At 67.5% G+C, this 55,774-nt stretch carries 53 protein-coding genes (1 of these 53 running past the window's edge); 21 read left to right on the forward strand and 32 right to left on the reverse strand.

Translation table 11 applies throughout. From position 1 onward, the window contains the following. On the forward strand, positions 1–726 hold the 3' end of the coding sequence (locus AC3G88_RS19785) for an EAL domain-containing protein (RefSeq protein WP_488773290.1). It extends 1,107 nt beyond the left edge of the window; 726 of the gene's 1,833 nt are visible here — the last part of the coding sequence; its start codon lies beyond the left edge, outside the window; its stop codon occupies positions 724–726. A 4-nt stretch (positions 727–730) separates the two neighbouring features. Here the strand turns inward: AC3G88_RS19785 and AC3G88_RS19790 are convergent, their stop codons facing one another. Continuing rightward, a complete protein-coding gene (locus AC3G88_RS19790; protein WP_153947953.1) occupies positions 731–1,504 on the reverse strand; it encodes a response regulator transcription factor in 774 nt (257 codons plus the stop codon). A 373-nt stretch (positions 1,505–1,877) separates the two neighbouring features. On the opposite strand from AC3G88_RS19790, the gene cls reads away from it, so the two are divergent. Together cls and AC3G88_RS19800 are read left to right on the forward strand one after the other, a co-directional pair. Then, a complete protein-coding gene (gene cls / locus AC3G88_RS19795) occupies positions 1,878–3,311 on the forward strand; it encodes a cardiolipin synthase (RefSeq protein WP_153947952.1) in 1,434 nt (477 codons plus the stop codon). Positions 3,312–3,433: 122 nt separating this feature from the next. Then, entirely contained in the window at positions 3,434–4,093 is a 660-nt protein-coding gene (locus AC3G88_RS19800) for a TetR/AcrR family transcriptional regulator (protein ID WP_488773289.1), read from the forward strand. A gap of 39 nt (positions 4,094–4,132) precedes the next feature. Here the strand turns inward: AC3G88_RS19800 and AC3G88_RS19805 are convergent, their stop codons facing one another. Together AC3G88_RS19805 and AC3G88_RS19810 are read right to left on the reverse strand one after the other, a co-directional pair. Beyond that, on the reverse strand, positions 4,133–4,468 hold the full coding sequence (locus AC3G88_RS19805) for a hypothetical protein (protein ID WP_400396863.1): 336 nt from the start codon (positions 4,466–4,468) through the stop codon (positions 4,133–4,135). Positions 4,469–4,520: 52 nt separating this feature from the next. Further along, the gene (locus AC3G88_RS19810) at positions 4,521–5,675 is read right to left on the reverse strand and encodes a 3-deoxy-7-phosphoheptulonate synthase (protein WP_488773288.1); all 1,155 of its coding nucleotides are present in this window, start codon (positions 5,673–5,675) and stop codon (positions 4,521–4,523) included. Between the two features lie 235 nt (positions 5,676–5,910). On the opposite strand from AC3G88_RS19810, the gene AC3G88_RS19815 reads away from it, so the two are divergent. Then, entirely contained in the window at positions 5,911–7,188 is a 1,278-nt protein-coding gene (locus AC3G88_RS19815) for a TIGR03862 family flavoprotein (protein ID WP_488773287.1), read from the forward strand. 5 nt (positions 7,189–7,193) lie between these two features. On the opposite strand, the gene AC3G88_RS19820 is transcribed toward AC3G88_RS19815, so the two are convergent. The 10 genes from AC3G88_RS19820 to AC3G88_RS19865 form a co-directional block, all read right to left on the reverse strand. Further along, a complete protein-coding gene (locus AC3G88_RS19820) occupies positions 7,194–8,267 on the reverse strand; it encodes an AbrB family transcriptional regulator (RefSeq protein WP_488773286.1) in 1,074 nt (357 codons plus the stop codon). A 94-nt stretch (positions 8,268–8,361) separates the two neighbouring features. Continuing rightward, a complete protein-coding gene (locus tag AC3G88_RS19825; protein WP_488773285.1) occupies positions 8,362–9,339 on the reverse strand; it encodes a Bug family tripartite tricarboxylate transporter substrate binding protein in 978 nt (325 codons plus the stop codon). Between the two features lie 170 nt (positions 9,340–9,509). Next, positions 9,510–10,994, reverse strand: coding sequence for an FAD/NAD(P)-dependent oxidoreductase (locus AC3G88_RS19830; protein WP_488893795.1), 1,485 nt, complete (start codon positions 10,992–10,994; stop codon positions 9,510–9,512). After that, complete coding sequence (locus AC3G88_RS19835; RefSeq protein WP_488773283.1) at positions 10,991–11,299, reverse strand: (2Fe-2S)-binding protein; 309 nt, start codon at positions 11,297–11,299, stop codon at positions 10,991–10,993. Before AC3G88_RS19835 ends, AC3G88_RS19830 begins: the two co-directional genes overlap by 4 nt. Beyond that, positions 11,283–12,422 carry an NAD(P)/FAD-dependent oxidoreductase gene (locus AC3G88_RS19840; RefSeq protein WP_488773282.1) on the reverse strand — a complete coding sequence of 380 codons (1,140 nt, stop codon included), beginning with the start codon at positions 12,420–12,422 and terminating at the stop codon, positions 11,283–11,285. Before AC3G88_RS19840 ends, AC3G88_RS19835 begins: the two co-directional genes overlap by 17 nt. 165 nt (positions 12,423–12,587) lie before the next feature. Next, positions 12,588–13,511 (reverse strand): LysR substrate-binding domain-containing protein, encoded by a 924-nt coding sequence (locus tag AC3G88_RS19845; protein ID WP_488773281.1) that lies wholly within the window; start codon positions 13,509–13,511, stop codon positions 12,588–12,590. An 86-nt stretch (positions 13,512–13,597) separates the two neighbouring features. After that, the gene (gene bluB, locus AC3G88_RS19850) at positions 13,598–14,272 is read right to left on the reverse strand and encodes a 5,6-dimethylbenzimidazole synthase (RefSeq protein ID WP_488773280.1); all 675 of its coding nucleotides are present in this window, start codon (positions 14,270–14,272) and stop codon (positions 13,598–13,600) included. Between the two features lie 12 nt (positions 14,273–14,284). After that, positions 14,285–14,872, reverse strand: coding sequence for a redoxin domain-containing protein (locus AC3G88_RS19855; RefSeq protein ID WP_488773279.1), 588 nt, complete (start codon positions 14,870–14,872; stop codon positions 14,285–14,287). Positions 14,873–15,005: 133 nt separating this feature from the next. Then, positions 15,006–15,683 carry a ProQ/FinO family protein gene (locus AC3G88_RS19860; protein ID WP_488773278.1) on the reverse strand — a complete coding sequence of 226 codons (678 nt, stop codon included), beginning with the start codon at positions 15,681–15,683 and terminating at the stop codon, positions 15,006–15,008. A gap of 105 nt (positions 15,684–15,788) precedes the next feature. Further along, positions 15,789–16,298 carry a hypothetical protein gene (locus tag AC3G88_RS19865; RefSeq protein ID WP_488773277.1) on the reverse strand — a complete coding sequence of 170 codons (510 nt, stop codon included), beginning with the start codon at positions 16,296–16,298 and terminating at the stop codon, positions 15,789–15,791. A gap of 317 nt (positions 16,299–16,615) precedes the next feature. Between AC3G88_RS19865 and AC3G88_RS19870 the strand changes: the two genes are divergently transcribed. Continuing rightward, on the forward strand, positions 16,616–16,819 hold the full coding sequence (locus AC3G88_RS19870) for a cold-shock protein (protein WP_066740354.1): 204 nt from the start codon (positions 16,616–16,618) through the stop codon (positions 16,817–16,819). A gap of 82 nt (positions 16,820–16,901) precedes the next feature. Here the strand turns inward: AC3G88_RS19870 and rpoD are convergent, their stop codons facing one another. The 3 genes from rpoD to AC3G88_RS19885 all read right to left on the reverse strand — a co-directional run bounded on the left by rpoD (position 16,902) and on the right by AC3G88_RS19885 (position 21,295). After that, a complete protein-coding gene (gene rpoD / locus AC3G88_RS19875) occupies positions 16,902–18,869 on the reverse strand; it encodes an RNA polymerase sigma factor RpoD (RefSeq protein ID WP_488893796.1) in 1,968 nt (655 codons plus the stop codon). 648 nt (positions 18,870–19,517) lie between these two features. Further along, on the reverse strand, positions 19,518–20,540 hold the full coding sequence (gene yihG, locus AC3G88_RS19880; RefSeq protein ID WP_488773275.1) for a 1-acylglycerol-3-phosphate O-acyltransferase, YihG family: 1,023 nt from the start codon (positions 20,538–20,540) through the stop codon (positions 19,518–19,520). A gap of 146 nt (positions 20,541–20,686) precedes the next feature. Further along, positions 20,687–21,295, reverse strand: coding sequence for a hypothetical protein (locus AC3G88_RS19885; protein ID WP_488893797.1), 609 nt, complete (start codon positions 21,293–21,295; stop codon positions 20,687–20,689). Positions 21,296–21,415: 120 nt separating this feature from the next. Between AC3G88_RS19885 and yddG the strand changes: the two genes are divergently transcribed. Next, positions 21,416–22,342 carry an aromatic amino acid DMT transporter YddG gene (yddG, locus tag AC3G88_RS19890; RefSeq protein ID WP_488773273.1) on the forward strand — a complete coding sequence of 309 codons (927 nt, stop codon included), beginning with the start codon at positions 21,416–21,418 and terminating at the stop codon, positions 22,340–22,342. Positions 22,343–22,444: 102 nt separating this feature from the next. Here the strand turns inward: yddG and AC3G88_RS19895 are convergent, their stop codons facing one another. Then, a complete protein-coding gene (locus AC3G88_RS19895) occupies positions 22,445–22,801 on the reverse strand; it encodes a hypothetical protein (RefSeq protein WP_153947938.1) in 357 nt (118 codons plus the stop codon). A 276-nt stretch (positions 22,802–23,077) separates the two neighbouring features. Here AC3G88_RS19895 and AC3G88_RS19900 point away from each other — a divergent pair, with 276 nt between their 5' ends. The 7 genes from AC3G88_RS19900 to AC3G88_RS19930 all read left to right on the forward strand — a co-directional run bounded on the left by AC3G88_RS19900 (position 23,078) and on the right by AC3G88_RS19930 (position 30,934). Continuing rightward, on the forward strand, positions 23,078–24,160 hold the full coding sequence (locus AC3G88_RS19900; RefSeq protein ID WP_488773272.1) for a mechanosensitive ion channel family protein: 1,083 nt from the start codon (positions 23,078–23,080) through the stop codon (positions 24,158–24,160). Between the two features lie 373 nt (positions 24,161–24,533). Then, positions 24,534–24,980 (forward strand): type IV pilin protein, encoded by a 447-nt coding sequence (locus AC3G88_RS19905; RefSeq protein ID WP_488773333.1) that lies wholly within the window; start codon positions 24,534–24,536, stop codon positions 24,978–24,980. A gap of 2 nt (positions 24,981–24,982) precedes the next feature. Beyond that, positions 24,983–25,486, forward strand: coding sequence for a GspH/FimT family pseudopilin (locus tag AC3G88_RS19910; RefSeq protein ID WP_488773271.1), 504 nt, complete (start codon positions 24,983–24,985; stop codon positions 25,484–25,486). Further along, complete coding sequence (gene pilV / locus AC3G88_RS19915; RefSeq protein WP_488773270.1) at positions 25,483–26,085, forward strand: type IV pilus modification protein PilV; 603 nt, start codon at positions 25,483–25,485, stop codon at positions 26,083–26,085. Before AC3G88_RS19910 ends, pilV begins: the two co-directional genes overlap by 4 nt. Continuing rightward, entirely contained in the window at positions 26,082–27,131 is a 1,050-nt protein-coding gene (locus AC3G88_RS19920; protein WP_488893798.1) for a PilW family protein, read from the forward strand. The genes pilV and AC3G88_RS19920 overlap by 4 nt, the downstream gene beginning before the upstream one ends. Further along, positions 27,128–27,670 carry a pilus assembly PilX family protein gene (locus AC3G88_RS19925; RefSeq protein WP_488773268.1) on the forward strand — a complete coding sequence of 181 codons (543 nt, stop codon included), beginning with the start codon at positions 27,128–27,130 and terminating at the stop codon, positions 27,668–27,670. Before AC3G88_RS19920 ends, AC3G88_RS19925 begins: the two co-directional genes overlap by 4 nt. Before the next feature lie 75 nt (positions 27,671–27,745). Beyond that, positions 27,746–30,934: a pilus assembly protein gene (locus AC3G88_RS19930; protein WP_488893799.1), complete on the forward strand. Its 3,189-nt coding sequence runs from the start codon at positions 27,746–27,748 to the stop codon at positions 30,932–30,934. 80 nt (positions 30,935–31,014) lie between these two features. Here the strand turns inward: AC3G88_RS19930 and AC3G88_RS19935 are convergent, their stop codons facing one another. Next, positions 31,015–31,953 carry a sterol desaturase family protein gene (locus tag AC3G88_RS19935; RefSeq protein ID WP_488773266.1) on the reverse strand — a complete coding sequence of 313 codons (939 nt, stop codon included), beginning with the start codon at positions 31,951–31,953 and terminating at the stop codon, positions 31,015–31,017. Positions 31,954–32,232: 279 nt separating this feature from the next. Further along, the gene (locus tag AC3G88_RS19940) at positions 32,233–34,362 is read right to left on the reverse strand and encodes a TonB-dependent receptor (protein WP_488773265.1); all 2,130 of its coding nucleotides are present in this window, start codon (positions 34,360–34,362) and stop codon (positions 32,233–32,235) included. Between the two features lie 196 nt (positions 34,363–34,558). Here AC3G88_RS19940 and AC3G88_RS19945 point away from each other — a divergent pair, with 196 nt between their 5' ends. Beyond that, entirely contained in the window at positions 34,559–35,104 is a 546-nt protein-coding gene (locus AC3G88_RS19945; protein ID WP_488773264.1) for a hypothetical protein, read from the forward strand. A 28-nt stretch (positions 35,105–35,132) separates the two neighbouring features. Here the strand turns inward: AC3G88_RS19945 and AC3G88_RS19950 are convergent, their stop codons facing one another. The 5 genes from AC3G88_RS19950 to AC3G88_RS19970 form a co-directional block, all read right to left on the reverse strand. Beyond that, positions 35,133–35,558, reverse strand: a complete 426-nt coding sequence (locus AC3G88_RS19950; protein ID WP_066740307.1) for a hypothetical protein — start codon at positions 35,556–35,558, stop codon at positions 35,133–35,135. Between the two features lie 342 nt (positions 35,559–35,900). Continuing rightward, on the reverse strand, positions 35,901–36,662 hold the full coding sequence (locus tag AC3G88_RS19955) for an endonuclease/exonuclease/phosphatase family protein (RefSeq protein WP_488773263.1): 762 nt from the start codon (positions 36,660–36,662) through the stop codon (positions 35,901–35,903). Beyond that, entirely contained in the window at positions 36,659–38,875 is a 2,217-nt protein-coding gene (locus AC3G88_RS19960) for a VTT domain-containing protein (protein WP_488773262.1), read from the reverse strand. The genes AC3G88_RS19955 and AC3G88_RS19960 overlap by 4 nt, the downstream gene beginning before the upstream one ends. A 143-nt stretch (positions 38,876–39,018) precedes the next feature. Next, positions 39,019–39,789, reverse strand: coding sequence for a helix-turn-helix transcriptional regulator (locus AC3G88_RS19965; protein WP_488773261.1), 771 nt, complete (start codon positions 39,787–39,789; stop codon positions 39,019–39,021). Then, positions 39,773–40,681, reverse strand: coding sequence for a DMT family transporter (locus AC3G88_RS19970; protein WP_488773260.1), 909 nt, complete (start codon positions 40,679–40,681; stop codon positions 39,773–39,775). Before AC3G88_RS19970 ends, AC3G88_RS19965 begins: the two co-directional genes overlap by 17 nt. Positions 40,682–40,865: 184 nt before the next feature. Between AC3G88_RS19970 and AC3G88_RS19975 the strand changes: the two genes are divergently transcribed. Further along, positions 40,866–41,390, forward strand: a complete 525-nt coding sequence (locus AC3G88_RS19975) for a cupin domain-containing protein (protein ID WP_488773259.1) — start codon at positions 40,866–40,868, stop codon at positions 41,388–41,390. A gap of 18 nt (positions 41,391–41,408) precedes the next feature. On the opposite strand, the gene AC3G88_RS19980 is transcribed toward AC3G88_RS19975, so the two are convergent. Continuing rightward, positions 41,409–42,284 (reverse strand): LysR family transcriptional regulator, encoded by an 876-nt coding sequence (locus AC3G88_RS19980; RefSeq protein ID WP_488773258.1) that lies wholly within the window; start codon positions 42,282–42,284, stop codon positions 41,409–41,411. Between the two features lie 93 nt (positions 42,285–42,377). Between AC3G88_RS19980 and AC3G88_RS19985 the strand changes: the two genes are divergently transcribed. Then, complete coding sequence (locus AC3G88_RS19985) at positions 42,378–43,487, forward strand: NADH:flavin oxidoreductase/NADH oxidase (protein WP_488893800.1); 1,110 nt, start codon at positions 42,378–42,380, stop codon at positions 43,485–43,487. A gap of 52 nt (positions 43,488–43,539) precedes the next feature. Here AC3G88_RS19985 and AC3G88_RS19990 read toward each other — a convergent pair whose 3' ends face one another. Continuing rightward, positions 43,540–45,021: a GntP family permease gene (locus AC3G88_RS19990; RefSeq protein ID WP_488773256.1), complete on the reverse strand. Its 1,482-nt coding sequence runs from the start codon at positions 45,019–45,021 to the stop codon at positions 43,540–43,542. A gap of 3 nt (positions 45,022–45,024) precedes the next feature. Beyond that, positions 45,025–46,068 carry a patatin-like phospholipase family protein gene (locus AC3G88_RS19995; RefSeq protein ID WP_488773255.1) on the reverse strand — a complete coding sequence of 348 codons (1,044 nt, stop codon included), beginning with the start codon at positions 46,066–46,068 and terminating at the stop codon, positions 45,025–45,027. Between the two features lie 145 nt (positions 46,069–46,213). On the opposite strand from AC3G88_RS19995, the gene AC3G88_RS20000 reads away from it, so the two are divergent. Together AC3G88_RS20000 and AC3G88_RS20005 are read left to right on the forward strand one after the other, a co-directional pair. Continuing rightward, entirely contained in the window at positions 46,214–46,483 is a 270-nt protein-coding gene (locus AC3G88_RS20000; RefSeq protein WP_066740286.1) for a type II toxin-antitoxin system Phd/YefM family antitoxin, read from the forward strand. Further along, a complete protein-coding gene (locus tag AC3G88_RS20005) occupies positions 46,480–46,749 on the forward strand; it encodes a Txe/YoeB family addiction module toxin (RefSeq protein ID WP_488773254.1) in 270 nt (89 codons plus the stop codon). The genes AC3G88_RS20000 and AC3G88_RS20005 overlap by 4 nt, the downstream gene beginning before the upstream one ends. A gap of 24 nt (positions 46,750–46,773) precedes the next feature. On the opposite strand, the gene AC3G88_RS20010 is transcribed toward AC3G88_RS20005, so the two are convergent. Genes AC3G88_RS20010 through AC3G88_RS20020 form a run of 3 tightly spaced genes read right to left on the reverse strand, consistent with a single transcriptional unit; the run spans position 46,774 to position 50,022 of the window. Then, positions 46,774–47,949, reverse strand: coding sequence for an L-rhamnonate dehydratase (locus AC3G88_RS20010; protein WP_488773253.1), 1,176 nt, complete (start codon positions 47,947–47,949; stop codon positions 46,774–46,776). Between the two features lie 25 nt (positions 47,950–47,974). Next, the gene (locus tag AC3G88_RS20015; protein ID WP_488773252.1) at positions 47,975–49,000 is read right to left on the reverse strand and encodes a 4-hydroxythreonine-4-phosphate dehydrogenase PdxA; all 1,026 of its coding nucleotides are present in this window, start codon (positions 48,998–49,000) and stop codon (positions 47,975–47,977) included. A 56-nt stretch (positions 49,001–49,056) separates the two neighbouring features. Next, the gene (locus AC3G88_RS20020; protein WP_488773251.1) at positions 49,057–50,022 is read right to left on the reverse strand and encodes a Bug family tripartite tricarboxylate transporter substrate binding protein; all 966 of its coding nucleotides are present in this window, start codon (positions 50,020–50,022) and stop codon (positions 49,057–49,059) included. A gap of 245 nt (positions 50,023–50,267) precedes the next feature. Here AC3G88_RS20020 and AC3G88_RS20025 point away from each other — a divergent pair, with 245 nt between their 5' ends. Then, a complete protein-coding gene (locus AC3G88_RS20025; protein ID WP_488773250.1) occupies positions 50,268–51,218 on the forward strand; it encodes a dihydrodipicolinate synthase family protein in 951 nt (316 codons plus the stop codon). A 16-nt stretch (positions 51,219–51,234) separates the two neighbouring features. Here AC3G88_RS20025 and AC3G88_RS20030 read toward each other — a convergent pair whose 3' ends face one another. Then, the gene (locus tag AC3G88_RS20030; RefSeq protein ID WP_488773249.1) at positions 51,235–52,170 is read right to left on the reverse strand and encodes a LysR family transcriptional regulator; all 936 of its coding nucleotides are present in this window, start codon (positions 52,168–52,170) and stop codon (positions 51,235–51,237) included. Between the two features lie 236 nt (positions 52,171–52,406). Then, positions 52,407–53,861 carry an amidase gene (locus tag AC3G88_RS20035; protein WP_488893801.1) on the reverse strand — a complete coding sequence of 485 codons (1,455 nt, stop codon included), beginning with the start codon at positions 53,859–53,861 and terminating at the stop codon, positions 52,407–52,409. 132 nt (positions 53,862–53,993) lie between these two features. On the opposite strand from AC3G88_RS20035, the gene AC3G88_RS20040 reads away from it, so the two are divergent. Continuing rightward, on the forward strand, positions 53,994–54,893 hold the full coding sequence (locus AC3G88_RS20040; protein WP_488773247.1) for a LysR family transcriptional regulator: 900 nt from the start codon (positions 53,994–53,996) through the stop codon (positions 54,891–54,893). Positions 54,894–55,049: 156 nt separating this feature from the next. Beyond that, on the forward strand, positions 55,050–55,691 hold the full coding sequence (locus AC3G88_RS20045) for a BON domain-containing protein (RefSeq protein WP_488773246.1): 642 nt from the start codon (positions 55,050–55,052) through the stop codon (positions 55,689–55,691). Positions 55,692–55,774 lie beyond the last annotated feature (83 nt).

Consider the following 55,774-nt stretch of genomic DNA (forward strand, 5'->3'; position numbering starts at 1 on the left):
CTCGAGGAAATGGCCCAGCATGTGGCCGGCGAGCCGTCACGGGCGCTGGCCGATGGTTTCGTCATCACGGACGAAGGCCGCTATGTGGGCCTGGGCACGGGCGCCGACCTCCTGCGCGCAATTTCCGATGTCCGGATGGAAGCCGCACGCTATGCCAATCCGCTGACCTTCCTGCCCGGCAACATCCTGCTGAACCAGCATATCGATCGCCTGATCGAGGCGCGCAGTCCGTTTCACGCCTGCTATGCCGACCTGAACCATTTCAAGTCCTTCAACGACCACTACGGCTACTGGAAGGGCGACGAACTGCTCAAGGGGGCGGCCGCCATCCTGGCGCAGGCCTGCGATCCGGCCCGCGATTTCCTGGGCCATATCGGCGGCGACGACTATCTGGTGCTGTTCCAGGGCGACGACTGGGAGCCGCGCATCCACGGCGCGATGGCCCGCTTCAACGATGGCGCACTGGCCATGTATGCCGCGTCTGACCGCGCGGCCGGCGGCATTCAGTCGGAAGATCGCCACGGGCGGCCCATGTTCTTTCCCCCGGTGACGATGGCTGTCGGCGCTGTGCGCGTGGGTGCCGATGCAATGGCCGCGTGGCGGCTTGGCAGCCAGCACGTGGGTGCGGCAGCGGCCGTGGCCAAGCGCAGGGCTAAGGCGGTGGCGCAGGGCGTGGCATGTATCGACATTGCCGACCTGGCCGCCCGCGGAGAACTGGACCGCTAGCGCGCTAGTAGTCGGCGAGCGCGCCGTTGCCAACCAGTCCGAGCCGGCGGTGTGCCGTCAGTTCGGCCCGCGCGGCGCTGTCCAGGATGTCGAGGCGATACCCCTGTGCGTATACCACCGTGATCGTCACGCCGTTCTCGGCCCGAAGGTCCAGCGTGCGGCGCATGCGCGAGACCAGGCCGGCAAGCGCGCGCGACGAATGCGGCAGCGTGTGTCCCCAGATGGTGTTTTCGATGCGCTGCGTCGCCAGGATGCGGCCGGCATTGGCGAACATCAGCATGGCCAGGTCGAATTCCTTTGGGGTCATCGGAATCCGCTGTCCATGGAGCGTGGCGAAGCGCCCGGGGTTGTTGAGCTCATAGGGGCCGGCACGCAGCGGCATGCTGGCATTGAGCCGGGTGCCGGCCATGCGCCGGCGCAACGCGGCGATGCGGGCCAGCAGCACGCGGGCATTGAGCGGCCGCACGATGTAATCATCGGCGCCCGCGTCCAGGGCTTCCACCATGTCGTCGTCGTCGCTGTCGCCCGAGAACATCACGATGGGCACGTCGCGATTGCGCACCGCGCGCACGGCACGGATGACGTCGATGGCGGAGATATCGGGCAGGTCGCGGTCGATCAGCAGCATGTCGTAGCTGTCATGACCCAGGCCGTGGATCAGGTCGCGGCCTGCCTGGAAGACGTTGCATTGGAATCCCGCGATGGAGAGCAGCTCCTGCATGGGATGGAGAGGCGAGTTGCGGCTGGCGAGCAGCGCAATATTGGATTGGGCATTCATACGACACTATCGGACGGGCGAAACGCATTGAATCGGGCAAACACGATGCAGCGTATCGGCCCGGCAAAGGTCCAACAATCGGCGTTTCTTTAAATGGAGGGGATCAGCGTGCATGCCGACGGCTTGTTGCAAACAGCCATCGTTATCCACAGATTTTGTGGATAACCGGAGCGGGGACGGGCGGTGGAGTGCGGCGGAGCGGGTAACGGATCGGTGTGATTAAAAATTGAGCAAACGGGGCGAAGGCATCGGGCTGGCGCGGGGGCTGAGCTGGGCCGCGCGACCCACCGCCCGCGATATCGGCTGCGCCAAAGTGATCCGCTATGCCAGAATACGGCTCATCGAATCCGGGCCGTTCGTGGTGCCAGTGCCTATGCTCAGTCCCAGCGTCATTGCCGCCGTTGTCCTCGCGTTCCATATCGTCGGCGTCCTTGCGGCGCTGCATGCCGTGATGACCGTGCGCACGGCGCCGGGCGCCATCGCGTGGGCGGGCTCGCTGGTGATGATGCCGTACTTCACGATCATCCCGTACCTGATCTTCGGGCGCAGCCGTTTCGCCGGTTATGTCAATGCGCGCCGGTTCAACAACGACCGCCTGCGCGAGATCCGGCACGGCATGACGGCCAAGGATCGGGAGGCCCTGGCCGCCAGCGTGGTGCTGCAGCCCGAGCAGGCCTGCATGCGCGCGCTGCCCAGCCTGACCGGTGTGCCATGCCTGATGAATAACGATGTGCGGCTGCTCATCAACGGCGATGCCACCTTCGACGCCATTTTTGCCGCCATCGACGCGGCCACCGAGCAGGTGCTGGTGCAGTTCTTCATCGTGCATGACGACGAACTCGGACGCGCGCTGCAAAAGCGCCTCTGCGACCGGGCGCGTGCCGGCGTCCGGGTCTATTTCCTGTACGACAGCATCGGTTGCCATGCGCTGGGGCGTGGCTACGTGCGCGTGCTGCAGGAGGCCGGCGTGGAGGCGCGACCGTTTTCCACACATCCCGGCTTTGTCAATCGCTTCCAGCTCAATTTTCGCAATCATCGCAAGCTTGTGGTCGTCGATGGCGCGCAGGCCTTCGTGGGCGGGCACAACGTCGGCAACGAGTACCTGGGCCGCCGGCCGCCGCTGGCGCCGTGGCGCGATACGCATATCGCCATCCGGGGCGCGGCGGTGCTGGACCTGCAGATGGCCTTTGCCGAGGACTGGTACTGGGCTGCGCGGGAAGTGCCGTACCTGATGACGCCGCCGTCGGGCCACGTGGGCGACATGGTGTGTCAGGTCGTGCCGTCGGGGCCGGCCGACGCGCAGGAAACCTGTTCGCTGTTCTTTGTGGAGGCCATCCAGTCGGCCACGCGCCGGCTGTGGATGACATCGCCATACTTCGTGCCCGACGAAGCCGTGTTTGCAATGCTGCGGCTGGCCGTGCTGCGTGGCGTGGATGTGCGCATCCTGATCCCGTCGCGGCCCGATCACAAGGTGGTTTACGGGGCATCCACCATCTACGCGTACCAGGCGATTCGCGCGGGCGTGAAGATCTATCGCTACCAGCCTGGCTTCCTGCACCAGAAGGTGATCCTGATCGACGACGAGGCGGCCGCCGTGGGCACCGCCAACCTGGACAACCGGTCTTTCCGCCTGAATTTCGAGTTGATGGTGATGACCGCCCACCCCGAATTCGCCGCGGACGTGGCGCGCATGCTCGAAGCCGATTTTGCCCAGGCGCGCCAGATTGGCCCAAGCGACTTCCTGGGCTCGCCTGCGATCCTGCGCGTGGCCATGCATGTGGCCAAGCTGTTCGCGCCGATCCTCTGACGATTCCAACGTGCCGTGCTGTCCATATTCGCTCCGGATGACGTGTCAGGCACTGGCAGGATTTGTGTACACTGTCTACTATGAAACGAAATGGGGTGGACGCCGTCCACATGGGGGATGACATGAACCGTGCCGTTGCTGCAACGCCGCCTACGCGCACGACCTATCGGCACGGCGACCTGCGCCGGGCGCTGCTGGAGGCCGGTATCGACCTGGCCCGCGATGGCGGGCCGGACGCCATCGTGCTGCGCGAAGCCACGCGGCGCGCGGGCGTGGTGCCCAACGCCGCGTATCGCCATTTCGCCAGCCGGCAGGATTTGCTGCAGGCGGTGCGCGCGTGGGCCCTGTCGAACCTGGCGATGGCCATGGAGGCCGAGATGGCGGCGATTCCTGCCGATGCGTCGCCGGCCGAGCGCGCGCGGGGCAGTCTGCGGGCGGTCGGCATGGGATATCTGCAGTTCGCGCTGGCGGAGACCGGCCTGTTCCGCACCGCGTTTTCGGTGCCGGACGATGTGGAAGACGATACCGACCCGGCCAAGGCCGGCAACAGCGGACTGAATCCGTTCGAGCTGCTGGGCGCCGCGCTGGATCGCTGGGTGGAAGCGGGCCTGCTGGCACCGGACCGCCGGCCCGGCGCCGAATACATCGCGTGGTCGGCAGTCCATGGCCTGGCCGTCCTGCTGATCGACGGCCCCCTGCGCAGCCGGGCGAAGGAGCAGGCCGCGGTAATCGGGCAGCGGTTACTGGAGATGGTGGATCGAGGGCTGCAGGCCGGGGGGTGAAATGCGGCGCGGCGGCGCAACGGCCCCCGACGCGCTGGCTTACCGGCCCTGGCGGGAGCGCGGTGCGCCGATGTCCGTCAGGTGCTGCCGCCACGCGGAAAACACCGCATCCAGGCAACTGGCCGTGTCGCATGCGTCGCGCTGACGCCGGAAGGCGTCGATGTCCGCCTGCGAGATCACGCCGGCCTTGAGTAGCCGCTGCTGGTCGGCATAGATGCGCTGGTAGCCCATCGAGAACAGTGCGGTCTCGCAGATGATCTGGCTGGCGCGCGTGGCCGGCGCCTCGCAAGCGATATCGCTGGCGTGGGCCGCGCAGGCCACGCCGGCGGCGATGGCCGCAGCCCCGCCGCGAAGGTAATGGATGACACTCGACATGGGGCCGGATTCTACCCGGCCTCAAGCCGGCGCCATCCCGCAACGCCGCCGATCAGCTTGCCGCTTGCGGCTTGGCCACCCCGCGGCGCGCCTTGACTGCCTGGCTCAGCGTTTCGAGCACCGCGACCGAATCGTCCCAGCCGATGCACGCATCCGTGATGCTTTGGCCGTAGGTCAGGTTGCACGGCTCGTGTTCGCCCGGGGTAAATTTCTGCGCGCCCGGCAGCAGATGGCTTTCCACCATGACGCCGAAGATCGAGCCGCTGCCGGCGCTGATCTGCCGCGCCAGGTCGGCCGCCACGTCGATCTGCTTCTGGTGCTGCTTGCTGCTGTTGGCGTGGCTGCAATCGACCATCAGCGTATTGCGCAGCCCGGCCGCTTCCAGTTCGCGGCACGCGGTGGCCACCGCATCGGCATCGTAGTTGGGCACCTTGCCGCCGCGCAGGATGACGTGGCAGTCCGGGTTGCCCTTGGTATGGACCGTGGCGACCTGGCCGTTCTTGTGCACCCCCAGGAAGTGATGCGGACGCGATGCGGCCTGGATGGCGTCGATGGCGATCTTGATGTTGCCGTCGGTGCCGTTCTTGAAGCCGATTGGCGCGGAAATGCCCGAGGCCAGTTCCCGATGTACCTGGCTCTCGGTGGTGCGGGCGCCAATCGCGCCCCAGCAGATCAGGTCGCCGATATATTGGGGCGAAATCACGTCCAGGAATTCTCCGGCGGCCGGCAGGCCCAGCCGGTTGATGTCCAGCAGCAGGCTGCGCGCAATGCGCAGCCCTTCGTCGATGCGATAGCTCTCGTCCAGGTACGGGTCGTTGATCAGGCCCTTCCAGCCCACCGTGGTGCGGGGTTTCTCGAAATACACCCGCATCACGATTTCCAGCGAGTCGGCATAGTGCTCGCGCTGGGCCATCAGCCGCCGCGCGTAGTCCAGGGCCGCCTGCGGGTCGTGGATCGAGCAGGGGCCCATGATGACCAGCAGCCGGTCGTCCTGGCCGTGCAGGATGCGCGAGATGCGCTGGCGCGTCTGGGTGACCAGCGATTCCACCGGCGTGCCCCGGATCGGGAAGAAGCGGATCAGGTGCTCGGGCGGGGGCAGGGGGATGATGTCGTCGACATGCGCGTCATCGGTCACGCTCGTACGGTCCGGCGGCGGCGCCTGCCAGCCCTCGGCAACGGTCGGCGGCGATTTATGTGGGTCTTGCATGGCGAACTCCTGCGAATCTGGGGAAAAGGACACCTGCGGAAAGCCTGCCGCAAACATGGGGCCACCCGGCGCGGATGTCGATGGAAAGCGATTCTAAGGCAGGCCGGCGGCCACGTCGCCGGGCATGGGCTGGAAAACGCTGCCGGCAACGGCGCCGTCACCGGGGCGCCCGGCATGCCCGCATCGCTACGCTTATAATTCGCCGGCTTTCCGCCCTCGCCACCGCATCGATTCCATGTCCGCTGTCACTTCCGCCGAACCCGTCCGCCTTGCCGGTGCCCTTGTCGTGGGCGGTGGCCCGGCCGGCCTGATGGCAGCCGAGATGCTGGCCGCCCAGGGTTTGCCGGTCGATGTCTACGACGCCATGCCGTCGGTCGGGCGCAAGTTCCTCATGGCGGGCAAGGGCGGCATGAACATCACGCATTCGGAGCCGGCCGATGCCTTCCTGGGCCGTTACGGCGTGCGCGCCGACCGCATCGGGCCGTTGCTCGACGCGTTCGATGCCACCCAGCTGCGCGCCTGGGTGCATGCGCTGGGCATCGACACCTTCGTGGGCAGTTCCGGCCGGGTATTTCCCACCGACATGAAGGCCGCCCCGCTGCTGCGCGCGTGGCTCCATCGCCTGCGCGAAGCCGGCATGCGGCTACATGTGCGGCATCGCTGGGTCGGTTTCGGCCAGCCCGTCGATGGCTGGCACGTGCTGCGTTTCGCTACCCGCCAGGGCGACGAGCAGGTCGACGTGGAAGTGGCGGCCCGCGCCGTGGTGCTGGCGCTGGGCGGGGGCAGTTGGGCGCGACTTGGGTCCGATGGCGCGTGGCTGCCGATGCTGGCAGCCCGGGGTGTCGATGTGGCGCCGCTGCGGCCCGCCAACTGCGGCTTCGACGTCGAATGGAGCGAGGTGTTCCGCGCCCAGCACGCCGGCGAGCCCGTCAAGCCGGTGGCCATCGGCGTGACCGCGCGCGACGGCACGGTACTGTATCGGCAAGGCGAGTTCGTGATCAGCGAAACCGGCATCGAGGGCAGCCTGGTCTACGCGCTGTCCGCGCCGATCCGCGACTTGATCGACGCCCAGGGAAGCGCCACCATCACGCTGGACCTGGCGCCGGGGCGGTCGGCCGAGGACGTTGCCGCCGAAGTCGCACGGCCGCGCGGATCGCGCTCGGTGTCCAGTCATCTGCAGAGCCGGCTGGGCATTACTGGCGTCAAGGCGCGGCTGCTGCGCGAGGCGCTGACCCGGGAAGCGATGCACGACCCCGTGGCGCTGGCCGCGGCCATCAAGGCGCTACCGTTGCGGCTGGCGCGCGCACGGCCCATCGACGAAGTCATCAGCACGGCGGGCGGTGTCCGGTTCGAGGCGATGGACGCCCACCTGATGCTCAACGCGATGCCGGGCGTGTTTTGTGCGGGCGAGATGCTCGACTGGGAAGCGCCGACCGGCGGATACCTGCTGACGGCCTGCTTTGCCAGCGGGCGGGTGGCGGGGGTGGGCGCCGCGGCATATCTGGCCGGCTGACGGCGTCAGCCCATCGACCCGCCAACCGACCTGCCGATCCGCCTGGCCAGCCACGGCCCGATCAGCACGACCGAGAACAGCCGCAGCGTCTGGGTGGCCACCACGAAGTTCATGTCCGCGTTGGTGCCGAGCGCGATGGCCACGATCGATTCCACGCCGCCCGGCGACATGGCCAGGTAGGCCGTCAGGAAGCTGACCTTGTGGCTGGCCGAGATCAGCCAGGCCGAGGCGGCGCACAGCGCAATCATGGCCACGATGGCAGCCAGCATGGTTGGCAGCGACGCCACCAGCGGCCGCAGCAGGTCGCGCCGGAACTGCAGGCCGATGGTCCAGCCCAGCACCGCGAAGCCGCAGCCGAGCAGCGGGGTGGGCACCACCACCGGAGCCGGCACCACCGTCACCCACACGGCGCCCAGCGCCAGCGGCACCAGGAACGCCCCGGCCAGGATGCGAAAGCGCACGCCAATCCAGCAGCCCACCATCGCAATCCCGATGGCGACCGGCGTGCCGACCGGCGAGACATGGCGGAATGCCTGCACGGCAGTCGCCGATGCCGATGCCGAGGCCGTCGCCATCTGTGCATCGACGATGGCATGGGCCACCAGCGGCCCGGTGACGACCACCAGCACCACGCGCAGGTACTGCATCAGCGACACCAGGATGCCGTCGCCGCCGTTCTCGGTGGCCAGTGCGCCCATGATCGACGCCGCGCCGGGTAGGCTGCCCCAGGCGCCCGTGGTGCCAGGCAACGGCGAATAGCGGACCAGCAGCCAGCCCACGGCCGCGGCGCTGCCGATGGTCAGGGCCACGCCCAGCACCACCAGCCCGTCGGAGGCCGCTTCGAGCAGTTCCGCCAGATGCAGCGTGCTGGCAATGGCCGTTCCCGTCATGGCCTGCGCGAACGCCGTCAACGCGGGGCGGATGCGCAGCCGGATGTCCATGAACCCGGCGACCATGGCGCACGCCATCGCGGCAACCAGCACGCTGGCAGTCGATATCACGGGTTGCAGCAGATAGCTCAATACGAGCGTACCGGCCATGAGCGCGGACCATTGCAGCGCGCGGCTTGTGTGTGCCATGTCCTGTGCGGTGTTGCCCGAAGGGTGACCCAGCCGCGAATTCTATCTTCCCTGTCTGCGATGCTCCGCCATTCGGTACGCGGGTCGGCGGCGCTCAGTCCAGCTTGATGCCGACGCTCTTCACGACCTTGTCCCACTTCTGGGTGTCGCGGTTCACCAGTTGCGCGAATTCCACCGGGCCCAGCGCGCTGGGCTCCATGCCCTGCTTGGCGATCGATTCGCGGATCGACGGCTGCGCCACCACGGCGGCAATTTCCTGGGCCAGGCGGTTGACGGTCGGCATCGGCGTGCCGCCCGTCGTAAAAACGCCATACCACGACACCACCTCATAGCCGGGCACGCCCGATTCGGCGATGGTGGGCACGTTCGGCATCGTTTCCACGCGCTTGGCGCTGGTCACGGCCAGGATGCGGACCTTGCCGGAATCGGCGCCGGCCTTGGCCGACGGCAGGCTGGCAAACGTCATCTGGGCCTGGCCGGCCATCACGTCCTGCATGGCGGGGGCATCGCCGCGATACGGAATGTGCGTGATGGACACGCCCGCCATGCTCTTGAACAGCTCCGCCGACAGGTGCGAGATCGTGCCATTGCCGGGCGACGTCACGTTGAGCTTGCCGGGGTGGGCCTTGGCGTAGGCCAGCAGTTCCTGCACGTTCTTGACCGGCAGGTCGTTGTTGACCACCAGCGCGTTGGCGGACTTGGCCACCAGCGACACCGGCTGTACGCCCTTGACCGGGTCGTAGGGCAGCTTGCTGTAGATCGACGGCGCGATGGCCTGGCCGCCGACCGAGCCCAGCAGCAGCACCGAGCCATCAGGCTTGGCGCGCGCCATCTCGGCGGTGGCCAGCGTGCTGCCGCCGCCGGGCTTGTTCTCCACCACGATCGTCGTCCTGGTGTTCAGCTGGAATTGCGTGGCGACGGTGCGCGCGATGACGTCGTTGCCGCCGCCGGGCGCGAATCCGACCAGCATGCGGAGCGGGCCTGGGGGCAGTTCCTGGGCCACGGCAGGGATGGCGGCCGAGGCAGCTGCCACTGCGAGCGCGAGAGCGGGGGCGATCTTGGAAAACAACATGGTTGATTCTCTAAAAGATGGGTGGATAAGTGCTCTCAGGATGAACTCGCTGTGCTGGTCCAACTGGTGGGGCGCGGTGTATCCCGGCTCCCGCTCATTTTGTGCAGGCGTTTGCTGCTGGCGTGGCCGGCCGGCCTGGCAATCCGGCCACGCGTTCGCCATGTCGCGGCTTATTTCTTGAATCGCACCACGGCTTCGCGCGAGGCCTGGGTCTGCGGCAACGTCGCAATTTCGCCAAGCGTCACGGGCTTGGTGGGAAACCGCAGGCGGTAGTAACCCACATCGCGCGGATGCCGCTGCTGCTCGTCGGCGATCAGTTCGGTCACGGTCAGCCCGCAGAAGCGGCCCTGGCACGGCCCCATGCCGCAGCGCAGGAACGCCTTCAGCTGGTTCGGCCCCTGGCAACCGATGCGCGCGGCATGGCGTACCTGTTCGGCCGTGGCTTCCTCGCAGCGGCACACGATGGTGTCGCCCACCGGGCGGCGGAACTGCGGCAGCGGGCGGTACAGCACCTCGAAGAACTCGCGGCCACGTGTGGCGCGTGCCAGTTCGGCGCGCGGCTGGGCCGCCGTGCGGTCGCGCGTGGCGGTGCTGATGCGGCCCAGCGCAGCGGCCGCATGCGCGGCGGCGATACGGCCCCGATGCTCGGCGGCGACGGCACCCGCAATGCCTGCGCCGTCGCCGGCAATGCTGACGTGCGGCAGCGACGTGGCGCCCCACTCATCGACCTGCGGCTCCCAGCAATCCTGGCGGTCGTTCCACACATGCTCGGCGCCCACGGCGCGCGACAGGTTGGTGTTCGGCACCACGCCCTGGTGCAGCAGCAACTGGTCGATGGCGATGGTGCGGCGCTGGCCGCCGGCCTCGTAGCGCAGTTCGGCGACCTGGCCGCCGGGCCCCGCCACGGCCTCCAGCGCGGTCACGCCGCTGACGATGGGCACCGCCTTGCGCACGGCGCGCAGCAGCTTCAGGCCCTTGCCCAGGTAGGGCGAGCGCAGGAAGCCCCAGGCATGCGGTAGCGCCTGGCGCCATTGGCCGCTGGCCGTGGTTTCCAGAATGGCTGCCAGCTTCACGCCGGCATTCAGGTACTGCCAGGCCAGCAGATAGAGCAGCGGGCCGCCGCCTGCCAGCACGGTCCGCCCCTCGGGCACCACGCCCGATGTCTTCAGCAGGATCTGCGCGGCGCCGGCCGTGATCACGCCCGGCAGGGTCCAGCCGGGAATCGGGAACGGCCGCTCCTGCGCGCCGGTGGCCAGGATGAGATGGCGGCAGTGCAGCAGCGCGGCCTGCGGGTCCCGGCCGGCATGGGCTACCGAGTAGGCCACCTCGTAGCCGGCGGACTCGCCTGTTTCCGCTGCGTCAGGCTGGCCTTCGCGTGCATGGATCGACCACACGGTGGCGGCCGGAATATGGCGCGCGCCGCTGCGGGCAAACGGCTCCAGCAGGCGCAGGCCGTGCCAGTAGTCCTGGCCAAGGATGGCGCGGTTCTGCACCGGCGTGCTGCCGATGGCGCGATAGATCTGGCCGCCCGGTGCGGGTTGCTCGTCGATCAGCACCGTCGACAGGCCCAGCGCGGCGGCCTGGGTGGCGGCGGCCAGCCCGGCCGGGCCGGCGCCGATCACCAGCAGGTCGCACGTCGTGATATCGGCCGTCATGCTGCCACCTCGCGTGCGCCAAGCTGGCGCTCCACCTTCATGCCGTCCTGCACGCGCGTCATGCAGGCCTGCTGGTTGGGCCGGCCGTCGATGCGTACCAGGCAGTCGTAGCACACGCCCATCATGCAGTAAGGCCCGCGCGCGGCGCCCGATACGGCGGTGTCGCGGCAGGCCAGCACGCCGGCCGCAAACAGTGCGGCGGCGACGCTGTCGCCTTCCCGGCATTCGAGCGGGGTGCCGTCCACGGTGACCCGCACGCTGCGCGCCGTCCCTTGCAGCACGGCCGCGTCAATTCGTTTGAACATGGAATCTCCGGGTCGAAAAGGTGTCCAGCTCCGGCGCCAGCGCCCCGGCGGCGATCATCGGAGCCAGGTGCATGGCGTGCGTGGCGGCCAGCGTCACGCCGCTATGGCAGGTGACAATGAACGCGCCGGGATGCGTGGCCGATTGCTCGTAGACCGGAAAGCCGTCCTTGGCGCGCACGCGCAGGGCTGACCAGGCGCGCACGGCGCGAACGTCGCGCAGCGCCGGCAGCGTCCGCACGGCGCGGTCGGCCAGCGTGGCCAGCACGGGCAGCGTGGTCACATGGTCGGCATAGCCGGCATCTTCCTGCGAATCGCCGACCAGCCAGCTGCCTTCGTCGTTCTGGCGCAGCGTGACCAGCGGGGTGTCCAGCAGGCGGCGCGTGCGCTCCAGCACCAGGATCTGGCCGCGCTGCGGCGCCATCGGCAGGTCGATGCCCACCATGGCGCCCAGGTCGCCGTTGCGCAGGCCGCCGGCCAGCACGATCTTGCGCGCCCGCACCTCGCCGTTCGGCGTGGTCAGCACGAAATCGCCGCCGGGCTGCTGCGCGATATCGGTGACGCCATGGTGCGGCAGGTATTCGACCCCACTGGTGCTGAACGCGGTATGGAACGCGCGCAGCAGCTTGAGCGGATTGACGATGCCGTCGTGCGGCGTCCAGATCGCGCCGGTCACGTCCGGGCCAAGGCCGGGCACCAGCGACGCCGCCTGGTGGTGATCGAGCAGCTTCCACTCGTACGGCTCGACGCCGGGCTGAGACATCAGCGTATTGACCCACGCCAGGCGGGCTTCCACCTCGTAGTCGCCCATCAGCGGCGTGAGGCCGCCTTTCTGTTCCAGCGCGACGTCGATGCCGGTTTCCTTGAGCAGGTCGGCCGCCAGTTGCGGCCACAGGCGCGTGGAATGCAGCGTCCAGCGGCTGTAGGCACCCATGCCGTAGCCCTTGCTCTGCAGCCAGACCAGGCCGAAATTGCCGCGCGAGGCGCGCAGGGCGATATCGCCTTCGTCCAGCACGGCAATGGTGCCGACGCGGTTGCGCAAGCCGTAGGCCACGGCGGAGCCGACCAGGCCGCCGCCCACCACGGCGACGTCGAATACGTGATATCGGGGGCTGGAGGCCACCATCAGCGGCGCCTCCCGTGGGGAATGTGCGGGCCTTGGGCCCTGCTGGAATGCATGTCGGCTACTCGCAAGAATCGTGACACCACCGGCCATCTGGGACGATCTGGCCGGGATGTCTGTCCGGACGAGTATTGCGGAGCCAGCACCCCGGACGCAAATACGAGTCTGTCAGGCGGTCATACCAAAACCTGATAGGGTGGCCGGCAGGGATGCCGTTTCGGTGGCGATCACCTCGATCATCCGTTCGGTGAACCGGTCCACCAGCAAATTGGCCGGCCGGTTGCGGGCCAGCAGCAGGTAGCTGACAAACGGGATCTGCGGCCGGAATGGCCGGATGACGACTTCCGCGGCGTGCATGCGGGCCACCAGCGGATTGACGATGCCGACCCCGAGACCCAGGCCGACCATTTTGCAGATGGTGGCACCGTAGGGAGTCTCGAAGTGCATCACGCGCCGGTCGTCGCTGGCGAACGCGGCATCCACGGCGGCGCGCAGGCCGTCGCCATGGCTCATCGAGATGAACGATTCGCCGGCCAGGTCGGCGGGCGTGATGGCATCGAGCGCGGCAAGCCGGTGTCCGGGCGGCAGCACGCAACAGCCCGACAGTTCGGCCACGGGCCGGGCTTCGGTCACGGCGGCGGGCGGCAGGAACGAGACCAGCCCCAGATCGCAGTAGCGGCTGCCGACCTGGTCGGCCACCAGTTGGGTGCTGCCCGTTTCCATGGCCACGTTGACGTCGGGGTACTCGGCATGAAACCGCTGCAGCACGAGCGGCAGCACGGTCATCGCCAGCGACGGCACGGTGGCAATGCGCAGGCGGCCCTTGCCGAACTGGCGGATATTGCGCGCGGCGTCCTTCAGCGCGTCAAGGCCGACGAAGGCGCGTTCGACCTCGCGCACGAAGGCCAGCCCTTCTTCGGTCGGATGCAGGCGGCCCGCCGTGCGCGTGAACAGCGTCAGGCCGGTGGAGTATTCGAGCTGGGCGATGAGCCGGCTCACGTTTGGCTGCGACGTATAGAGCTCGGTGGCGGCCGCGGTCATCGAGCCGGACCGCATGACTGCCTGGAACGCGTGGATTTCCTTGAACTTCATGCCAGGGTCTTTGGATGGATGCTGCGGCGATGGTATAGCAAATCCGTATGGGAAGCCCTGGTAGAACGATATGCCGGTATGGACGACTAGGCCGTCGGCGGGCCAGGCGGCGCCGGAGGCTCCCAGAGGATGTCCTGCAGCGGGGCGCGTTTGCGCCAGCCCTCCTGTTCGAGCATCGGCGCCGCGTAGAACGCCGGCACCGGCCCCAGGCAGAGCAGCCCGAATGGCTTTGCGCCGGGGGGCAGACCCAGCTCGCGCGCCAGGGCAGCGGGGTCGAACATCGATACCCAGCCCAGGCCGAGATTCTCGGCCCGTGCGGCCAGCCAGAGGTTCTGCACCGCACAGGCGGCGGACGCCCACGCCATTTCGGTGGGCATGCTGCGGCGGCCGAATACCGTGCCGTCGTCGGGTGCCAGTATCACCGCCAGCAATTCGGCGCAGTCGCGCATGCCCTCGACCTTGAGCCGCAGGAATTCGGCACCGCGTTCGCCCAGTGCCTGGGCCGTGGCCTGCCGTTCGGCTTCCACCAGCGGCGCCAGGCGCGAGCGCCAGGCCGGCGTGCTCAAGCGCATGAAGCGCCACGGCTGCATCATGCCCACCGAGGGCGCTTGGTGGGCGGCGCGCAGCAGGCGTTCCAGCTGGTCATCGGGCAGACGGGGCCCGGGCGTGAAGTGCCGGCAGTCGCGCCGCAGCGCCAGGATGCGGTACAGCGCGGCGCGCTCGGTATCGTCAACGTGAGGGCCGGGCCCGGTGTCTGCCATGTCTTGGGTAGGTTATGGGGTGTCGACGGGACAGGCGCCCGATGCGCAGTCGCCGGCTGCCGTGCTGGCTGGATTGCCGGCCGGCAGGGCGGAAGGCTGCCCCTTGTCTGCGCGGGAGTCCGCGCGCGCTTCGAGAATCAGTTCGGCAATGTCGGCGCCCAGCGTGAGATCGCTGACCGAGCCGAAATACTGCCGGCGCAGCAGGCCATCCGCGTCGATCAGGATTAGCGTCGGCGTGCCGCGCATGGCGTAGGCCTGCATCGTCAGCGGCACGCCGCCGTGGCCGTCGGGCATGTCCACCCCAACCGGGAACGGAATCCGGTACTCGTGCAGGAACGCGCGCAGCGCCGTGGGCGTCATGGCGTCGTGGTGCTCGAATACGGTGTGCAGGCCGACCACGGCCACTTCGGACGACTGAAACGTCTGATGGACCCGCAGCGCCTGCGGCAAGCCGTGCGACACGCAGCCCGGGCACAGCATCTGGAACGCTTCCAGCACGATGACCTTGCCGCGCAAGGCTTCGATGGACAGGGGACGGTCAGTGTTGAACCACTGCTGGACGGCCCACGCGGGTGCGGGCTGTGGACGAAATTCGCTCATGGTAGGGATCTCCGGCTGCATGACTGCGGCAGTATGCGGCGGCGAAAACTCCGTGGGATGGCGATTCGTCCAGGAAAACAGCCCGTTCGTACGCGGGGGCGTGCGACGGGCTGCTGGGGTATCCCTTGGCGCGTTATTCCGGCTGGGAAGGGGTTTCGGGTGCGGCGGGTGCGGCGGGCGTGACGTCAAGCGTGTCTGCCGCGGCGGCTTCCGGCTGCGGGGCGGCCTGCGCTTCGGCCTGGGAGGCGGCCGGCTGGGCAGCTTGCTGCGCCGCCGCCTTCGGCTGGGCCGGCTTCTGCTTCGGGCGGGCGGAGCGCAACTGGCGGCCGCGTGCCGCATCGGCCTCGGTCACTTCGCCGGCCGGCTGGCCAGCCAGATCCAGACGCGGCGCGCCCTGCGTCAGGCAAGTCCAGTAGCGGGCGCCACGGCACCAGGTGCGGATCGCCTCGCGCAGTTCGGCTTCGGACAGGCCCAGTTCGGTGGCGTGCGTCAGCAGATCGTCGAAGACACCGATCTTGAGCGGCACCTTGGGCGCGGGGTTCTTCGGGAACGCCAGCGGGAATTTCTTTTGCAGCTTGCCGATATTGCGGACCACCGGATCGACAGGCGTCGCCGGCCTGGCCTGTTGCGCCGCCTGGCCAGACGGCTTTGCGGCCGGTTTTGCACCCGGTTTGGCGCCCGGCTTGTTCGGCCGCGACGGCTTGTTCGGCTTGGCGGCAGGCGCAGGCTGGCGCGGAGCCTTCTCGCGCGCCTCTTTCTTTGCCTGCTCGGCCAGTTTTGCCCTCAGTCCTGCCAGTTGTTCGAAACCCATTGCTCTAGCTCAGTCAAACGACGCGGGATTATAGCGTGGATACCGGCCGAGGCCGGTTGTCGTCGGAAAATGCCGCCCCGGCGTCACCGGGAAGGCTGAAATGGGTCAGCGGATCTTGCCGAACCCGTCGGCTGCCCAGCGCCCGGCGCTCTCGCGCGTCAGGCGGAAATCGGGCCGTACATTGGCGGTGGCGAGTACGTCACCGAACGCGCTGGTGGCCGTCAGCGTGCCGAATGGCTCGAACTCGTCCGGCGTGATGGCCAGCTTGACGCTGATGACCTGATCGTCGACTTCAATCGTAATTTGCTTGTTAAGTTGCGCGTGCAACTGCTGCTCGTGGCGGCGGATCACCTCGGAGGCGGTCTTCACCAGGGTCTGGTGCGCGGTGGCATCGAGCGGCTTGGGATCGACCTTGTTTCGGCCCATGGTCCACGGGCCGACCAGGGCGGGTTCGGCGCTGCCGTCGCGGATCATTTCGACGGCCCAGCCGTCGCCGTCCTCGTTCTTGATGACGCGTGCGGTCCAGCCCTTGTCGCGCCAGAGCCGGGGCTCGTGAATCTGGTCGGGTTCGAGGTCGGCATCGGAAACCGTGGTGTCGGTATGGGGCTGAGGCATGACGCGGAAAAGCTGGGCAGGGGGAGCGGCTGGGGCCGAAAGGCTGGCATTCTAGCCCAGTCGCCAGCCCGCACGGTGCCGTCCGGGCACGCCTTGCGTAGCATTAGGCGCCTGGCGCACAGTCTGAAGCGGCTGGGAGTGGGGCAGGTGATCCGCGCGAGGGGCCGCGATGTCGGTGCGATGCCTGACAATGCCTAATTGGCGGGGTCAGAACAATCCTGATTGTCGCGAACGCCCGGGGTGTGATACAAGATAACTGCGCGCCCGCCATACTGGCGGCGTCGTCTTTATCTCGTTTTAGTTGGAATATTCAGAAAATGGCAACTGGTACCGTGAAGTGGTTTAACGATGCGAAGGGTTTTGGTTTCATCTCGCCGGATGACGGCGGTGAAGACCTGTTCGCGCACTTCTCCGAAATTCAGGGCAACGGCTTCAAGTCGCTGCAAGAAGGCCAGAAGGTCAGCTTCGAAGTGAAGCAAGGCCCCAAGGGCAAGCAGGCAGGCGCGATCAAGCCGCTGTAAATCCTCACGCATTGACTGCGTGATCTGCGGCGCCCCGCCTTGAAAACGGGGCGCCGTATCACTTTTGCTGCCGGGTTCCTGCTTAACGCTCCAGGAACAGCTTCAGCTTGTCGGCGCGGCTGGGATGCTGCAGCTTGCGCATCGCCTTGGTCTCGATCTGCCGGATCCGCTCGCGGGTCACGTCGAACTGCTTGCCGACCTCTTCCAGCGTGTGATCGGACACCATGTCGAGGCCGAATCGCATGCGCAGGACCTTTGCCTCGCGCGGCGTCAGCGCGTCGAGCGCCTCGTCGATTGCCGCCCGCAGGTTGGCTTGAATCGCCGCTTCGGCCGGCGAGCTTGCCGACACGTCCTCGATCATGTCGCCGAGCGTGGCGTCGGCGTCGTCGCCCACCGGGGTTTCCAGCGAAACGGGTTGCCGCGCAATCCGCAGGATGCCGCGTACCTTTTCCTCGGTCATTTCCATGCGTTCCGCCAGCACCGCGGGATGGGCCTCCTGGCCGGTCTGCTGCAGGATTTCGCGTGAAATGCGGTTCAGCTTGTTGATCGTCTCGATCATGTGAACCGGCACCCGGATGGTGCGTGCCTGATCGGCCAGCGCGCGCGTGACGGCCTGCCGCACCCACCACGTGGCATACGTCGAAAACTTCCAGCCGCGCCGGTATTCGAACTTGTCCACGGCCTTCATCAGGCCGATGTTGCCTTCCTGGATCAGGTCCAGGAACTGCATGCCGCGGTTCACGTACTTCTTGGCGATGGAAATCACCAGGCGCAGGTTGGCCTCGGTCAGTTCGCGCTTGGCCTGCCGCATCTTCTGCTCGGCGGCGCTCATCTGGCGGTAGATCTGCTTGAGCTGCTGCAGCGGCACCGAGACAGCGGTCTCGATATCGACCAGCTTGCGCTGGCAGGCCTGGATGGCCGGCAGGTGACGCTCCAGCGCCGGGCCGAACTGCGGCGACGTGGCCGCCATCTGGCTGGTCCAGCCGAGATCGGTCTCGCGGCCCGGGAACGACGCCACGAAGGCCTCGCGCGGCATGCTGCAACGCTCGACGGCGATCTCCAGGATGCTGCGCTCGATCGCGCGCACGGCGTCAACCTGTTCGCGCATGCTGGCGCACAGGCGGTCGATCATCTTGGCGCCGAAGCGGATCGGCGCCAGTTCGCGCTGGATCTCGGCAAGCACCTGCGCGACGGCCGCCGAGCGGGCCTTGCCCGTTACCGGGGTGCCGGGCAGTTGCGCGTACAGGGTCCGCACGCGCGCGAAAATCGCCAGGCTGTCGGCCGTCAGTTGCTCCAGCCGGGCAGCGTTCGCCTTTTCCGGGTTCGGGGTGTCTGAATCGTCCTCGTCATCGTCCGATTCGTCGTCGGATGCGCTGTCGTCGTCGGCATCGGCGTCGTCGGAGGCGTCATCGGCCGCACTGGCCATGTCGACGTCTTCGGCGCCGTCGTTGATGCCGTCAACCAGTTCGTCGATGCGCAGTTCGCCGGCGACGATGCGGTCCACGTCGGCCAGCAGCGCGGCAACGATGGACGGGCACGCCGCAACGGCCTGGATCATTTCCTGCAGGCCGCTTTCGATGCGCTTGGCGATCTCGATCTCGCCGGCGCGGGTCAGCAGCTGGCTGGCGCCCATTTCACGCATGTACAGGCGCACGGGATCGGTGGTGCGGCCGAATTCGGAGTCCACGGTGGACAGGGCAGCTTCGGCTTCCTCGTACGCCTGGTCGTCCGATGTCGCAGCCGGGGCGGCATCGCTCAGCAGCAGCGTCTCGGCGTCCGGCGCCTGTTCGTAGACGGACACCCCCATGTCGTTGAACGTGCTGACGATGGTTTCCATCGCAGCCGTCTGCGTCACGTTGTCGGGAAGGTGATCGTTGATGTCCGCGTGGGTGAGGTAGCCCCGCTCCCGGCCAAGCGCGATCAGGGCGCGCATCTGGCGCTGGCGCTCCTCGTCCAGGCGCGCGGCCTGGGCGTGGTCCAGCGGGGCGGCGGTGGCCGGGGCCTTGCCGGCCGGCTTGCGGCGGGCGGTCTTCGAAATAGCCGTCGTCATGCGGGATGCGGAATCGTCACGAACCGGATTTGCCAATACATTCTCCTGGACTGGTGGCCGACGATCGTCGCGGACATGACCGTCGGTCAAGCCTGCGGGCGCGAACGAAATCGTGGAGTGGCGCACGGAACGTCGAGGCCGAATGCCTCCCGCAGAATCCAGTGTGCGCAAAATGGGGAACCGCGCATCATACTTGACGATGTTGTGCGGTGCAATAACCGGCGGCCCGCTTTTTGTCGCAAAAAGGGCCGATTAGGGCGCATTACAACAAAAAAAACACGGTTGATGCTGTTCGCCGGTGACATGTTCTGGTGTGGGGGCAGGCCAGAACATTTCAAGCCAAAGGATCGGCGATGACCCAAGCGACAGGTCTGGCGGATGGCCAGGCGGTTTGCCGCGATGGTCACCGGCACCGGACATCTGTTGCCGCGCTGGCGCACCTCCTGTCATCGGCCAGGCACAAAAAAATGCCACGCGGCGGGGAACCGCGTGGCATCTGAAGTGAAGAGAGCAGGGGAGGGGTCAACCCTGAACTCCATTGGGTCGCCCGCATTGCACGGGCGACTGCAGTGTAAGAAGACAATTCTCATTCGAACATCGGAATCTTCTGAAATTCGGGTGCGACTTGTCTCAGTCGCGGCCGCCCGGTCAGGGCCGCTGCGCCGCCATGAATGCATCGATTTCGCGGTCCTTGGCTTGCCACTGATCGGCAAGCCAGTGGTGAAACGCCGACCGGAAAGCCTTGTCGGTCGCGTAGTCGGCGCCGCAAAAGGCATCGGGAATCGGAATTTGCCGAATGCGGACGACGATCCGGCCGGCACGGCCCGAGGCAAGGTGCCAGAAGCTGGGCACGCCGTCCGGGTAGATGATCGTCGCGTCGATCATCGAGCGGAACTGGGTGCCCATGGCATTCAGCGTGGTGGCCAGCGCGCCGGCGCGGGGCTTGAGGAGGTGGCGATACGGCGACGATTGCGCCTGCCGCCGCGCTGGCGAAAACCGCGTGCCCTCGGCAAATACCATCACGCTGGTGGGCACCAGCCTGAATTTCTCGCAGGCGCGCCGCGCGGTGTCCTGGTCCTTGCGGCCCAGCGCCGGATTGCGGCGCAACTGTGCCTTGCTGTACCGCTTCATGAACGGGAAGTCCAGCGCCCACCAGGCCAGGCCAATCACCGGCACGTAGAGCAACTGCTGCTTCAGGAAGAACTTCAGCAGCGGAATGCGCTTGTTCAGCACCCGCTGGAGCACAAAGATATCCACCCACGACTGGTGGTTGCAGTTGACCAGATACCAGTCGTCCAGGCGCAGATCCGTATTGCCCTGGACGTCCCAGATCTGTGGTTGCAGACGCGCGATCCAGCGGGTGTTCCGGGATACCCAGCCCGTTGCGATGCCGTTCAGCCAGGGGTCCACGCGGCGGCGCACCGCCTGCGTCGGCACGGCCAGCTTGAGCAGTGCCAGCGGCACGATCGGTACAAAGCAGGCCAGCGTGTTGAGCACCAGCAGCGTGGCGCTGAGCAGGCCGGTCAGCCATGCCAGGCGTTGCGGCCGGGCCTTCGGCGGCTGCCGGCCGGCGGTATCGACAGATTCGGGCGGTTGGGGTGGTTGGGGCGGGAGCGTTCCGGTGCGGGAAGCGCGTGGTGAGGATGGGGACGAAGGGGAGGTCGAATTCATGTGCGCAAGTTTGCAAGAGCCAGAAGGCCGTCAATTTGTCTTCAATCAATTGGAAGACGTTGAAACTAAAGAATCGACGATGTGAAGGGGCGTTTCCGTGGCATGGCTGGGTCGGATGCGTCCGATAAGGCGAACGCCCGGGCGAATCAACGCTGGCCAGTGTCGGGTGATGCTGGAGCCGATGCCGGGACGGCCGGCTTTGGCGGCCCCGCATCCAGCAGCGCGGCGATCTCGGGGTCGCGCTGGCCGATGTCCCATTCGCCGGCGTTGACCTTGGCGAATTGCTCCATGCACAGTTGCTCGACCGTTCCGGACTGCTCATGCTCGAGGGCCACGCGCATCACGTCGAGCTGCTGGTTGGTAAAGCTGCCGATCAGCGTGGCGTGCTGGTCCAGCAGGCTCTGGTTGGCCTGCCGCTCGCTTTCGCTGGGGCCATTGGCGGCCGCGTCTTCGAGGCGCTGGCGATAGACGCGGGCCACGGCCAGCCGCGCCGCGTTGCGGTCCAGCCAGAGTGTCCACGCCGCTTCGACGGCCTTGCGCGCCTGGGGCGCATGCTCGACACAGAAGTCGACCGTATTGCGCAGCACGGCCTCGTCCATCTGGGGCACCAGCCCGGCGGACACGGCAAGCTCGCTGCGGGCGTCGCGCTGCGAAGGCGGGGCCGGCGGCGTCTGCGCTTCGCGTGAGCATGCCGTTGTCACAAGGGCGGCCAGGGCGGTGACCAGCATCATCTGGATGGATTCGAGGCGGTACATCCGGGGCAGGTTGTCTGTCGATGGCCGGCATTCTACCGGCCGGGCGCCACGCGCCGGGGTTTCAGTGGCGCCAGCGGGTAGAATGCCGCTCCTTCCGCATCCATCCCAGTGCACACGTAAATGGCAGTCACGCGCAGTAAGAGGCAGGCAACGCTGATCGGGCTCGTCGCGGTCCTTTTGTGGAGTTCGATCGTCGGACTGATCCGGAGTGTCAGTGAAAGTTTCGGGGCCACGGGCGGCGCCGCGCTGATCTATACGGTTGCTGCCGCACTGCTCTGGCTCACCGTGGGCCCGCCTCGCACGCGGGTACTGCCGCGCGCCTACCTGATCTGGGGCAGCCTGCTGTTCGTGGCCTACGAACTCTGCCTGTCACTGTCCATCGGATACGCCAACACCGGCAGGCAGGCCATCGAGGTAGGCATGGTCAACTACCTGTGGCCGAGCTTCACGATGCTGGCCGCCATCGCCTTCAATGGCCAGCGGGCCAACTGGCTGGTGGTGCCGGGATTCCTGGTGGCCGTCCTGGGGATTGCGTCGGTGCTGGGCGGCGACCAGGGGCTGGATCTGGCCGGCATGGCCGGCAACGTGCGGGACAACCCGCTCAGCTATGGCCTGGCGTTCGCCGGGGCCCTGATCTGGGCCGCGTATTGCACCGTGACCAGCCGTATCGCGCAAGGCAAAAACGCTGTGACGCTGTTCTTCATGCTGACGGCGCTGGCGCTATGGGGCAAATACCTGATCACCGATGGCGAAACCATGGTGTTCGGTCTCAGGGGCGTTACGAACCTGGTGCTCGCGGCCTGTGCGATGGGGTTCGGCTATGCCGCCTGGAATGTCGGCATCCTGCACGGCAACGTCACCGTGCTGGCGGGCGCGTCGTACTTTATCCCGGTGATCTCGGCCGCGCTGGCGGCCGTGCTGCTGCACGCGCCGCTTTCCTTGTCGTTCTGGAAAGGCGCGGCAATGGTCTGCGCGGGGTCCATCCTGTGCTGGCTCGCGACGCGCGGCCGCAGCGCGGCACCGGCTGCAAGGCGATCCGGGGCATGAGCACCGCCCGACAGGCACGCGCGGCGCGCCGGTCGGGCGCGCCTCGCGTACGCCAGCCGTCCGGCCCTCAGGCGCCTTGCGCCATCCGCATCGGTCGCGCTGTTACTGGCACTGGCTGAGCGCGCCCGCAGCGTTGCTGTCGTCGCCGCGGAAGCCCAGCCACGAGCCTGGCCCGTTGGTGGATTTGCGCACGACGGCTGCGGACCCGGCTGGCGGTTGCTGACCTGGCACGTAGACATCGAATGCCTGGTCATTGGCCAGCATGTATTGCATCCAAACCTGCTGGTTGGTGGCATCCGCCCATTTCTGCCCGATGCATTGCGCGGCCGCCTTCGGCGCCAGCTTGCTTTCGCCAACGGCTCGCGTGGTGGGCGTTGGCGGCGGGGTGTAGGGGGCGGGCATGTTGGCGCAGCCTGCAAGCGTGGCCACGGCCAGTACGACGATGACGGGATACTTCATATTATTGACTCCATATCCGATCGTGGAAGGCACCGACGGCCTGCCCATCGGTTGGGATGCCGGCCGGTGCGTCTGGGTGTGCGGTACGCAAGCGATACTCCACGTCGTACCAGATACGAGTCTAGGCGCCAGATGCCCGATACGCCTATGCCCGATGCGCCATCTCGCCGTGTCGGTCTTTGTCTGATCCTGAAAACCGCCTTTGGGGAAACTTTCGGGCGCCGCAGGCGTCGCTATCTGCATATCCGTGATGCAACAGCGCAGGGGGCGCGACAGATGAACATGGCAATCGTGGCGAGTCATCCGTGGTTTGGCACGGCGATGGGTGCAGTTGCCGCCATTCTGCTCGGGCTGCTCGCCCACCGGCTGGGCGGCCTGCTGCTGTTGCGGATGACCCGCCATACCCCGGTGCTGCATGCGATGGTGGTGAAGGCCCGCGTGCCCGCCAAGGTGGTGGTGCCGCTGTTCCTGCTGCAGACCACCTGGCAGGCCGCGCCCGACGACCTGGCCTGGATCAACAGCGTCCGGCATCTGAACGGCCTGCTGATGATCGTGTCGATGACCTGGCTGCTGGTGCGCATCATCGCCGGGTTCGCGCAGGGTGTGCTGGACCAGCACCCGGTCAATGTGGCCGACAACATGGGCGCGCGCCGCATCCACACCCAGACGCGCGTGATCTCGCGGATCGCCATGACGCTGGTCATCGTGATGGGCGCGGCCATGCTGCTGATGACGTTTCCGGGCGCGCGGCAGGTGGGCGCGAGCCTGCTGGCATCGGCCGGCGTGGTCGGCCTGATTGCCGGTTTTGCGGCCAAGCCCGTGTTCAGCAACATGATCGCCGGGCTGCAGCTGGCCCTGACGCAGCCGCTGCGGCTTGACGACGTGCTGATCGTCGAGGGCGAATGGGGCCGCGTGGAAGAAATCACCAGCACCTATGTGGTGCTGCAGATCTGGGACGAACGCCGCCTGATTATTCCGCTGCAGTATTTCATCGAAAAGCCATTCCAGAACTGGACCCGCAACAGCGCCCAGATCATGGGGTCGGTCTTTTTTCACGTGGACTACGGCATGCCGCTGGCGCCGTTGCGCGAGGCACTGACCCGCATCGTCCATGCGCGTCCCGAGTGGGATGGCAGATTCTTTAATCTCGTGGTCAGCGACACCACCGACAAGACGATGCAGTTGCGGGTGCTGTGCACCGCGGCGTCCTCAGGGCTTGCATGGGATCTGCGCTGCGCCGTGCGTGAGGCACTGATCGACTTCATGCAGCGCGAGTATCCGCAGTTCCTGCCCAGGTTGCGGATCGAGGGCGACGGGGACCGGCCCGCGGTGCAGCCCGTGCAGTCGGGGCCCGCCTGATCGTCGCCAAAAAAACAGGCTGCTTCCTAAAGGGGAAAGGAAGCAGCCTAATGTGCCGGAACGGAAAGTCATTGGCCGAATGACGCTACTGGCCAAACATTAACCATGCATTAATCCGCGTGCACAGGCGCCCGCTGGATCCCGTAATTTTCGTCCGTTTGCAAATCGGCAACGCTGTACCTGATCGATACTCAGAAAGCGTTGACTCATTTGGAGCGCTCCCTCTACACTCGCCGGCAAAGGTTCCTCGCGGCTAGGGTCAGCCGGAAAGAACGGGAGCAAAAAAATGGGCAAGCATAGCCCCACAAGGCAGCCGGGTCGCGGACGCATATTTGCGCCTGCGCCAGACGGGATTATCGGGATCGTCGGGATTATCGGGTCGGGCAGGGGCGCCACTTCGCGCGCCCGGGCGCCGTCGTCCGGCTTCACGCTGGTCGAACTGATGATCACGGTCGCCATCATCGGCATCATCGCCGCATTCGTATTTCCCTCGTATACCAGTTATGTCGTCCGCGGCAACCGCGCGGCCGCCGAGTCCTACATGCTGGAACTGGCGAGCCTGCAGGAGCGGTTCATGGTCGACAACCGCGCCTATGCCGCCAGCCTGGCGGCGCTGAACGCCCCGGCCACGCCGGCCAGCGTGTCGGCGTACTACCAGATCACCGTGACCGCCACCGCGACGCCGCCGGCCTATACGATCACGGCCGCGCCAATCGGCAGCCAGGCGTCGCGCGATACCAGCTGCGGCACGCTGGCCCTGACGCAGGCCGGCGACAAGAGCGCCACCGGCGCTGCCGGACAGGCCGGCTGCTGGAGATAAGCATGCCGGTCAATCTGGGATCAGCAAGCCGCTCGCGCCGTGTGGCCGGGACGAATGGGCAGGCCAGGGGCTTTACCCTGGTCGAACTGATCGTGACGCTACTGGTGCTGACCATCCTGTCCACCATGGCGGCGCCTTCGTTCCAGCAATTCATTGCCGGCCAGCGCCTGCGCAATGCGGCCAGCGACCTGGCGTCGGCGGTCACGCTGATGCGCAGCGAGGCCGTCAAGCGCAATGGCATCACGACGCTGTCGGCCAATGGCACGTGGTCGGCCGGCTGGGTCGTCACGGCCGGCACCGAGCGCCTGCGTGCCTATGGCCCCTATACGGATATCACCGTCAGCACGGCGGGCGGGAACTCGCTGTGGGTCGGCAACGATGGCCGGCCCGGCAACGGCAGCCAGACGTTCCAGGTCTCGATGGGGGGCACCGGCACGTCGAACGTCGTCTGTATCCAGATCAACGGCACCGGCCGTGTGGCCACTGTCAGCGGAGCCTGCTCATGAACACGTCTGTCCGTACTCGCCGGTGGCGGCGTTCCGGCAGCGGCCCGCGAGCCTCGCAGCGCGGGTCGACGCTGATCGAGGTGCTGGTCTCGGTGGTGATCGTGCTGGTGGCGTTGCTCGGCACAGCCGGGATGATTGCGCGCTCGGGCCAGACGGAAATGGAGTCGTACCAGCGTGGGCAGGCGTTGACGCTGCTCCAGGACATGGTGGCGCGGCTCAACGCCAACCGGCAGGTCATCGGCTGCTACGCAAGCGGGCCAAACGCCACCGTGGCGGGCAGCACGACGGTGCCGCCAGCCGCGTGCACGGTGGGAACCAACGCGCAACGCGCAGTGGCCGCCTCAGACCTGGCGACATGGGGCGCGGCCCTGCAGGGCAGTGCGGAGACCGATGGGGGCAACAAGGTGGGCGCGATGATCGGGGCGCTGGGCTGTATCGAGGCGATCGATCCCGCCACGCAGACGTACCGCGTCACGGTAGCCTGGCAAGGCCTGGCCAAAACGGGGGCGCCGGCGTTGCCGTGCGGGCAGAACCAGTTCGGCAATGACGCGAACCGGCGTGCGGTCAGCGTGCAGGTGCGGATCGGGGTGCTGTCATGACGCGGCACGTTCCCGTGCGACACATCGCGCCGATGCGCCGCCAGCGAGGCCTGTCGCTGGTGGAACTGATGGTGTCGATGACGCTTGGCCTGCTGCTGATCACGGCGCTGGCGACGCTGTACTTCAATACCAGCCGTGCGCGCAATGCGTTTTCAAACAGCGCCGAGCAGATCGAGAACGGCCGATACGCGCTGGACATCATGAGCCGCGAGGTGGAACTGGCCGGCTTCTTCGGCCCCGCCAACGTGGCGGCCGGCGCGCTGGTGTCGGCCCCCGACCTGTGCGCGACGGACCCGGCGTCGCTCGGCTTCTCGGCGTCGCCCGCCACCGTGCCGCTTGCCGTGCAGGGCTTCGCGCCGGGCGCCGTGGCGCCATGCCTGCCCAACCTGCTGGCCGGATCGGAGATCCTGGCCGTGCGGCGCGTCAGCACCACGCCGGTGTCGGCCGCGGTGGTCGGGACGCCATACCTGCAGGCTTCCTACTGTGCCGACGACACGGCATCGCTGGTATTCGACGCCAGCGCGCCGGCGTTCAAGCTGCGCACCAAGGCCTGCGACAGCGCGGTGCCATCCGAACTGCGTGCGGCGGTGGTCCGCATCTTCTACCTGGCCGGATGCGACCTGTGCACCGGCGCAGGCGACGGCAAGCCAACGCTGAAGATGGCGGAACTGTTCAATGGCGCCTTCCGCGTGCAGTCCGTGGCCAACGGCATCGAGGACATGCATCTGTCGTACGGGGTCGACCTCGATGGTAACGGCGCGCCGGACTGCTACGTCGCCGACCCCGGTGCCGACCACTCGGCGGATTGCACCGGTGCGCCCGCCTACGACTGGTCCGTGCCGCTGACGAACTGGCGCAACGTGACCGCCGTGCGGGTCCAGTTGCTGGCCCGCACCGCCGTGGTGACCAGTGGCTGGACCGACCAGCGCACCTACGATCTGGGTCGGGCCCAGGCAAGCGGCCCGTTCCGGGATGGATACAAGCGCCACGTCTATGCGGAACTGGCCCGCGTTGCCAACATTGCCGGTTCCCGGGAGTCCCAATGAGTCCGATCCGACATCGCCAGAACGGCGTCACGCTGCTGATCACGCTGGTGTTCCTGGTCGTGTTCCTGATGCTGACCATCTCGCTGGTGGGCTCCAGCGTGGTCAATACCAAGGTGGCGGCGAACCAGCAGTACGGCGTGGAGGCGCGCCACGCCGCGCAGCAAGGGATCGAACAGGTCATCAGCCAGGACTTCACGGCGGCGCCGGTGGCCAGGACCGTGCCCGTCGACGTGACGGGCGACGGCAAGGCCGACTACACCGTGCAGGTCGCCGCACCGGTCTGCGAGACCAGCAAGCCGGTCAAGAATATCGAACTCGACGAGAACAATGCCGACGATGTGTCCTGTTTCGTGGGCAATGGCAACAACAACACCGGCATCGTGACCGGGAGCGGCGGCGGGGGCGGCAATTCGCTCTGTAACGGGACCCAGTGGGACGTGGCCGCGACGGTCAGCGATACCGCCGTGACCGCCAGCCGCACCACCCTGCATCAGGGGATTGCCGTGCGGGTGCCGTATGGCACCGCATGTCCGTCGTGACCATGGCCCGGCCGATTGCCTGACCGATCGCCAAACCGTTTTCCAGCTAGCTGTCTTCTTCCGGGCTCCGCACTCATGCGCATCTCTTCTCTTTGTCTGGCCCTTGCCCTGAGCCTGGCCACGGCGGCGTCTCCGAGCCTGGCGGAGGATATCGACCTCTACACCGGGCTGCAGCCCCAGGCGGGCAAGCCGAACGTGCTGATCATTCTCGACAATGCGTCGACGTGGGATGCCTCCGCCAGCTTCACCTGCTCCACGGACGGTGTGGTCAGCAGCAACAACGCCGGCAAGGACGTAGGCGCGCTGCAGTGCGCGCTCTATAACGCGATCAACTCGATCACGACGTCGCCCACGCTCTTCGGCAACATCAACATCGGGTTGATGATGTTCGGCACCGGCAACAACGCAGGCGGCAAGATGCGCTATCCGGGCGCGGCGCCGTACAAGTTGCCGCTGATGGACGAGAAGGGGATCCCCGCATTCCTTACCTACCTGAAGTCGATCGACCGGCAGGCCGACAACTCGAACAATTCGCAGGTAGGCGGCGCGATGCAGGAGGCCTGGGCCTTCTTCTCGGGCAACACGGGGCTGTCCGGTACCAAGTACGCGTCGCCGATCGACAACCCGTGCCAGCGCAACTTCATCATCTACATTGGCAACGCCGTGAACAACGGCAAGCCGCAGGACACCGGACAGAACGCCTTCGATTCACTGGTCAGCGCCGGCGCCACCAAGGCGCAGCAGCAGGAAATCGTGCTGGCGACCAACGCCAAGTACCAGAGCAACTGGGGCGACGAGTGGGCGCGGTTCCTGAACCAGACCGATGTGCTGGGCAACATGGACAACCGTCAGAACGTGACGACGTACACGATCGCGGTGACCGACAACAACAACCCCGACTACGTGCAGCTGGCCCAGAGCATGGGCACCAACGGCGGGGGCAAGTCGTATACGGTGCAGCTTGGCGATGCCAACGGCCTGGCGGCCGACCTGCTTTCGATCTTCAATGAGGTGCAGGCCGTGAACAGCGTGTTCGCGTCAGTCAGCCTGCCGGCATCGGTCAACGCGCAGGGGCAGTTCCTGAACCAGGTGTACATCGGCATGTTCCGGCCCGACGCCACGGCGGCGCCGCGCTGGATGGGCAACCTCAAGCAGTACAAGGTGGGCTACGACAAGACCGGCAAGCTCGTGATGCAGGATGCGACGGGCGCATCGGCCATCAGCAACGCCCAGACGGGGTTCGTGTCGGCGAACGCGGTGAGCTACTGGACGGCTGACGCGCCGCTGTCGTTTTCAGGTGGCAAGTATGGCGGCACGGTCAAGAACTGGCCAAGCACGGGTTACTGGCAGAACAGCCCGTCCGGCACGGGGTGGAAGCTCGACACGCCCGACGGGGAAATCGTCGAAAAGGGCGGCGTCGGCGAGATGATGCGCGTGCAGTGGCTGACCAGCCAGGACTCGCGCACGCTGCTGACCTGCAATGGCGTGGGCAATTGCCCGGTGTCGGCCGCGTTCCCGAGTTTCGATGCGTCGAATAGCTGGCTGACGGGCTCGACCGGGCTGGCGGCGTTCAATGGCGGCACCAATGGCGGGGCCACGATCACCGCGACCGAATTGCCCAAGCTCATTGCCTGGATGCGCGGCCAGGACGAGGCGGCCGTCGACAACAAGAGCATCGCCGGCATTGAAAGCGAAACGGGCCCGGGCTCGCCCGTCACGGTGCGGTCATCGATCCACGCCGATGTGCTGCATTCGCGCCCGGCCGTGGTCAACTATGGCGGCACCACGGGCGTGGTGGTGTTCTACGGCACCAACGACGGCGTATTCCACGCCGTCAACGGCAACCAGACACAGGGCATCGGCACGGTGCGGCCCGGCGGCGAACTGTGGGGCTTCGTGGCACCGGAATTCCTGGACAGGCTGAGCCGGCTCTACACCAACTCGCCTGAAGTCAAGCTGTCGACCACGCCGGCAGGCATCTCGCCGGAGCCCAAGCCGCGCGATTACTTCTTCGATGGCAGCACCACGGTGATGCAGGACCAGCGGGACCCGGCCAATCCCCGCGTGATGCTGTACCTGACCGCGCGGCGCGGAGGCCGGCTGGTCTATGCGCTCGATGTCACCAACCCCGCGAGCCCGCGCTTTGTGTGGAAGCGGTCCAACGCCGATATCCCGGAACTGGGGCAGAGCTGGTCGCAACCGAAGGTGGCACGCGTGCGCGGCAATACGAATCCGGTGATCATCATGGGCGCCGGCTACGATCCGGCCGAGGACAGCGATCCGTCGCCTGGCGTGGATACCATGGGCCGGGGCGTGCTGGTGCTGGACGCCTACACGGGCAACATGGTGTGGTCGGCGCAGCCATCCTGCATGGGCGCCACCGGCGCCTGCACGGCGGTGCCCGCACTGACCCGCTCGATTCCGTCGGACGTCACCACGCTGGATCGCAACGGCGATGGCTACGTGGAGCGGATCTACGTCGGCGACGTGGGCGGCAACGTCTGGCGGGCCGATTTCGAAACCGCTGGCGGCACCGCGCCGGCCAACTGGACGATGAACAAGCTCGCCGCGCTGGGCGGCGCGGCCAATACCAACAGTGCGCGCAAGTTCTTCTATGCGCCCGACGTGATTTCCACGCGCGGCTACGACGCGGTGTCCCTGGGGTCCGGCGACCGCGAGCATCCGCTCTATTCGGCCTCCGCCACGCCGGGCACGGCCTACAACGTGGTCAACCGGCTCTACATGATCCGCGATACCAACACGTCGCGCATGCCGTCCACCTGGACGCCGTTGACAGAGGCGAACCTCGTCGATGCCACGACGGCCGGCTACGACGGTTCGCGCTCGGGCTTCTACATCACGCTGGTGAATCCCGGCGAAAAGGCCGTGAACGCGCCGCTTACCGTCGCCGGCTATACCAGCGTCGGAACGAACACGCCCTCGGTGCCCAAGGCCGGCGTCTGCTATCCGAACCTGGGCACGGCGCGCAGCTATTCGTACAGCTTCCTGACCAGCGCGGGGCTGAATCCCGACCGCTCCATCATTCTGGATGGCGGCGGGTTCCCGCCGTCGCCGGTATTCGGCGTGGTGAGCGTCGACAAGGACGGGCAGCCCGTGGTAGTGCCGGTGCTGTTCGGGGTGGGCAACCAGAACAGCAGCGCCGGCGGCGACGACAAATCGGCGCTGGGCGTGCAGAAGGTGGCGCTGACCGGCGTGGGCAAGCGCAAGCGCATCTACTGGTATCCCGAGACCGACCAGAAGTAAGCCGGCGGCCTGACGTACCCGGCCCGCAAAAAGAAGAACGGGCAGCCCACGCTGCCCGTTCTTCCGTTGCGACTCCCCCGTCACTGCGCGACAGCCACTTTCCCCTCAATTTCCCGATCGATCTGCTGCCCCCGTTGCAGCGTCTGCTGCTGGCGCAGTGCCTCGGTCGTGGTGCCCTGGCCGTTCGGTGCCCAGCCCGGAGGCATCGTCAGGTAGCCGATGGCGCTCGCCAGGCTGCCCGATGCCAGCATGTCCTTGCCCAGGCTGATCCAGTGTTCGAACTGGTTGACCAGCGGGTTGTGCGTGGTGGTCGGGTGGACCAGCCCGAAGCGGCACGGTTCGTCGTCGCGCTCTGCCACGTAGGTGCCGAACAGGCGGTCGAACAGGATCAGCACGCCGCCGTAGTTGGCATCGAGGTAGTCCACGTTGGAAGCATGATGGACGCGGTGGGCCGACGGGGTGTTGAACACGTATTCGAGCCAGCCGAGCCGGGGAATCCAGGTGGTGTGCAGCCAGAACTGGTACAGCAGGTTCAGGCTCAGCGTGGCCAGTACCACCTCGGGGCGCACGCCCAGGAAGACCAGCGGCGCGAAGAAGATGGCGGTGCCGGTGATCTTGCCGGTCCAGCCCAGCCGATACGCGGTGCCCAGCGTCAGTTCATTGGGCGAGTGGTGCACGGCGTGCGTGGCCCAGAAGAAGCGGATGCGGTGCGAGGCGCGGTGATACCAGTAGTAGCAGAATTCCTGGCCGACGAAGAGCAGCAGCACGGCCAGCGCGCTGTTGATCTCCACCGTGAAGATGCGGTGCTGCCAGGCCAGTGCAAAGATCGGCGTGGCCAGCGACAGCGGCAGGAAGGCCATCAGCTTGCGGCCGATCATGTCGACCAGCGACAGGGCCATTTCGTGCCACGGATAGGTCTTGCCTTGCTGGCGCGCCTTGCGGGCCAGGAACGCGGCTTCGACCATCGACGCGGCGACGATGACGCCGGTGGCCAGGAGGGTGATTTGATGAAGTTGCATGATCGTCCTTTCGGTTTGGCGGTGACGCTGGCGTAGCTGTCGCGGCGTCGGTGAGCCAAATGTAGGGGGCGATCGGGCGGGGCGCCATGCGGGAAGTATGTCGCCCCATGTCACCGCGCGGAAAGCCGCGCCGGGTAACGGTTTGCGGGCGATGGCGAGGGCGCCCGACGGCGCCGGTGACACAGGGGGATGCGGCGGAGCCGGCGCATGCGGCGTCCCGGTCGCCCGCCCGTCAGGCCGGGGCAGGGCGCCGGGGCCCGGCCATCGGCCGGATAGCCCTTACATGCGATACCGCACCGTCGCCATCACGCTGCGCGGGGCGCCGGGCAGGTTCAGGTTCGGGCTCGAACCGTGCCCGGAAACGATGTAGCCCTGGTTGAAGAGGTTGTACACGTTGAGCTGGGCCTCGAACTTGCCGCGCCGGTACCACGCCACCATGTCGGCGGTGACATAGCCCGGCAGCGTCACGGTGTTGGCCGGATCGGCCTGCCGCGCGCCCACCAGGTTCAGCCCGCCGCCCAGGCCGAAGCCGTGGCCGAGGTCCTTGGTGATCCAGACATTGCCGGAATGGCGCGGCGTCAGCGTGGCCCGCTTGCCTTGCAGCGCGGGGGTGGACTGCGTGACCACGGCATCCAGATAGGCATAGCCGGCCAGCATGCGCCAGCCGCCGCCCAGTTGCGCGGCACCGCTCAGTTCCAGGCCATCGGTGCGCTGCTCGCCGATCGGGATCAGCGCGGTACCGGTGGCGTTGGCCACCTTGATGTTGGTGCGCTCGATGCGGAACAGCGATACCGTGGTGCTGGCCTTGCCATCCAGGAAGTCATACTTGGCGCCCACCTCGGTATTGCGCGTGGTTTCCGGCGCCAGCTGGGCGTTGTTGGCGGCCAGCGAGAAGGCTTCGCCGGACGGCTGGAACGACCGGCTCCACGACAGGTAGTACGACTGCTGCTTCGACGGTTGCCAGACCAGGCCCGCGCGCGGGCTCCACGCATTGTCCGTGCGCGACAGGTCGGCCTGTCCCGGCACGCGCTGGAAGGTCTCCTGCTCGAAGCGGTCGTAGCGCACGCCCACCAGCGCCTTCCACTGCTCGGAGAACTGGATCATGTCCTGCGTGTAGAGCCCCAGCGTCTTGAAGACGCCCAGGTTGCTCGTGCCGGGGTTGCCGCCGACCAGGCGCGGCAACGTGGGCAATATCGGGTTGAACAGCGCAAAGTTCGCCACCGCACCGGCCGAATTTCGCACCGGCGCCGTGTAGTTCATCACGTCCTTGTTCTGCTGGCCCACTTCCACGCCGTACAGCAGTTCATGCTGCATGCCCAGGAATTGCGCCTTCTGGGTCAGGTCGGTCTGGTTGAACCACCCGTGCTCTTCACGATAGACATTGCCGTGATTCATCGTGAAGGTCTGGGCCGCTTCGTTGACCGTGTTGGTCAGCGTGTTGTTCCGCTCCAGCGAGTAATGGTAGTAGCGCGTGGCATTGCGGATCGACCAGTTTTCGTTGAAGCGATGGTTGACCGTTGCCGTGCCCGAGTACACGCGGCTCTGGCTGTAGTCCGAGTCGCGGGCATTGGCGGCGCCGTAGTACGTGGACGGGTCCACCGCCACCGGCCGGCCCTTGTACGCCGGAATGCCGAAGTCCGTGACGCGGCGGTCTTCCAGGTAGTCGGCTTGCAGCAATACCGTCGTCTGCGGCGCCAGGCGCAGTTCCAGCGACGGCGCCACGGCCGTGCGGTTCAGGAACTGCTGCGAGCGGTAGCTGTTGGCTTCTTCGTGGGCGGCCGTGATGCGGAAGGCCGCGGCGCCATCCGCGAACACACGGCCCACATCGCCTTCGACGCGGCGATCGGCCCACATGCCATAGCTCAATGCGAAGTCCGTCACGTCGAGCCCCGGCTTCTTGGTCACGCGGTTGATCAGGCCACCCGACGAACCCCGGCCATACAGCACCGCGGCCGGGCCCTTGATGACCTCGACCCGATCGACGTTGGACAGATCGCGAAAGTACAGCGCGTCGTCGCGAATGCCGTCGACGAACTGGTCGGCAATGGCCGAAAAGCCACGAATCGATACCTGGTCGCGCTGCCCGTCGCCCGTCGAAAAACTCACGCCCGGCACGTTCTTGAGCACGTCCTGCATCGACGTGGCGCGCTGGTCCTGCATGACCTCGGCAGTCACCACGTTGACCGTCTGGGGAATGTCGCGCAGCGGGGCGTCGGTCTTGGTAGCGCTGACGGTGTTGGACGGGTTATACCCGGTGCCCAGCTCCTTGCTGGCGTCGGCCTTGACGGTGACCGCCGGCAGGTTTTGCGGCGCCGGCGTGGCGCCTTGCGCGTGAACCAGCCCGACGAGCAGGGCCGGGCAAGCGGCCAGCGACCGGGTAATACGGTGATTGTGCAGATAACGGCCCATTTCCCTAGTGTAATGTCTTGTAATAATAAGAAATGGGAGCGATTATCATTTGCAAGTATCCCTGCGGTCAATGTGATTATTTCGGTGCAATGTCATGCTGCGTCATAGGGGCGGGCACTAGCTTGTGTGCCCATCCATAAGCAATAGAATCAAGAGGCTGGGCGCACGCGCTCCGAAGGCAGGCGGGAGACGGGAAATGGTTGCCATACGCGGGATGCTCGCGGGAGTCGTGGCCGGGACGGCCCTGATGCTGGGCGGATGCGTGGCCTATCCGGGCTATGACACCTATGGCACGACCTATGGCAGCTATGCCGGCAGCTACAGCAGTTACACCGGCACCGGTGACGCCAGCTATCCGATCAACGCCTACGGCACGTTCTATAGCGGATATCCGTACTACTACGGCAACTACTACGGCGGCTACTACGCCGGCTATCCCTACGGATATCCGTATGGCTACGCGGGCTGGCCCGTCTACAGCAGCATCTGGTTCGGCTACGGGTGCTGCGGGTATCGGGGGTATTACGGACATCGCGGCTACTACGGCTACCGTGGCGGGTATGGCTATCACGGTGGATATCACGGCGGCTACTACGGCGGCTACCACGGCTACGGCGGGGGCTACCGCGGGTACGGCGGCGGGTATGGCAGGGGATATGGTGGCGGGTATGGCGGTGGATATGGTGGCGCGTATGGCGGCGGCTACCGTGGCGGCGGCCGGGGGGGTGGCAGGGGCCGCTAGGCGGCCGTCCTTCGCTTGATCGTGGCTGCTACGGCAACTGGCGCAACTGGCCGATGACGGACATCAGCCTGCCGTGGGCCACCGTGACCGATGCTTCGTCCTGCAGGGCTTCCTGATAGCGCCGGCGGAATGCCTGGTCGCCGTGTTCGCTGAACAGTTTCTGCGTGGCGCCGGCCACGGCGCGGCAGGTTTCATCGTGATGCTCGTCGCCGTCGAGTTCCTCGTCGATCTCGATGATCAGGCGCGACAACGGATCGAGCCAGCGGAAGAACGATTCCTCCGTCACCAGTTGCACAAACTGTCCTGCGGGAATCGGCCCATGCAGTCTTTCATACTGGCCGCGGTCATAGCCGATGACCTCCTTGTGGACCTGGAGCAACGCCGCCCGCAAGGCACGCAGCCCTGAGCGGCGGGTTTCCTGGGTAGCAAGGAACTGTTCGCTGGGCATGCCCATCTCCACTTTTCCTGTTCATGGGGCAGGCCGTATCGACATGACCTTCGGTGGCGTCCTCCCGGGGCCACCATTCACCCGCCCGTTGTTATCGGAAACACACGTCCACGCCCGATGGCATGCACGGTGTGCAAGTCAGTATAGGCAGCGTCATGGCCCCAATCTAGCGCGCCCGCCTAGCGAAATACCCGTATTGCGGCCCTGCGGCAACGGGTGCCCGCCATGCCGGACGCGCCCTGTGGCGCATGCCGGCGTTGCAGTGCAACGTTGTGCCTGCGCGTTGCGGCTGGCTTCGCCGCGGGGAATGCCTGCCCGGGACCGGCGCGGCGCGGTATGCAATGGTTGCTATGCCGAAGTGAGCCGCATCTGTGCCAGCAGCGGCAGGTGGTCGGAGGCCAGCCGGGCCAGTGGCGTGCGATGGCTCGATACCGCCACCAGGTGGGCGCGCGGCGACGTCCAGATGCGGTCCAGCGCCAGGAACGGCAGCCGCGACGGGAATGTCGAGACATGCGGCGTGCGCTGGAAGTAGGCATGCAGCCAGCGCAGCGGGCGGCCCCACAGAAACCATTCGTTGACGTCGCCAAGCAGGATGGTCGGCTGCGCCGGCGCCTCGGCCAGCGCGGTCAGCAGGCGCCGCACCTGCCAGCGCCGTTCGCCGGGGCGCAGGCCCAGGTGCGTGGCGATCACGCGCAGCGCGAACGTGCCCGATTCGATGGCATTGCATTCCAGCAGTGCGTCGATGGCGCCGCGCGGCTCGCACCCCTTCACGCTCAGATCGATCTGCCGCACCTTGAGCGGCGGGTAGCGCGTGAGCAGCGCGTTGCCGTAGTCGCCATCGTCGCGCACCAGCGTCGGACCGGGGATCGCGTGCAGGCCGGTGTGCTGGGACAGGAAGCGCAGCATGTCGAACCCCGTGCCGCGCGTCTCCACCTCCTGCAGGGCGATCATGTCGGCACGCAGTTCGTTGATGACCTCGCAAATGCGCTTGGGCACGAAATGCCCATCGGTGCCGACGCCGCCGTGGATGTTGTAGCTGGCCACCGCGATATCGGCATGCAGCGCGGCTGGCGCGGCTGGCGCCGCGTGGCGCGGTTCGCGGGCGGTCATCGGGCACCCTCGCCGGACGGCGGGCGGCAGCAGTGCGGCGGCTGCGGCCCGGTGCCGGCCCGCGCATGACCATGGGCCGCCCGGCTGCGCCGCTGGCGGCGGCGCCGCAACATCCACCACAGCGCGGCGGGAATCAGCAGGACCAGCGCCAGCAGCGCGAACGTCTTCGGCTCGGGATGCTGGGCGACGGCCGCGATGCGGTCCACCAGCGACGCCGACACGATGATGCCGGGCGACATGCCGATGGCCGTGCCCAGCAGGCAGTCGCGCAACCGGATGCGCGACGCCCCGACCACCAGGTTGACCAGCGTGAACGGTGCCACCGGCACCAGCCGCAGCGCCACCATGGCCAGCAGGCCGTGCTGGCTCACCTTCTGGCTCAGGCGGTTCAACCGCCGCCCGCCAAAGCGCCGCACGGCGTTGCGCCCCAGCAGGCGTCCCACGGTGTAGCCGGCCGCCGTGCTGAGCACGGTCCCGGCCAGCGCAATCGCGCCACCGTACAGCGGCCCGAAAACCACCACGGTCACCACGATCAGCACCGTCACCGGGAATAGCGCCAGCCCGCCGGCGACGAAGGCGCCCATCATCGCCAGCGGGGCCATTGGCATGTCGTCCAGGCGTTGCACCCAGGCCAGCACGTGGCGGAAATCGGCCCATTCGCGCAATGGCGTGTAGTGCCAGGCAAAGACCACGCCGGCCAGCAGCAGCACGAATGCCACCAGCAGCGCCACACGGCTGGCCACATGCGGGCGGGCGTCGGGGCCGACGAACTCGGCCATGACCTGTTCCGCGTCAATGGGCTCCATCGGATCGAGCAGCGTGGCATCGGGCAGCGCGGCGTCCACGTTGTCGGGCACCGCGGGCGCAAAGGGTTGCAGCGTGCGCCCTTCGGGCCGATGCAGCGCGGCCAGCGCGGCGTGCAGGCGCGGGTGCGCGGCCATGGCCTGGTGCAGCGCGTCGGGCGTGACGGCCAGGTGCTCGCACAGCAGGCGGTCGCGCATGGCGCGGATGGCGGCGGCAACACGCGGGTCGCCCCGGGATTCGATCGCCAGGTTGCACTCGGTATCGAGCCCGAACGAACGGTTGCTCAGGTTGGCGGAGCCGATGGTCAGCAGGCGGTCGTCCACGGCCATGATCTTGCTGTGCACGTTGACGCAAGCATCGCCCAGGCCGGGCACGTGCGGACAGTACAACTGGAAGCGGCCATCCGGATCGGCCGCGCGCAGGCCGCGATACAGGCGCGCCCGCAGCACGCCCATGCTGGCCTCTTCCAGCCAGCCGCTTTCGGTGCGGCGCGATACCAGGGCGATGTCCGGCGCGTCGGGCTCGCGCAGCCGGGCCGCAAACGCGTCGGCGATCAGCCCCGAACTGAAGTACTGGTTTTCCAGGTAGATGCTGTCTCGGGCGGCGCCGATGGCATCGGTGTAGAGCGTGCGGATCTCGCTGATACCCGGTTCGTCGTCGCGCATGGGAAATGTGCGGCTGATACCCACTGGCACCTTGGTGATGTCGGGCGGCACCTGCTCGGGCCACAGGTCGGTGGCCGATGCCGCCAGAGGGGGCGGCACGCGCGGATGCCGTCCGGTCGCGCGCAGCCAGCGGTCGGCCGCGAGTTCGCCCAGCGCGTGCGCGGCCTCGCCATCGACCATGCATTGGACGTCGTGGAACGGTGCGTAGGGCTTGCCGTCAGGGTCCACGCGTCGCGGATCGTCGGGCAGGTGGTGGTGGGTGTCCCAGCGCCGGATGGTCAGGTCCAGCCCGCCCACAAATGCCAGCCGATGGTCGATGACCACCACCTTCTGATGATGCGAGGCGCCCACGGGGTGATTGCCGTCGAGGCAGAACGACAGCCGCCGGTGGGCTTGCCAGTGCGCCTTGGCGGCCGGCAGGAATTCGCGCTCCAGCGCGAACACCATCGCGTAATCCCAGCTCAGCACGTACACGCGCAGGCCCCGGCGCCGGCGGCACAGGGCGTTGAGGAAGTCGCGCAGTTCGGCGGGCAGGCCGTCGGTGGGCGATTCCGGCTGCAGGCGCGTACGGCTGTCGATATCCCAGCCGAGGATGAAGATGCTGTGCTCTGCGCGGGTCAGCGCCTGACGCAGCACCGGAAAATACGCATCGGCATCGACGAGCATCGCGAAGCGCGTGCACGGGGCCACGCGCCAGCAATTGTGGCCCGGGCGCAGCAGGGAGGGTTCGGCGACGTTCGACATGGCGAAGGGCTAGCTTCGCAAGTTCCGTACCGGTCGCGCGGCCGCGCGATGCCGCGGGCGTGGGTGCGGGATCTCCGGATATGCCCGAGTGGGCGTCGTGCGCGCCTTGTGTGTCCCTTACCCGGCTTTGTAAAAGTTGCGCGTCAGGCAGCGGCGGCCATGCGCCACGCGGCCGGCGGCATGCCAAAACGCCGCGCGAAGGCGCGGGTGAAGGTGGTCTGGTCGGGATAACCGACGCCCGACGCGATATCGGCCAGCGGCATCGTGCCGGCCATCAGCCACTGCACGGCCTGGTCCAGCCGCAGGCGCGTCTGATAGCCGTGGGGCGTGTCGCCGAATGCCTCGCAGAACAGCGTATGAAAGCGCCGGGTCCCCCAGCCGATGCGTGCGGCGAGCTGGTCCACCCGCAACGGCGTGGAAAGATGGGTGCGCAGGTAGTGGTCGATGGCGCCCACCGGAAAGCGTGCCGCATCGGCCTGCCGGTCATCGAGGCCGAGCATGGCGGACAGGCCGCCCGCCAGCGCCGCGGCCTGTTGCCAGGCATGCTGGGCCGGCGCGGTGCCGGACGCCTGACCGGCGGTGGCCAGCCGGCGGACACGCGTGGCAAAGGCGGTATCCATCGCGAACATGCGGGGTGTTGCCATCAGCCGTGCCGGCAGCGCCACGGAGCTGGAGGGAAAGTCGGCCACCAGTTGCAGGTTGTCGGTCAGGCCGCTGCACAGGTGGTGCATGCCGGCCGGGATGACCAGGCCGTGCGTGCCGTCAACCCGGTAGGCATGGCCGTCGATTTCCAGTTCGGTCTGGCCATCCACGCCAAACAGCAACTGGTGATAGTCGTGCGCGTGGCCGAACGGCCGGTGCGGGTAGCGGCGCGGTTCGACCAGGGGCGAGGCGTGCTCAACGAGCTTCGGCATGACGCGGCTTGCCCTGGGTCTGGCAGAGCCAGACGCCCACCCCGGCGATGGCCATGCCGAGCCACTGCACGGGCCCAAGGCGGTCGCCGAACAGCAGCGCCGCCTGCACGGCCGCCAGCGGCGGCGCCAGGAACATCAGCGCGGCGGCATTGGCCGCCTGGCCGCGCCGCACCAGGCCCAGCAACAGCCACGTGCCCAGGCCGGACAGCACCACCGCGGCCCACGCCAGCGACATCCATAGCGTGGGGCCGCCTTGCCAACGCAACGCGCCGATGCCGCCCGATGCACTGACGACCACGCCGGCCACCAGCAGCGCCCCGGCGTTCTGCCAGGCCGAACTGGCGCGGATATCCGCGCGGCGGATCGAGGTTTTCTGGAGCAGGGTTCCCATGGTGATCGAGACAATCGCCAGCACGCCGACCAGCACGATCCACGGGGACACCGCGTGCGGCGCGCCGGCCTGCATGGCTGGCAAGACTACCAGACCCACGCCCAGCGCGCCCAGCCCCAGTCCGCGCCAGGTGCGCGCGGTCGGCTGCTCGCCCAGCAGCGGGATGGCCAGCAGGGCGGTCAGCAACGGCTGCAGCGCGCCCAGCAGTGCCATGATCGATGGGGACAGGCCATGCGCCACCGCGCCATAGCCGGCGCACAGGTAGACGCCCTGCATCAGCGCGCCGGCCAGCAGATGGCGCGGCACCTGCGACAGCGGCGGCCATGCGGCGCGCCCGGCGGCGGCCACGGCGGCGAACATCAGCGTGGCCAGCGCAAAGCGGGCCAGCAGGAACAGGCTGGTATCGGCCACCGGCACGACGGCCTTGCCGACGATGAAACCGGTGGACCAGATCAGGACAAAGGCCATGGCGGGCAGCCAGGCGGGAACGGGGCGCGACATCTTGAATCTTGGTAAGGGGCAGCTTGCAGGCCCGGATCGTCCTCAGCGGCGAAACGCGGGCGGATTTCCGGACATGGCCGGCAGACTAGCGCAGCCCGGCACGGCTGTCTTGGCAAATCCTGCACTGTTCGCCCGGGGCACCATGGTATGGTGGCGGCCCGCCGTGCCACTGCCGCGCTTCACCATGACCGATACCCCGCAGCAACGCCTGATCGACGATCTTGGCCTGATTCCGCACCCGGAAGGCGGCTATTACCGCGAAACGTTCCGCGACGCGGCCCGTGTGCGGCGCGTGTCCGATGGCGCCGAGCGTTCGGCTTCCACCGCGATCTACTACCTGCTGTGCGATACCGCCTTCTCGGCCTGGCATCGCATCCACGCCGACGAGGCGTGGCACTTCTACGCCGGAGACCCGATCCACGTGCACTGGCTGACGCCCGACGGCGCGCTCGTCACGCACCGGCTTGGCAATCCGCTGGCGCGGCCCGGCACCGTGTTCCAGGCCGTCGTGCCGGCCGGCTGCTGGTTCGCCGCCGAACGCGTGCCGGCCACGGAAGGCGCGGCCGGCTATGCGCTGGCCGGCTGTACGGTGGCGCCCGGCTTCGAGTTCAGCGAATTCGAACTGGCCGATCCCCTGAGGCTTGCGGCCTCGCACCCGGCGCATGCCGATGTGATCACCCGGCTGGGCAGCCGGCCCCGCGAGCGCTGAGGCACGTCGTTCCCGGCCCTACGCGGCAGTCTTCACCTGCGTGCGCAGGTAGTCCACCACGCGCGCCACGCGGGGCGCCAGCGCCCATTCCGAGCGGTGGATCAGCCAGAGTTTGTCGATCACCGGCGCGTGGCAGTCCAGCACCCGGATCTGGTCCTTCTGCACGAAGGCCTCGCGCGCATAGCGCGGAATCACGGTAAAGCCAAAGCCGCGCGCCACCGGTTCCAGCATCAGGCTCACCTGGTTGCTGAACCCCCGGCACGGCAAGGTATGCACGCCCGGATTGCCGGGATAGTGCCGGCTCAGCAGGCGGTTGGCCATGGTCTTGCCGTCGGGATGGTCGACAAAGCCGATGCGCTGCAGATCGTCCCAGCCCTGTACCTGTTCGCCCGCCGGATAGACCAGTTCCAGGGGTTCCTCGCTGAACGGCGTCGCGGCCAGCCGGGGATCGTCGGGCTTGAGCGACACCAGCCCCACGTCGAAGCGGTTTTGCAGCACACCTTCCAGCACCTCGGCGTCGGGCGCGAAACGGTGGCGGATGATCAGTCCCGGCGTCTTGCCTTGCAGGTCCAGCAGGCGCGGATACAGGAACAGGCCGATGCTGCCGGGCGTGATCAGCCCGACCACGCCGGACTCGCCATCGTCGACCAGCCGGGCGCGCAGGCGGTCGTTGGCCAGTTCCATGTCGGCGCAGTATTCCAGCAGCGCGCGGCCGGCCGGCGTCAGTTCCAGCGCGCGCGGGCGGCGGATCAGCAGCGGACCGAGCGCATCTTCCAGATGCCGGATGTGCTGGCTGACGGCGGCCTGGGTCAGGCCCAGCTCGTCGGCCGCGCTGGTGAAGCTGCCGGTTTGCGCCAGCATGGCAAACGAGCGCAGCCATTGGGGGTTGAGCATAATGAACTCTTATCGAATTGATAACGCGTAGACGGTTTTCATTATAGCGGCGCGTGGCTAATATCGCTGCATTGCAACATGCAGAGACCACCCATGACTACGCCTGCACTTTTTACCCCTTTCACGCTGAAAGACGTGACGCTGCGCAACCGTATCGCGGTGCCCCCGATGTGCCAGTACAGCGCCATCGACGGCGTTACCAACGACTGGCACCTGTCCCATTACGCCGGCCTGGCCCGTGGCGGCGCCGGCTTGGTGATCGTCGAGGCCACGGCGGTGTCGCCGGAAGGCCGCATTACGCCGGGATGCACGGGGTTGTGGAATGACGAACAGGCTGTCGGCATGGCGCGCATTGCCGAGGCCATCAAGGCGGGCGGTGCCGTTGCCGGCATCCAGATCGCCCATGCCGGCCGCAAGGCCAGCGCCAATCGTCCGTGGGAAGGCGACGACCATATTCCCGAGGGCGACGACCGTGGGTGGAAGACCATCTCGCCGTCGGCCAAGCCGTTCGGCGCCAACCTGTCGAAGATGCCCGAAGCGATGACGCACGACGATATCGCCCGTATCCAGGCTGATTTCGTGGCTGCCGCCCGGCGCGCCCGCGACGCCGGCTTCCAGTGGCTGGAATTGCACTTCGCGCACGGCTATCTGGCGCAGAGCTTCTTCTCGGTCCACGGCAACGAACGTACCGACGAATACGGCAAGGACGCCATCGGCCGAGGCCGCTTCCTGCTGGAAACGCTGGCCGCCGTGCGCGAGGTCTGGCCGCAAAACCTGCCGCTGACCGCCCGTTTCGGCGTGATCGAATATGACGGCAACGACGAGCAGACGCTCAAGGAATCGATCGAACTGGTGCGCGCCATGCGCGAGGGCGGCCTGGACATGCTGAACGTCAGCGTCGGCTTTTCCACGCCCGATGCCAGGATCCCCTGGGGCCCGGCATTCCTGGCGCCCATTGCCGAGCGCGTGCATCGCGAAGCCGGCCTGCCGGTGGCGTCGTCGTGGGGCATCGACGACCCCGTGGTGGCCAACCGCGTGGTCGAGCAGGGCCAGATGGATCTGGTGATGGTGGGCCGCGCCATGCTGTCGAACCCGCACTGGCCGTACCAGGCCGCGATGAAGCTGGGCGTGGAGCGTCCGTCGTGGGTGCTGCCCGCGCCGTACGCCCACTGGCTGGAACGCTACCGCGTGCAGTCGGCCTGATCGGCCTGGGCGCCCGGAGCGGCCTGGAAGCTGTGCCGGGGCACTGGCCGGGTCAGAACGATCCGACCAGTGTGCCCAGCACGATGACGGCCACCAGCGCCAGCAGCGGCCCGACAATGCCGACCATCACGATGCCGCCGTAGCTTTGCTTGTGCGTGGTGCCGCAGACGGCCAGCAGCGTGACCACCGCGCCGTTGTGCGGCAGTGTGTCGAGCGTGCCGGCACTCATCACGGCCACGCGGTGCAGCACGGCGGGATCGAGCCCGATTTCCAGCGCCCGCGCCAGGTAGGTGCCGCCCAGCGCATCGAGCGCGATCGTCAGGCCGCCCGAAGCGGAGCCGGTCAGCGCCGACAGCACGTTGGTGGCCACGGCCAGCGACACCAGCGGGCCGCCTCCGATCGACAATACCCAGTCCCGTACCACGGCAAAGCCCGGCAGGCCCGCCACCACGGCGCCAAAGCCGACCAGGCTGGCCACGCTGAGCACCGGCAGGGCCGCCGCGTGCGCACCGGCGCCCATGGTTTCGCGCAGCGCGGTCAGGCGCCGCCAGTTCAGCAGCACCAGGCAAACGATGGCGGCCGCCAGCGCGACGATCACCGACCACACCCCGCCCACGGCCTGCAATGACGTGGCGCCCCATTCCGGCAGCGCCAGATAGTCCGCATCCAGCCGCGGCAGCACGACCAGGCTCATGGTCAGGTTCACGGCAATCACCACGGCCAGCGGCAGCAGCGCCACCAGCGCGCCGGGCGGCTCGGCACTGCGCCGGCCATGCCGCGCTTCGGCCGGATCGAACTCATGTGCTGTGCTGGCGCGCTCGCGGATCAGCGGGCGTTCGGCCACCTCGGCCACCTGGGCAACCCCGGCCACCTCCCCGACGCCATCCGGCAATCCCCCGCCATAGCCTTCCCCCTTGCGGCGCGCGGCACCTTCGCAGCGCGCCAGCCACCACATGCCGAATGCCAGCATGATCAGGCTGGCGACGATGCCCAGCCCGGGCGCCGCGAACGGCGTGGTGCTGAAGAACGGCATCGGAATCGCGTTCTGGATGGCCGGCGTGCCGGGCAGCGCCGACATCGTGAAGGTCGAGGTGCCCAGCACGATGGCGGCCGGCATCAGCCGGTGCGGGATATCGGCCGCGCGAAACAGCGCATGGGCCATCGGCGCCAGCACGAAGAACGCCACAAACAGGCTGACACCCCCAAAGGTGAGCAGGGCGCCGGCCAGCACCACGGCCAGTATCGCGCGGCGGGGGCCGAGCGTGCGCGTCATCCAGTCGGCAATCGCGGTGACCGATCCGCTGTCATCCATCAGCTTGCCGAACAGCGCGCCCAGCAGGAACAGCGGAAAGAACTGTGCGACGAAGCCCGCCGCCGTGCCCATGAAGGTCTGCGTCCAGTTAGCCAGCAACGGGTCGCCCGCCGTGGCAGCCGCCAGCAGCGCGGCGGCCGGGGCGATCAGCAGGATGCTCCAGCCCCGGAACGCCATCCAGACCATCGCCGCCAGGGCGATGACGATGCCTGGCAAGTCCATGGTTCAGACCTCCCGCAGCAGTTCGTCCAGATCGAACGAGGACTGGTTGCCCAGCGCATCGCCGTGCATGGCCAGGAACTGCCCGGCCGCCGCGCGGCCTTCGTCGCGCAGCATGCACAGGAACGGCCATTCGGCATTCATCTTCGACGACGACCCGAATTCGGCCATGCGCTCGCTGGCAATGCGGTGGATGCGCATGTCGGCCCACTGGGCGCCCTCGGCAGCGCCAGGGTCGGCCACGCGCTGCAGCACGGCGATCATGCGCAGTTCCTTGAGCAGGGCGGCGTTGAAGGAGATCTCGTTGACCCGGCTCAGGATGTCGCGCGCCGAGCGGGGCACGCCGGCGCGCGCCACCGGATTGATCTGCACGAGGATGGTGTCGCGCGACTGGCATTCGCGCACCAGCGGCGTGATGGTGGGATTGCCCGCATAGCCGCCATCCCAGTACGGCACGCCGTCGATCTCCACGGCCTGGAACACCGTGGGCAGGCAGGCCGACGCCAGCAGCACGCTGGCCGTGACTTCCGTGTTCTTGAATACGCGGCCACGGCCCGTTTCCACATTGGTGGCCGTGACAAACAGATGAATCGGCGCCTGGGCCAGCACATCGAAATCGATGGTGGCCTGCAGCACCTCGGCCAGCGGATTGCTGCCGGCCTTGTTGAGGTCATAGGGCGACCAGATGCGCGCGGCCAGGTCGGCGGCGACGAACAGCGGGGAATTGTCGAGCGTCCAGCGGCCCAGGATCACGTCGAGCGGGGTGCGGCGGAACGGGCTGAAGCGGGCGGCATCGGACACCCGCTGCCAGAAGGCTTCCAGCGCCCGGCGGGCGCCGCCCCGGCCATCGAGCGCGTGGCCGTAGACCAGCACGGCGGCATTCATCGCCCCGGCCGACGTGCCCGATATCCCCTCGATATCGAGCCATGGCTCTTCCAGCAGGCGATCCAGCACGCCCCAGGTAAAGGCGCCATGGGCGCCACCGCCTTGCAACGCCAGGTCGATCAGCAGCGGCTCGCGCGCCGCGGCGGTCTTGCCTTCCTCGTTCATCCGACGCTCCCGAAGGTGACTCACGTGAGGTACAAGCCGCTCTATTATTTGTTGTGCAGTGCAACTTCAGCAAGGTTGAGTGTTGGACCGGGGCCAATGCCGCTATACTTGTACAGCTAATTGGACATGTATTTGGAGTGATGACATGCGCACAGTTCATTTTTCAGACGCCCGCAACAATCTCAAGGCCGTCATCGATCAGGCGATTGAAGACCACGACGCCGTGCTGATCACGCGCCGGGATGCGCCGAACGCAGTGATCATGTCGCAGGAGCAATACGATAGTTGGGCGGAAACGATCTACCTGCTGAACTCTCCGGCGAACGCCGCTCACCTTGCCCGTTCCATGGAACAGTTGCGCGCAGGCGAGATGCAGCAGCGGAAACTCGTCGACCCGGACGATGCGGCCGAATGACGCGCAACATCCTGTTCACGGCCGATGCGTGGGAGCAGTACCTGTTCTGGCAGGGCCAGGACCGCAAGACGTTGAAACGGATCAATCAACTGGTCGAAGACGCGCGGCGGTCTCCATTTGAAGGCATCGGCAAGCCGGAACCCCTGAAAGGAAACCTGACAGGCTTTTGCTCACGGCGCATTGATGACACAAATCGCCTTGTCTACAAGGCCGACGACGCGGCGGTGTCCATCGTCAGCTGCCGCTATCACTATGGCGACAGGTGACGATGGTGTGGGCCCTCCCGGCAATCACCCGATAATCTCGAACTGGTCGAAATACGCCTCGTTGAGCGACAGGCCCAGTCCAGGCAGGTGGTCGTCCAGCTGCAGGTAGCCATTGTCCGGCGCGGGTTCGCCCTGGAAGATGTAGTAGAACAGTTCGTTGCCCACCTCCACGTCGTGGACCGGGAAGAACTCCGACATGGGCGATGCCGTGGACGCCATGGTCAGGTGGTAGTTGTGCATCTGGCCGGCGTGGGGGATCACGGGCACCGACCAGGCCTCGGCCATCGCGTTGATCTTCTGTGCGGCGGTGATGCCGCCCACGCGGTTGGTGTCGTACTGGATCACGTCCACCGCGCGCCGTTCCAGCAGGTCCTTGAAGCCGTACGAGGTGAATTCGTGCTCGCCGCCCGAGATCGGGAACGGGCTCATCTTCTTCAGTTCGGCGTAGCCCTCGATGTCGTCGGCGATGACCGGCTCCTCCAGCCAGCGCGGATGGAATTCGGCCAGGCGCGGGATCATGCGGCGGGCGTATTCGAGCGTCCAGCCCATATAGCACTCGAGCATGATGTCCACGCCATCGCCCACCAGCTCGCGCAGCAGGCGCACCTGTTCCAGGTTCTTCTGCATGCCAGCCGGGCCGTCCTTGGGGCCATAGCCGAAGCGCATCTTCATCGCCGTGAAGCCCTGATCCAGGTAACGCTGCGCTTCGCCCAGGAAGGCGTCGCGGTCATCGTTGTTGTAGAGCTTCGACGCGTAGCACCAGATCTTCTCCTTGGTGCGGCCGCCCAGCAGCTTGAACACGGGCCGCCCGGTGGCCTTGCCCATCAGGTCCCACAGCGCGATATCGACGGCCGAGATCGCCGCCATGCCGATGCCCTTGCGGCCCCAGGCATGGGTGCGGCGGTACATCTTCTGCCACAGGTATTCGTTGTCGAACGGGTCCTGTCCGATCACGATCGGCGCCAGGTACTGGTCGACGATCTGCTTGGCCACGCGCGGGGCCAGCGCGCAGTTGCCGATGCCCACATGGCCATCGTCGGTTTCCACCTCGACCACGAGCCAGTCGTGGAAGCGGAACGACCCCATGGCGTCGCCGCGGTCATACAGGATGTCGGTGGCATTGGTGCAGAAGTGCGCCTGCGGCGGCACCGTCTTGCCTTTCCATTGAAAGACGCGGGCGCGGACGTTGGTGATTTTCATGGTGGAGTCCTGGTGGCGATGGGGGTCAGGCGGCGCGGGCATCCGCCAGCCGGCGGGCGCCCATCTGGCAGGCCAGGTGGAACGCTTGCAGCGTGGCGCCCGGATTGGCCCGGCCCTGCTGCGTGATGTCGAAGGCGGTGCCGTGGGCCGGCGTGGTGATCGGCACGGGCAGCCCGCCCTGTACCGTCACGCCGCGCGAGAAGCCCATCAGCTTGATGCCGATCTGGCCCTGGTCGTGATACATCGTGACGATGGCATCGAACTGGCGCTGGTCCGGGCCCCCCTGGACCTTCAGGAAGATGGTGTCCGCCGGGAACGGGCCTTGTGCCGCCACGCCGCGCGATTGCGCCTCGGCCACGGCCGGTCCGATCACGTCGATTTCCTCGCGGCCGAATGCGCCGTTGTCGCCGTTGTGCGGGTTCAGGCCGCATACGGCGATGCGCGGGGTCGCCACGCCGGACCGGCGCAGCGCGTGGTCGATCAGGTCGATGGCGTCGCGCACGCGGGCCGGGGTAATCAGCGCGGGCACCTCCTTGATGGCGACGTGCGAGGTCACGCGCGACGTCCACAGGCCGTCCAGCACATTGAATTCGCAGAACGGGCCGCCGTAGCCCAGCTTCTCGGCAAACCAGTGCAGTTCGTCGTTGTGGCCCATGCCGGCCGCATGCATCGAACTCTTGTTGAGCGGGCCGAAGAGGATGGCATCGGCCTGGCCCGCCTGGGCCAGCGTGAGCGCCACCTGCAGCGTACCGAGGCAGTAGCGCCCGCCTGCGGCGCTGGCCTCGCCGCGCGGGTAGGCCGGCTTGTCGTCCAGGTTCCAGTGATACAGGCGCGGGCCCTGCTCGGTGCCCTGGAAGTCGGGCCGCTCCACTTCGGGCAGCGACAGGCTCACGCCCGCCACGTCCATGCCGCGCCGCCATTCCTCGCGGTCGGCAATCAGCAGGATGCGCGCCTGCGCGGCAACGGGGTCGGCCAGCAGCCGGGCGATCAGTTCGGGGCCGATGCCGGCGGGGTCGCCGAGCACCATGGCAATACGGGGGCGTTGGGGCATGTTTCGGTCCATCAGAGGATTGCGTCCATTCAGTCCATTCAGTCCATTCAGTCCATTCAGTCCAGTTTCACGCCGAGTTCGGCGATCAGCTTGCCGTAGCGCGCATATTCGCTGCGCGAGAAGGCGTCGAACTGGGCGGGGTCCATCGCGCCGGGCACGGCCCCCACGTCGGCCAGGCGGCGGACGGTGTCGGGGTCCTTCATGACCTGGGCCATGGCGGCGCTGATTTTCTGCAGCGTGGCCGGGGGCGTGCCGGCGGTGGCGTAGACGCCGTACCAGGTATTGGCCTGGATATCGGGCACGCCGGCTTCCTTCAGCGTGGGTACGTTGGGCAGCAGCGCCGAGCGTTTGTCGGACGTCACGGCCAGCGCGCGCAGCTTGCCGGCCTTGATATGGTTGATGACCGACGGCATGGTCTCGAAGCTCATGTCCACCTGGCCGCCCATCAGGTCCACCAGCCCGCTGGCGCTGCTCTTGTAGGGCACATGAAGCATCTTGCCGTGGATCTGGTGCACGAAGGCCGCCGCCGCCAGATGCTGCGTGCTGCCGACGCCCGACGAACTGTAGCGGTACTTGTCCGGGTTGGCCTGGATCTGGGCCACCAGCGTTTTCGCGTCATGGACCGGCAGCTGGTTGTTCACCACCAGCACGTTGGGCACCTGGGCCACCAGGGTCACGGGCACGAGGTCCTTCAGCGGGTTGAACTGCAGCTTGAGCAGGTGCGGCGCGATGGCCTGCGACGTCGACACGCCCATCAGCAGCGTGTTGCCATCGGGCGGGGCCTTGGCGGTGATGTCGGCGGCGATGGTGTTCGATGCGCCGGGGCGGTTGTCGACCACCACCGGCTGCTTCAGGATGGCGGACAGCTTGTCCGAGACGATGCGCGCCATGATGTCGGTGCCGCCGCCGGGCGCGGCGCCCACCATCATGCGGATCGGGCGCGCGTCGTCGGCCCGGGCGCATGGCGCGGCCATGCCAAACACCGCGATACCGGCCAGGGTGCCGGCCATCCATGTCTTCATGATTGTCTCCGTCGATGGGCAGTCTGCGCTGCGTGACGTCCACTATACGAAAGATGAGTACCCCCCGAAAACTGAGCATTTCTGAAGCGGCGATAAGCGGCGGTGATATCGGGGTTAACGCGGCGTCGGCGCGCTGGCCCGCCGCCGAGCGATCACCACAGGCGATCAGGGTATCCGCAGGATTCAATAGGCAGGCCAGCGGGCGGCCCGTATATTTGGCGGCACAAGACAACCAGGAGACCCGCATGACCCAGATTCCGGCCCGCAGTCCCACCCCCGCCCCGACCCAGTATCGCGGCGTATTCCCGGTGGCGCCCACGATCTTCGACGCCCAGGGCGGGCTGGACCTGGACGGCCAGCGCCGCTGCATCGACTTCATGATCGATGCCGGGTCGCACGGCATCTGCATCCTGGCCAACTTTTCCGAGCAGTTCGTGCTGACCGACGACGAGCGCCAGCTGCTGATGACCACCGTGCTCGACCACGTGGCCGGCCGCGTGCCGGTGATTGTCACCACCACGCACTTCAGTTCGCGCATCTGCGCCGAGCGCAGCCGCGCCGCGCAGGACGCCGGTGCCGCCATGGTGATGGTCATGCCGCCGTACCACGGCGCCACGATCCGGGTGCCGGAGCGCAGCATCTACGAGTTCTTTGCCACGGTATCGGCGGCCATCGACATCCCGATCATGATCCAGGATGCGCCGGTCAGCGGCACCACGCTGTCGGCGCCGTTCCTGGCGCGCATGGCCCGCGAACTGGCCAATGTGTCGTACTTCAAGATCGAGGTGCCGCAGGCGGCCGCCAAGCTGCGCGAACTGATCGCGCTGGGCGGCGACGCCATCGTGGGGCCTTGGGACGGCGAGGAAGCCATCACGCTGATGGCCGACCTGGAAGCCGGCGCGACCGGCGCCATGACCGGGGCCGGCTACCCGGACGGCATCCGCCAGATCCTCGATGCCTGGCAGGCGGGCGATGCCGACGCGGCGGCCGACCGCTACCAGCAATGGCTGCCGCTGATCAACTACGAAAACCGACAGGGCTGGCTGGCCACGGCCAAGGTGCTGATGCAGGAAGGCGGCGTGATCCGCTCGGATGCCGTGCGGCATCCGCTGCAGCCGATGCACCCGGCCACGCGCGAGGGTTTGCTGAAGGTGGCGCGGCGGCTCGATCCGCTGGTGCTGCGCTGGGGCCGCTGAGCCGGCAGGGCAGTGGTCAGGCGGTGTAGGCGGCGTGGGCGCGCAGGGTATCGATCAGCAGGCTCATCGACGCCGACACCGGGCGCCCGCGCCGGGTGACGATGCCGTACGGCCCGAGCTTGATCGGCAGGGGCAGCGGCAGCACGGCCAGCGCGCCCAGCTGCGCGTAGTAGGCGGCCACCGATGCGGGCAGGACGGCAATCAGTTCGCTGTCGATCAGCAGCGAGGTGGTCATCAGCACGGCTGCCGACTCGATGGTCGATGGCGGTGCCGGCACGCCGGCGTCCTCGAACGAGCGGTCCAGCAGCGCCCGCATCGGGCTGGGGCGGGGCTGCATGATCCACGGATACCGGGTCAGCTCCCCGAACGCGAGTTCGCTGCGTGCCGCCAGCGGGTGCTGCGGCCCGACCACGATGGCCAGGCCCTCGTCGCCAAGCTGCTCGAAATCCAGCGCGCTGCTGTCCCAGCCCTCGGGCACGCGGCCCAGCACGATGTCGAGCTGGTCGCGCTCCAGTTGCGGCATCAGCACGTCGCTGGTGTCCACCTGCACGGCGATCTCAAGCTGCGGGTGGTCGCGGTTGAGCTGGCGGATGGCGCTGGCGAGCAGCCCCGGCGTGGGCGCCATCACCGCGCCCACGCGCACCCGGCCGATCTTGCCCGCTTCCAGCGCCACCAGTTCATCGCGCAACCCGGCCATGTCGGCAAACACGAGCTTGGCGTAGCGCGTGGCCGCGCCGCCAAAGCGCGTGGGCCGCAGGCCGCGCGCGTGCCGCTCGAACAGCGCCACGCCGAGCAGGTCTTCCATGTCCTGCAGCATCTTGCTGACCGCCGGCTGGGACAGCGTCAGGGCCTCGGCCGCCTGGCGCAGCGAGCCGCGTTCCTCGATGGCGACCAGCAGGCGCAGGTGCTGCATCTTCAGGCGGTTGTGCAGGGCGGAGACGGACGGAATCATGGGGCGGTGATGGCTACGTGGAGCAGGGCTGGCGCGTCATTCTAATGCGTCGGCCCCACCGGCCCGCCCGGGCTTCACATCCGCCCGGCCCGGGCTTCACATCCGGCCCGCCCAGACCGGCGGAAGCCGGCCGGCCCATGGGTGTGCCTGCTCGATCTGGCCGGCCAGGCGCAACAGCGCCGCTTCCTGCCCGAAGCCGGCGCCGAACCGGGCTTCACATCCGCCCGGCCCGGGCTTCACATCCGGCCCGCCCAGACCGCCGGAAGCCGGCCGGCCCATGGGTGTGCCTGCTCGATCTGGCCGGCCAGGCGCAACAGCGCCGCTTCCTGCCCGAAGCCGGCGCCGAACTGGATGCCGATGGGCAACCCGGCATGCGGCCCCGTGGGCGTTGTCGCCATCGGGACGGACATCGCGGGCAGGCCCGCCACGTTAAAGGCCGGGGTGAACGGCGAGTGCCGGAACACGCGCGCGGTCCATGCCAGGCCGTCCATCTGTTCGGCGCCGGCCGCATAGGTGCCCACCGGCTCGGGCAGGTCTGGCATGGTGGGCGTCATCAGGATGTCGGTCTCGGCAAACCAGCCGGCCGTGGCGCGCGTCACGGCGTTGCGGACATCCAGGGCCGCCGCGAAGGCGGTGCCGGTGACACGCTGGCCGTAGCGATAGGCCGCCAGCGTGGCAGGTTCCAGCGTATCGGCATCCACGCGCCGGCCGGTCTGCACGGCGATGGCGTCGATCCAGTTCACCAGCGTGGCACACCAGATTTGCGCGTTGGCATGGACGAAGGCTTCCCAGGACACCCTAAGGCTCGGGCGCACCAGTTCGACGTGATGGCCCAGATCGGCCAGCTTGCGGGCGGCATCGGCAGTGGCATCGGTCACAACTTGTGACACGGCGCCATCGTTCCAGGGCGCCAGCATCAGCCCGATGCGCAGGCGTCCCGGGTCGCGGCCGACCTCGGCGAGGAAGGGCCGCGCGGGGGCCGCCGTGTGGTACGGCTCGCCGGCTGCCGTGCCGTGGATGGCATCGAGCAGCGCGGCGCTGTCGCGCACGGTGCGGCTCAGGCCGCCTTGCACGCCAAGCCCGGCAAAGACCTCGTCGAGTGCCGGACCATTCGAGACCCGGCCGCGCGTGGATTTGAGACCGAACAGGCCTGTGAACGATGCCGGCACGCGGATCGATCCCGCCGCATCGGTGGCATGGGCCAGCGGCACGATCCCGGCCGCCACGGCTGCGGCAGCGCCACCGCTGGAACCGCCCGCGCTGCGCCGCGTATCCCACGGATTGCGGGTCTGGCCTTGTTGCACCGATTCGGTGGCCGTGCTGAACGCCATTTCAGGCGTTGCCGTGCGGCCCAGCGTGACCAGTCCGGCGGCGCGCAGCCGCTGCATCAGGTTCGAATCGTTTGGCGCCACCAGCCCGGCCGCCAGCCGCGACCCCAGTTCCAGCCGCTTGCCGGCCATGGCGACGGCCAGGTCCTTGATCAGGAAGGGCACGCCGGCCAGTGGCCCATCGATCGAAGCCTGCCCGGCGTCGGCCAGCGGCCAATGCTCGACCACCGCGCCGATGGCGGGGTTGACCGCTTCGATCGCCGCGCGTGCCAGTTCGGCCAGTTCCTGGGCTGTGACTTCCTTGCGGGCGACAAGGGCGGCCAGGCCCAGCGCGTCGTGGGTAACGTATTCGCTCAGTTTCATGTTGGCTCCAGCTTGCAGGGGGAATGTGGGCATCGTAGAGATGGCCGCGCATGCTGATTAGTCCTCGGAAATGGGCGTGATTGGCCCATTGATGGGACAATCTCCGCCTCTTTGCTTTCGGGAGTGGACCGCATGGCCGCGGATCTCAACGACACGCTGATCTTTGTGCGCGTGGTGCAGGCGGGCAGCTTCACGGCCGGGGCGCGGCTGCTGAAGATGCCCAAGACCACGGTCAGCCGCCGGGTGATGGCGCTGGAAACGCAATTGGGTGCCCAGTTGCTGCATCGGACCACGCGCCGGCTTGGGCTGACCGAGGCGGGCGGGCTGTACTACGCCCATGCGCGCGACATGGTGCGCCAGATCGACGACGCCGAGGCGGCGGTCCACCAGTTGCAGGCGGGCCCGCGCGGCTGGTTGCGCGTGACGCTGCCGTATTCGTTCGGGGCGGCGTGGATCGCGCCATTGCTGGCGGATTTCCGAACGGCCTGTCCCGAGGTCAGGCTCGAAATCCTGGCTTCGCATGTGCCGCTCGACCTGGTGGCCGATGACATCGACGTGGCGCTGCGCCTGGGTGTGCTGCCCGATTCCGAACTGGTGGCGCGCCGGCTCGGCAGCTTTGCCACGGGCGTCTATGCCAGCCCCGGCTATCTGGAGCGCGCCGGCATGCCGGTGCACCCGTCCGAACTCGTGGGCCATGCCACGCTGGCCCTGCACCAGGCGCGCCGCGAGCGCGGCTATGCGTGGCCGCTGCGCAGGGACGGCGGGCGCACCCAGTCTTTCGCCGTGGACCCGGTCATCGTCGCCAGCGATCCTGCGCTGCTGCACGATGCGCTTTGCGCGGGGCAGGGCCTGTCGCTGGCCATGCACCGGAGCATGGCCGCCGATGTCACGGCGGGACGGCTGCGGCGCGTGCTGCCCGAATGGACCGGGCCTGCGCAGGATTTCAACGCGGTGTTTCCGCGCGGTGCGGTGGCATCGCCCAAAGTGCGTGCCTTTGTGGATTTCCTGCGCGCGCGGCTGGGGGCTGACTGACACACCCGGGTGCGGTAAATCTTCCACGCACGCGCGCAGGTCTACATGGCCCGTGCGCGGTTCCCGCCGAAAGTTCGGGCGATTGCGGCCGGACAGGCAGCGGAACAGAAATTGCAGGGTTCCCGGGATCGCGGCAGACGCGCTAAGGAGACCCAGATGACACAGAAGCTGAAAAACCCCTGGTTCCGCCCCGGTGTGCTCAATGAAGGCAGCGACTGGGCCGTGCACGACCAGACCGAGGACTTTGGCGGCCCGGATTCGTATCCGCGCCCGTGGGCGCGCGGCCCCAGGCCGGACGCCAGCGTGTATGCGTCATCGCATGTCGATCCGGCCGCCTATGGCATTGCCGACGACGACGGCCTGCGCACCGCACCCGGCCGCGCCCGCTGGCATCGCGCGGCGGACGTGAACTGGCAGGATCGGCACGAGGATGGCGCCCTGCGCTATCGGCCCGGAGCCGGGGGCCGTGTGGCCGGCGTGCCCGCCGAGGCCGAGCGCGGCTACGGGGGTGGCTATGGCGGTGGCTATGGTGGCGGCTACGGCGGGCCGGTGCATCGATCCGAGCCCGTCTGGCCAAAAGGCTACGTCCGCTCCGACGAGCGCATTCGCGACGATGTCTGCTCGCGCCTGGCGCACGACGGCCACGTCGACTTGCAGGAGGTGGAGGTCGATGTCGATGGCGGCGTGGTCACGCTGCGCGGCGCGGCCCATGACCGGAGCGAGAAGCATCGCATCGAGGACATCGCCGAACATGTCATGGGCGTGAAGGACGTGCGCAACGAACTGCGCATTCGCTGAAGTGCGATATGCCTCCGAAGGCCCGGCCATGTGCCGGGCCTTTTTACTGGCCTGTCGCCGTCACGACGGCCCCGCGTTCTGTG

The organism is Cupriavidus sp. 86D6, assembly GCF_057815095.1.

Bases quoted from the DNA above. Each gene is read 5' to 3' on its own strand.
- AC3G88_RS19845 (WP_488773281.1), bottom strand. From the start codon at position 13,511: ATGAAGTTCAAGGAAATCCACGCGTTCCAGGCAGTCATGCGGTCCGGC.
- AC3G88_RS19935 (WP_488773266.1), bottom strand. From the start codon at position 31,953: ATGCAACTTCATCAAATCACCCTCCTGGCCACCGGCGTCATCGTCGCC.
- AC3G88_RS19910 (WP_488773271.1), top strand. From the start codon at position 24,983: ATGCCGGTCAATCTGGGATCAGCAAGCCGCTCGCGCCGTGTGGCCGGG.
- AC3G88_RS20045 (WP_488773246.1), top strand. From the start codon at position 55,050: ATGACACAGAAGCTGAAAAACCCCTGGTTCCGCCCCGGTGTGCTCAAT.
- yddG (WP_488773273.1), top strand. From the start codon at position 21,416: ATGGCAGTCACGCGCAGTAAGAGGCAGGCAACGCTGATCGGGCTCGTC.
- AC3G88_RS19830 (WP_488893795.1), bottom strand. From the start codon at position 10,994: ATGACGGCCGATATCACGACGTGCGACCTGCTGGTGATCGGCGCCGGC.
- AC3G88_RS19940 (WP_488773265.1), bottom strand. From the start codon at position 34,362: ATGGGCCGTTATCTGCACAATCACCGTATTACCCGGTCGCTGGCCGCT.
- pilV (WP_488773270.1), top strand. From the start codon at position 25,483: ATGAACACGTCTGTCCGTACTCGCCGGTGGCGGCGTTCCGGCAGCGGC.
- AC3G88_RS20035 (WP_488893801.1), bottom strand. From the start codon at position 53,861: ATGAAACTGAGCGAATACGTTACCCACGACGCGCTGGGCCTGGCCGCC.
- AC3G88_RS19800 (WP_488773289.1), top strand. From the start codon at position 3,434: ATGAACCGTGCCGTTGCTGCAACGCCGCCTACGCGCACGACCTATCGG.
- AC3G88_RS19835 (WP_488773283.1), bottom strand. From the start codon at position 11,299: ATGTTCAAACGAATTGACGCGGCCGTGCTGCAAGGGACGGCGCGCAGC.
- AC3G88_RS20040 (WP_488773247.1), top strand. From the start codon at position 53,994: ATGGCCGCGGATCTCAACGACACGCTGATCTTTGTGCGCGTGGTGCAG.
- AC3G88_RS19950 (WP_066740307.1), bottom strand. From the start codon at position 35,558: ATGGGCATGCCCAGCGAACAGTTCCTTGCTACCCAGGAAACCCGCCGC.
- AC3G88_RS19965 (WP_488773261.1), bottom strand. From the start codon at position 39,789: ATGCCGAAGCTCGTTGAGCACGCCTCGCCCCTGGTCGAACCGCGCCGC.
- AC3G88_RS20025 (WP_488773250.1), top strand. From the start codon at position 50,268: ATGACCCAGATTCCGGCCCGCAGTCCCACCCCCGCCCCGACCCAGTAT.
- AC3G88_RS19860 (WP_488773278.1), bottom strand. From the start codon at position 15,683: ATGGGTTTCGAACAACTGGCAGGACTGAGGGCAAAACTGGCCGAGCAG.
- AC3G88_RS19815 (WP_488773287.1), top strand. From the start codon at position 5,911: ATGTCCGCTGTCACTTCCGCCGAACCCGTCCGCCTTGCCGGTGCCCTT.
- AC3G88_RS20030 (WP_488773249.1), bottom strand. From the start codon at position 52,170: ATGATTCCGTCCGTCTCCGCCCTGCACAACCGCCTGAAGATGCAGCAC.
- AC3G88_RS19930 (WP_488893799.1), top strand. From the start codon at position 27,746: ATGCGCATCTCTTCTCTTTGTCTGGCCCTTGCCCTGAGCCTGGCCACG.
- AC3G88_RS19920 (WP_488893798.1), top strand. From the start codon at position 26,082: ATGACGCGGCACGTTCCCGTGCGACACATCGCGCCGATGCGCCGCCAG.
- rpoD (WP_488893796.1), bottom strand. From the start codon at position 18,869: ATGACGACGGCTATTTCGAAGACCGCCCGCCGCAAGCCGGCCGGCAAG.
- AC3G88_RS20020 (WP_488773251.1), bottom strand. From the start codon at position 50,022: ATGAAGACATGGATGGCCGGCACCCTGGCCGGTATCGCGGTGTTTGGC.
- AC3G88_RS19970 (WP_488773260.1), bottom strand. From the start codon at position 40,681: ATGTCGCGCCCCGTTCCCGCCTGGCTGCCCGCCATGGCCTTTGTCCTG.
- AC3G88_RS19885 (WP_488893797.1), bottom strand. From the start codon at position 21,295: ATGTACCGCCTCGAATCCATCCAGATGATGCTGGTCACCGCCCTGGCC.
- AC3G88_RS19945 (WP_488773264.1), top strand. From the start codon at position 34,559: ATGGTTGCCATACGCGGGATGCTCGCGGGAGTCGTGGCCGGGACGGCC.
- AC3G88_RS19925 (WP_488773268.1), top strand. From the start codon at position 27,128: ATGAGTCCGATCCGACATCGCCAGAACGGCGTCACGCTGCTGATCACG.
- AC3G88_RS19900 (WP_488773272.1), top strand. From the start codon at position 23,078: ATGAACATGGCAATCGTGGCGAGTCATCCGTGGTTTGGCACGGCGATG.
- bluB (WP_488773280.1), bottom strand. From the start codon at position 14,272: ATGGCAGACACCGGGCCCGGCCCTCACGTTGACGATACCGAGCGCGCC.
- AC3G88_RS20010 (WP_488773253.1), bottom strand. From the start codon at position 47,949: ATGAAAATCACCAACGTCCGCGCCCGCGTCTTTCAATGGAAAGGCAAG.
- AC3G88_RS19855 (WP_488773279.1), bottom strand. From the start codon at position 14,872: ATGAGCGAATTTCGTCCACAGCCCGCACCCGCGTGGGCCGTCCAGCAG.
- cls (WP_153947952.1), top strand. From the start codon at position 1,878: ATGCTCAGTCCCAGCGTCATTGCCGCCGTTGTCCTCGCGTTCCATATC.
- AC3G88_RS19790 (WP_153947953.1), bottom strand. From the start codon at position 1,504: ATGAATGCCCAATCCAATATTGCGCTGCTCGCCAGCCGCAACTCGCCT.
- AC3G88_RS19960 (WP_488773262.1), bottom strand. From the start codon at position 38,875: ATGTCGAACGTCGCCGAACCCTCCCTGCTGCGCCCGGGCCACAATTGC.
- yihG (WP_488773275.1), bottom strand. From the start codon at position 20,540: ATGAATTCGACCTCCCCTTCGTCCCCATCCTCACCACGCGCTTCCCGC.
- AC3G88_RS19955 (WP_488773263.1), bottom strand. From the start codon at position 36,662: ATGACCGCCCGCGAACCGCGCCACGCGGCGCCAGCCGCGCCAGCCGCG.
- AC3G88_RS19995 (WP_488773255.1), bottom strand. From the start codon at position 46,068: ATGAACGAGGAAGGCAAGACCGCCGCGGCGCGCGAGCCGCTGCTGATC.
- AC3G88_RS19980 (WP_488773258.1), bottom strand. From the start codon at position 42,284: ATGCTCAACCCCCAATGGCTGCGCTCGTTTGCCATGCTGGCGCAAACC.
- AC3G88_RS19985 (WP_488893800.1), top strand. From the start codon at position 42,378: ATGACTACGCCTGCACTTTTTACCCCTTTCACGCTGAAAGACGTGACG.
- AC3G88_RS19870 (WP_066740354.1), top strand. From the start codon at position 16,616: ATGGCAACTGGTACCGTGAAGTGGTTTAACGATGCGAAGGGTTTTGGT.
- AC3G88_RS19990 (WP_488773256.1), bottom strand. From the start codon at position 45,021: ATGGACTTGCCAGGCATCGTCATCGCCCTGGCGGCGATGGTCTGGATG.
- AC3G88_RS19820 (WP_488773286.1), bottom strand. From the start codon at position 8,267: ATGGCACACACAAGCCGCGCGCTGCAATGGTCCGCGCTCATGGCCGGT.
- AC3G88_RS19865 (WP_488773277.1), bottom strand. From the start codon at position 16,298: ATGCCTCAGCCCCATACCGACACCACGGTTTCCGATGCCGACCTCGAA.
- AC3G88_RS19810 (WP_488773288.1), bottom strand. From the start codon at position 5,675: ATGCAAGACCCACATAAATCGCCGCCGACCGTTGCCGAGGGCTGGCAG.
- AC3G88_RS20005 (WP_488773254.1), top strand. From the start codon at position 46,480: ATGACGCGCAACATCCTGTTCACGGCCGATGCGTGGGAGCAGTACCTG.
- AC3G88_RS19805 (WP_400396863.1), bottom strand. From the start codon at position 4,468: ATGTCGAGTGTCATCCATTACCTTCGCGGCGGGGCTGCGGCCATCGCC.
- AC3G88_RS19840 (WP_488773282.1), bottom strand. From the start codon at position 12,422: ATGGTGGCCTCCAGCCCCCGATATCACGTATTCGACGTCGCCGTGGTG.
- AC3G88_RS20015 (WP_488773252.1), bottom strand. From the start codon at position 49,000: ATGCCCCAACGCCCCCGTATTGCCATGGTGCTCGGCGACCCCGCCGGC.
- AC3G88_RS19825 (WP_488773285.1), bottom strand. From the start codon at position 9,339: ATGTTGTTTTCCAAGATCGCCCCCGCTCTCGCGCTCGCAGTGGCAGCT.
- AC3G88_RS19975 (WP_488773259.1), top strand. From the start codon at position 40,866: ATGACCGATACCCCGCAGCAACGCCTGATCGACGATCTTGGCCTGATT.
- AC3G88_RS19895 (WP_153947938.1), bottom strand. From the start codon at position 22,801: ATGAAGTATCCCGTCATCGTCGTACTGGCCGTGGCCACGCTTGCAGGC.
- AC3G88_RS20000 (WP_066740286.1), top strand. From the start codon at position 46,214: ATGCGCACAGTTCATTTTTCAGACGCCCGCAACAATCTCAAGGCCGTC.